The following is a 57671-nucleotide window of genomic DNA, read 5'->3' as shown; positions in this document are numbered from 1 at the left end:
AATGACTTTTGCTATCTCGGGATGAATATCATCACAGTTTACATTTCCAAAAACCTGCTGATGTTTAAGTTGAAGTATTGTTCCGACACATTCTATGCTTCCTGCAGCTGCCAAGCAATGTCCAAACATACCTTTAAATGAGTTAATATAAGGAAAGTTCTTCCCGTCACGTTTTAAAGCCTTGGTCCAGTTTGTAATCTCAACTGGGTCTTTGGTCGTTGCCGTCAAATGACCATTAATAACGTCTATGTCATTCGCAGAAACATCCGCATTCTGAATAGCTTTGCTAATACAATGCTGAACAGCTATGCTATTGGGAGCTGTCATGCTGCCTCCTCCCCTTTGTCCACCACTGTTTACTTCACCTCCTAAAACTTCCGCATAAATGCTAGCGTTTCTTTCCAAAGCACTTTCCAATGATTCAAGAACCAAGGCCCCGGCACCACTACCTGGCACAAAACCTGTCGCAGAGGCACTCATTGGCCTACTAGCCGACTCGGGATTGTCGTTATAGTTTCGGGGCAGAATTCTCATAGCATCAAAACCACCCCAAATGTAGGGTCCACTATCACTGCAACTACCCACGAGCATACGTTTTGCTTTGCCGGATTTAATGTGCTCGTATCCCATCAAGAGAGCTTCTGTGCCTGTGGAGCAAGCAGAAGAATTTGTAGTAACTTGGTTTCCACAACCCAGCATACCTCCCAAGAAAGCACTGATGCCACTTGCCATTGTCTGGATTACCGTGGTACTTCCCGAACGTCTTACATTTCCGGAATCAACAGCATAAATAGCATTTCTAAAACGGTCCACTCCCAACATACCTGTACCAAAAATGACTCCGTTTTCCCAATCGGGTTCATTATCACCGGCCACATGAAGACCTGCATCTTCCCAAGCATCTTTTCCAGAAATAACTCCATAAATCAATCCCGATGCCTCTAGACCTCTAAGTTGCAGATTGGTAAAGTAATTATTCAAGTCAACTGATTCAATATCTGGTCTTCCAGCTATTTGACACGAAAAATTTAGTTCTTTCAATTCTTGGTGAAAACGAATGCCACTTTTGCCCTTTGCCAAAGCTTTTCCAAATTCCTCAAGTCCAATTCCGTTAGGTGCGCATACACCCAAACCTGTTATCACCACCCTATTTTCCATTTCTTTCAGATTTAAGCATTCCAGCCAAAACCCCTTTGCATGCCAGTTCCCCAGCTTGATTAAAAAGTTTCACCCTGCATTTAAGCTTTCCGAAACGGAAATATACTTTTTCTGATTCTACTCGAACCGTTTCTCCAGGATAAATAGGGATGTAAAACTCCATGTCTGAACTTGACATTCCTATTTGAAGTGGGGTTTCATCTATATCCTTACCTAAAAGAAAGATTCCAAGACACACAAGTCCTATCTGTGCGCAACATTCGGTCAAAATGACGCCTGGAGTTATCGGAACCTCTTTAAAATGTCCTCGATAGAAGTTCATATCCCTTTTAAATGTAAACTTCCCAACGGCACCTTCAGAATGAATATCCAGTAACTCATCTACAAACAAAAATGGTTCGGCATATGGGAGTTTTTTGAGAATTTCGATTTTATTCATTCTTTGGATATTATCATCTTAAGCTTTCTCCACCGTCCACTTTTACTATGGTCCCATTAATCCATTTGGCCTCTTCCAAGGTCAAAAGGTAGACGGCATTTGCGACATCTTCAACTGTGGTTAGTCTATTAAAGGGGTTTCTCTTGATAGCTTGCTCCTTTAACTCAGTGCTGTTCGGAATCATCCGAAAAGACTTTGTATCCGTTATACCAGCCTGAATACAATTTACCTTTATCCCAAAGGCGGCAAACTCTAAAGCCATGCTACGAACTATGGATTCCAACGTGGCCTTAGCAGCTGAAACTGCCGCATAACCTTCCCACGCTTTTGAACTTCCTTCACTGGTAAATGCTATGACTCTGGAGTCTTCCGCAAACAAGTTTGCGCTCAATATGGCTTTGGTCCAATCGTAAAGATTGATTCCCATAGCATGAATGGTGTGTTGAAAATCCGAAGTGTTCAGCGAAGCTCCGTCCTGGTTGCTAAGGGACTTTAGATTGCCTTTGGCAACACTATGTATCAAAACACTAAGTTTTTCGCCTTGAAGAAGTTCCGACATGCTGCCCACAACCTCTTGGATTTTTAATGGATTTGTGGCATCAACATTAAAAGAATGCAACGCTACACCATAAGACCGTATTCCGTTAAACTCATTTTCAATGTCTTGAAGGTCAGCCTTCCTATCACGGTGCAAGATGAACAAGTCATACCCTTCCCTTGCCAATTTATGGGCTGTGGCCAATCCCAAGCCGCTGCTACCCCCTACTATTAGTGTCCATTTGGATGAATTCTTCAACTTAATCACATTTATTACCAGCGCAACAACACGCGTTGAGCGGAGAACCCAGGGCCAAAACTAAGAACCAATCCCTGTTTTCCTTTTTTATAAGGTCGATTTAGGAATTTCTCCAGCACATATAATACGGTTACGCTGCTCATATTACCAAAATTTCGCAGTACCTCTCTTGTTTCATCAATATTCTTACCTAAATCCCCAAATAGGGATTCTACAGTTTCCACAATTTTTCTACCACCTGGATGAAAAATCAAGTAATCCACTTCTTCAATACCGGTCCCATGTTTTTTAAGAAACGGATGTACGATATTCGGAAAATGTGTTGAAATCATTTCAGGAACTTCAGGGTCCAGAATCATTTTGAGCCCAGTATTTGTCAAATCAAAACCCATCAAATGTGTAGCTTCCTTAAAATGATACATCTCCTCTCCTATTATTTCAGGTCCCAGTGCCAATTCCTCCGATGATAGCAAAGCGCAAGCAGCTCCATCACCAAAAATGGCTGCACTTACCATATTGGCCATTGAAAAGTCGTTTAGCTGAAATGTGGCTGTCGGACTTTCAACAGCAACAACCGCAGCTCTTTTACCTGGATTCGACTTTAAAAAATGTTTTGCATAAATAAGCCCAGAGACTCCTGCTGCACATCCCATTTCCGTCACTGGCAGACGCACTATATCCTGTTTGAAACCCAAGGCGTTCGCCAAATACGCATCCAACGAGGGAATCATGATTCCGGTACAACTTACGGTTATGATATAATCCAAAGAGTCAGCTTGCCAATTCGCGTCATTTAATGCTTTTTTTAAAACATCTTCGCCAAGCTGTTTTGCTTCGCGTATGTAGATATCGTTTTTTTCTTGAAAAGAAGTTGCAGTAAATACTTCTTCAATATTCATGATTCCATACCGCTTTTCCACCCCAGAACCTTCAAAAATCTTTACTACCTTCCTCCTAAAACGCTCTTCTTGCTGAGAAAGCCATAGCTCTACAAAAGGAAGAATTTCCTTGGTTGTTCTGCTATATTTGGGCAGCTGTTTTGCCACCTGTACCACCTTTACCTTGCTCATGCGTTACTGAGTTGATTGATTTGCATTATCCATATATATCGAAATGCCCATTTCCATTGAATTATATGGATAACATTCGGTATTTTTTTTGCCAGTTTTAAAAGGTCCTCTTTCTGAAACGCCTTACTAATTGATATAAGCCCGTCCACTTTGGCCACCTGTGTTCGAATGAAGAAAAAGCTGAAAAGCTTGAACAGGTAATATGACAACTTACTGCGTTGTAGATCGTTAATGACGACACCCACTTTGGCCAATCGTACAAATTGCTTCAAAAAGGCATCTATACGTTCCTCCTCAAAGTGATGCATGGTAAGAGTGTTGATTATTATATCGCAAGTAAAGGAGGTATCCGCCTTCAGAATGTCCATTTTTTTGAATTCAATCCGAGGATACCCAATACTGTTTTCCTGAGCAATAAGCAACACATCATCTCGCAAGTCAATACCCATCATACTGTGCGAAACCCCTTTTTTACTAAGAAAATCCGAAAGCTTACGGAGCATTGTCCCATCACCACATCCCATGTCCAAAATCGTATACGATTTTTCTTGGTCTTTTTTAATGAGTTGCCACACTCCCTCTATCGTAATTGTATCACCACCCAATAAACTGTTACATCTATTGATGTCTTCATAGGCTTCTCGCAAAGTTGGCAACTCCATATTTGGGTCATCCATTAGTTCATCGACCCTGCTGCGAACTGAAAAATCCATCATTGCAAAATAGGTTTCCCGTGTGTTCCAGAAATAACGCCTTTTAGCATTTTCTCAGAGCTCGCAACCGTTGCCAGCACAAAATCAAACCAATTGGTATGAAGCATCAAACTTTGTAACATTCTTCCCAATCTCAATCTTTTTTTAAATTCGCTTGTCCATACTTTTCTGTATGCTTTTTCCATAGCATCTCTCGTAAATTCTTCCATTTCTAAATACAAACTGACATACTTGGCAGCCATTTTTGCGCTGTGTATCGCCATAGCCATTCCATTACCGCAAAGCGGATGAATCAAACCCGCTGTATCTCCGCACATTAGTACATGATTTTCTACTACCTGCTTTTTATCGAAAGAAACTTGTGCTATACTCAATGGTTTTTCAAAAACTGGGGTGGCCGTTTCAAAAAAATGGTCGAGAATTGGATTCTTGGCTAACACTTTTCTTTGAAATTCTTCTATAGTCCCCCACTTCTTGAAGTCAGCATACTTTGCCAAATAGCAAAAGTTAATGGTTCCATTTTCCGTTTTTGATAGTCCTCCATAGCCCCCGGGAAAGGTCTGCAAAGACACTAGATGGTCTGGAAAATCAAAATCGCTATAATGACATTTAACGGCCAACCAAGCTGATTTTTTAGCTATGAAAGGGCGATTAAGTCTCTTGTCCATATTCGATCTTTTGCCAAAAGCACCGATAACCACATTGGCCATAATCTCTCTTTTAGAAAGACTAAGGATAAACCTGTTTTGAGTAAAAGCTATGTCTTGTACAGATTCGAATAGAAATTCTACCCCGTTCTGTTGGGCCAGTTGATAGAGTTTATCATCCAAAGTATATCGGCTTACACCAAAACCACCCAATGGAAGAGCAACTTGAGCTGTTTTCCCTGTATATGTGCCAAGTTGTAAAGTGGATATGTCCACGGAAGTCAGTTTTCCAATATCAAGACCTAACTTTTTAAGATAAGGACGCACTTCATTGGAAACATATTCTCCGCAAACCTTATGGTGCGGATAGGTGTTTTTTTCAATTACCAGTACTTGTTTTCTTCGTTGGGCTAAGTCAATTGCCGCGGTCAACCCTGCCAATCCCCCTCCAATAATTACCACCTCATTCGTATTCACATATTGAAGATACATTATTCAAACAAAAATCCCGACCAATTGGCCGGGATTCAAGAAAACTTTTTAAAGCTATTAGCCTAATTGGTGTTTTGATAAGCCTCTTGTTTAAGTTCGTCACTGGCAACAATGGCTAGCTCCACTCTACGGTTTTTAGCTTTCCCTTCAGAAGTTTCGTTGGTTGCCTTGGGCTGAGCCTCTCCGTACCATTTTGTGGTAAACCTGCCAGCAGAAATTCCTTTACTTACCAAATAGTTGGTCACAGACTCTGCCCGTTGTCTAGATAGATTCATATTGTAATCTTCAGGACCGGCACTATCCGTATGGCCTTCAACCAAAATGAAGGATTTTGGATATTCTTTGAAAATACCAGCCAATTTATCCAAAGTAGCTGCAGAAGTACCTTTAACGGTAGATTTATTGGTATCAAAATACACCCCTGCATCCTCATTAAAGGTCACGTTGATCCCTTCACCTACCCGCTTTACTTCGGCGCCTGGAATTTCTTCTTCGATTCGTTCAGCTTGTCGGTCCATGCGATTACCAATATAACCACCGGCAGCTCCACCAACCACAGCGCCTATTATAGCTCCTAGAGCAGTGTTCCCCTTACCAACATTATTACCTATCACCCCACCAATTACGGCACCCCCTGATGCACCAATTACAGCTCCTTTTTGGGTATTATTAGCATTTTGAATAGCGTTACAGCTCAATAGCAAGCTGATAGTGAGAATATATACTGTGCTTTTCTTTATTATTTTTTTCATGAATTACTGTTTTTTGGAAAATTGATAAACAATGGTTACAGGCTGTCCTTCAACCGAAACATTTGATCTTAGGGTCATGGATTGCTCAGTAAGGTTACTAATGTTCAAGCGATAACCAAACCCGCCTGAAATATCTTTTCTTTTTTCATCAATGAACTTGAACTGCAATTGACTACTGTAGTTCTGAGCAGGTTCAACCACGGACCATCTGAAAAAACGATCTCCCCCTTGACAAAGTGAACTTTGGGAAATGGTATACCTACCTGTGCTATTGTTATCCCTGAAGAACCAATCGCTTCCCTCAAAGCAGATATCTTCAGCATCATTGAAGATTACTGATTTAAAATTCCCTGTATTGTTTTCGTAGGAGATGTCATCCAGAGTCCAGCTGCCGCTGAACAAGTTGCGTTGAGTACGAGCACTTTTTGAAACTGAACACGACATCAGCAACAAACCGAACGTTGTTGCAATCATAAGAGCCTTTTTTGCCATAAGATTAGAAGTTTTATAGTTGATATACGTTTAGGACACACAAAATCGTCGTTTGTATTGTTAAATATTTGTTAAGCATTCTTTTTTAGTAGTCATAGAGTTCCAACAAAACGGTTTCGAAACGCTGCTTAGGTAAAAAATTATCTTCCAAATTCTTTGCAAAAGGAACCGGTGTATCCAAACTGCCCACCCTTTTTATTGGCGCATCCAAGAATTCGAAACAATTCTCCATTACTGTTGCCGAAATATCGCTGGCCACACCCCCGAAAAGGGTATCTTCTTGCAAAATCATCAGTTTTCCCGTTTTCTTTACTGAGGTGAATATGGATTCAAAATCCAAAGGTTGAAGTGTACGCAAATCTAACACATCTGCTTCAATATGTGGATGCTTTTTTAAAATCTCCAGTGCCCAATGGATTCCTGCACCATACGAGACCACGGTCAATGCTTCACCTTCTTGGAGCACTGAAGCTTGACCAAAAGGTAAAGTGTAATACTCTGTAGGTACATCTTGGTAGACACTGCGATACAAGCCCTTGTGTTCAAAAAAGAGTACTGGGTTAGGGTCATTTATTGCTGTTGCTAACAACCCTTTGGCATCCGAAGGAAATGCGGGGTACACCACTTTGAGACCAGGAACTTTGGTAAACCATGCCTCGTTTGTCTGTGAATGAAATGGACCGGCCCCTACGCCTCCGCCACAAGGCATACGTATCACCACATCTGCCTTTTCATTCCACCGATAATGTACTTTGGCCAAATAGTTGACGATGGGATTAAATCCAGAACTTACAAAATCAGCAAACTGCATCTCTACAATCGCTTTCATTCCGTTAATGGAGAGTCCCATAGCCGCTGAAACGATAGCTGACTCACAAATGGGAGTATTTCGAACACGGCTTCTCCCAAATTTAATGGTGAAGCCTTCCGTAATTTTGAAAACTCCTCCATATTCAGCAATATCCTGTCCCATGATTATGAGCTCATTATACTTATCCATAGATTGCTCCAAACCTTCGGATACTGCATCTACAAAACGAATATTCTTGGTCTCCCCTTTCGGTTTGGAATCTTCATATTCAAAAGCCTTGTAAATATCTTTTGTTTCCTTCTTTGTATTTGCAATCACTGATTGTTCCTCAAAAGCCTTGTTTAAATTGGTTTCTATCTCCTTAGAGATGGTTACCCTAAATTCCTCAATCTCCTTTTCTGTTATAAGTTCTTGTTCTTTCAGATACGCTTCAAAATTGGAAATAGGGTCTTTCTTTGCCCACTTTTTCATCAATTTTTCTGGAACATACTTCGTGCCGCTTGCTTCTTCGTGACCGCGCATACGAAAGGTTTTAAATTCCAACAATACCGGTCTTGGTCTTTTCCTTAAGGATTTACATAGCTCATCCACTTTGGTAAACACCTCTATAATATTATTCCCATCAATTATTCTAGACTCAATGCCATAGCCCTTGGCCCTATCGGCAAGATGCTCACAATTATACTGTTCGTTCGTAGGTGTGGAAAGCCCATACCCATTGTTTTCTATGCAAAACAGTACCGGTAGGTTCCAGACGGAAGCCACATTCAAGGCCTCATGAAAATCTCCTTCACTTGTAGCACCTTCGCCTGTAAAAACCGCAGTAACCCGTTTTTTGCGCCGAATCATATCGGCTAAAGCAATTCCATCCGCAACACCCAACTGAGGTCCTAAGTGCGATATCATTCCCACAATTCTGTATTCTTGGGTGCCAAAGTGAAAACTACGGTCCCTTCCTTGTGTAAATCCACTTTGTTTTCCTTGCCATTGTGCAAAAAGTCGATACAATGGGATTTCCCTAGTGGTAAAAACACCTAAATTTCTATGCATAGGGAGGATGTATTCTTCCTTTTTTAAAGCCATGGTCACCCCTACAGAAATAGCTTCTTGACCAATACCGCTAAACCACTTGGATATTTTTCCTTGTCTAAGAAGAATTAGCATTTTTTCTTCTATCATTCTGGGTTTTAACATCCCAAGATATAGGTCAATCAAGGTTTGCTTATCCAGATGGTCAATGTGGTATTGCATAGAGGAATTTTTACAAGGATTAAAAGTACTAAAATGCGTTATGTTGCCATGAATTCTGTTTAACCTTTGTTGTAATTCCGTATTTTTGATGTTACCAAAATTGTATCGTTATGAGTGCTATTCCCAGTGTTAACCTTCAAGATTTTGTATCCGGAGATCCTGCCAGAAAGGAAAAATTCATCAAAGAGATAGGAGCTGCCTTTGAAAATATAGGTTTTGTTGCCTTAAGCGGACATTTTTTAGAAGATGAACTTGTGGATAAGCTCTATGGGGAAATCAAAGATTTTTTCCATCAACCCCAAGAAGTAAAAGATAAATATGAAATAGAGGGTATTGGTGGCCAACGGGGCTACACTTCTTTTGGAAAAGAACATGCAAAAGGAAAAAAAGAAGGGGACTTAAAAGAATTTTGGCATTTTGGGCAGTACGTGGAGGACAATCCCAAGTTGGAACAGGAATATCCGGATAATGTCCTAGTGGAAGAACTTCCAAATTTCAATGCAGTAGGAAAGGAAACGTATCAAAAATTGGAAAAAACTGCTAAATATGTTCTGCGAGCTTTGGCCCTTCATCTGGACTTAGAAGAAACGTATTTTGATCAGTGGATAAAAAATGGAAACTCAATTTTACGGCCCATCCACTATCCTCCTATCACGGAAGAACCTAAAAATGCAGTTAGAGCAGCTGCCCACGGAGACATAAACCTTATTACATTGTTAATGGGTGCTCATGGAAAGGGTCTTCAGGTACAAAACCACGAAGGAGAATGGGTAGATGCGATTGCACGGCCCGATCAATTGATGATAAATGTTGGGGATATGCTTTCCAGATTGACCAACAATAAGCTTAAATCCACTATTCACCAGGTGGTTAACCCACCAAAGGAGCTATGGGGCACATCAAGATATTCCATCCCATTCTTCATGCACCCAGTAAGTGAAATGCCACTGAATTGTTTGAAAAATTGCGTGGATGAAAACCATCCGAAAGGTTTTGAGGATACCACAGCAGGCGAGTATTTGAACGAAAGATTGATTGAACTGGGACTGGTAAAAAAATAAGTCTGAACACAAATGGACCTTCAAGACCAACTTCGTAATTTATTTCCTGACCATACACCTGAAGAACCTGAAAAACCAGATGTCAAACCATCTTATTGGCTACAGGACGACCCCTTAATCTGTAAATATGAAAAGCGCAAGGGCAAACCTGTAACCATTATTGAAGGGTATAACGGAGCGGATACAGATTTCAAAAAATTAGCAAAGGATATCAAATCCCTATTAAGTGTTGGGGGAAGTTTTAAAAATGATAAAATAATAATTCAAGGAGATTATAGGGACAAGATAATGGAGTTTTTGAAGTCCAATGGATTTTCTGTAAAACGAGTTGGTGGTTGATTGACAATTTTTCATTTTAGGGGCAGTATTTTGTTTAACTTGTTAAAATTTGTCATTGAAAACCAAGGTTTTATGAAAAAATTTTTGAGTCTTTCGTTTTAATCTTACTTTTAAAACTTCTAACCGACGAAAACTAAAACTGAAAATGAATTCACTGTTGCACATCACCAACGGGGACATTTTTACCTCCAGATTAAAAACACTTGACCTTAAAGGAGACATCATCACATGGCGTGAAATGCTCTGCGAGGGTAAAACCTTATGCAATGTTGGAAGTGAATCCTTTTGGAAGACCCGATTTGAATTCCTAAACAAAAATTACCGCGTCTCGAAATCTTGGTTTGTTGAAAAAACGCTTAAGGAATATCGTTCGCTTTGTAATCACAAACAACAAGACCAAATTGTACTTTGGTTTGAATATGATTTGTTCTGCCAAATCAATATGTTGGCGGTTATTAGCTGGCTAAAAACCCACAGAAGACACGCTGAAATTTCGCTGGTATGCAGTGGAAAGGAAGATGAAAGTGACAGAATGTACGGGCTTAATGAACTCAGTGACGAGAAACTTCTGTCCCTTTACCAGAATCGTATCAATCTGACCCAGGATGATATTGAGTTTGCTGATTATGTTTGGCAGTTGTACTGTAGCGACAATCCCATGCGACTTGAAAATGTGATTACCCATAACTCATTTCAATTTAAGTATCTGGCGGACGCATTAAAAGCACACCTAAAGCGATATCCAACCATAAAGAACGGGCTTAATTTGTTGGAAAACAGAGTTTTGACCACCATTGAAAATGAAAACCTTGAATCTAAGGATGACCTTCTTAGAACACTATTGAGCAATCAAGGAAACTATGGTTTTGGCGATACGCAGTACAATCGTATTATAACTTCGCTCCGTCCTTTAATCAGTTCCTTTAATCCGATTAAATTATCAAAAAAAGGAAGGGAAGTATTGAATAACAAGGTTAACTATTATTCTCAAATACGTGATAATCAACAATATTTAGGTGGTTCCTTAAAGTATAACTTCTTATATAATTCTTCAACAGACAGAATTCTAAAGCTCTAAAATGACGCTTGGAGAATCTGAGTTAATTCTCAACCCAGACGGGAGTATCTATCATTTAAACCTACTTCCCAGTGAAATTGCTAACACTATCATTACAGTAGGCGACCCGGACCGTGTAAAATCCGTCTCTAAATATTTTGATTCTATAGAGGTCAAGAAAGAACGTCGTGAATTTCATACACATACTGGTTTTTACAAAAACAAACGGCTCACGGTTATCTCTACAGGTATAGGAACGGACAACATCGACATCGTTTTTAACGAATTGGATGCCCTTGCGAATATTGATTTCAAGACTCGAAAGGTAAAACAAGATAAAACACAGTTAGATTTTATACGCATTGGTACATCTGGTGCCGTCCGGAAGGATATTTCAGTAGATTCATTCGTTTTAAGTACTTCCGCTATTGGACTCGAAGGCCTTTTGCACTTTTATGATTCGGAGCCAGCTAGGAATTTAGGTCTAGAACGGGAACTAAGTTCTAATTTGAAATGGGCGGAGTTTGACATACATCCCTACGCGGTAGATTGTGACAACACACTTGCCGAAAGAATCCTTTCAAATCGCATACGTTCCGGCATTACAGTAACTAATTCAGGATTTTATGGTCCACAGGGAAGAACTTTGCGTATTCCTGCCAGGCTAAGAGATTTTACGAACGAACTTTCCGGATTCTCCTTTGAAAATCGTTCTATAACCAATTTGGAAATGGAAACCGCAGGTATTTACGGACTTGCGAAACTGCTTGGCCATAGGGCCATCTCCCTGAATGCCATCTTAGCTAACAGAATAACAGGTGAATTTTCTGCGAATGGTTTCAAAACAGTGGACGCTTTGATTAAGTATACTTTAGAGAAAATTATTGAATAACTCCTCTTAACGTTACCTTTAAATTAGGTCGATTGGCTTTCCCTATTTTTAGAAAAACTTGATTATGAGCAAAAGACCATTGAAGAATAGGGATTACAATTGGTTATTTTTCAATGAACGTGTGTTGCTTGAAGCGGCCAATCCAGCTACTCCTATACTGGAGCGTTTAAAGTTCCTCGCCATTTTCTCCTCAAATCTTGATGAATACTTCAAAGTTCGGGTTTCTCAGCTCAGACAATTGAAGTCTGTGGACAAAAGTCTCAGGAAAAAATTGATTTCCAAACCAAATAAAACCTTAAAACAAATACTACAAAAAGTAGATGAACAGCAAAACCGCTTTGGCGAGGTTGTTCAGGATACTCTGAAAAATCTAAAAGATGAGGGTGTACATTTGAAGAAAAGGGAGGAGTTAGACTTGAAGGAGAAAGAATACTTGGCAAATTGGTTCACAAAGATCGCTTCAGACTGCACCGTTATTGAATCTAAGACTCCAGAAAATCTAAAGGATGGAAAGATTTATCTCATTGCTCAATTTTCCGACATAGAATTTGAAATCATTTATGTTCCATCCAACTTACATCCAAGATTTATTGAAATCCCGGGGAATGCCCATAGTTATGTTTTCCTTGAAGACGTGATCAAGCTCAATCTGAATCGATTATTCCCAAATCAAAAAATCATTGGATGTTTTGCGATAAAACTATCGCGGGATGCAGAGCTTTATTTAGAAGACGATTACACGAATACAGACTTGGTGGATATCATCTATGAATCTTTGGGAAAGCGTAAATCTGGGCAGCCAACCCGGTTATTGTATGATCAGAATATGCCGGATACACTCAAAAACGAACTAAAAGAAAAATTCGATTTAGATGACGTGGACCTTCTTCCCGGCGGAGAATACCATAACTATTCGGATTTCTTCAGTTTTCCAAACCCATTTGAAGACGATAGACTGTCTTACGAAAAGAAACCACCCCTTCCCCACCCCTTTCTTTCCAAAACAGAGGATATATTTGAAACCATTCTCACAAAAGACCAATTGGTTCATTTTCCATATCAGGAGTTTGAAGTAGTGGAGCGATTTCTTCACTCCGCATCCATCGACCCCAAGGTGACCAGCATTAAAATGTCTCTCTATAGAATTGCCAAGACTTCAGTATTGTCTGATGCCATTTTATTGGCCCTCAAAAACAACAAGGAGGTTGTTTTATTTGTAGAGGCACAAGCACGTTTTGATGAGGAAAACAATATAAAATGGGGGCGCATTTTTGAAGAGCAAGGGGCTAAAGTTTATTTTAGTGTTCCTCAAATCAAAGTACATTCTAAAATTTTAATGGTAGAGCGGAGATTCGACCATCAAATACAGCGTTTCACCTATATTGGAACTGGTAATTTCAACTCCAAAACTGCAAAAATTTATTGCGACCATGGATTGTTCACGGCGCATAAAAAAATTACTTCAGATTTGGCACAGGTTTTTGGAGTCTTGGAGAAAAAACTAATCGCCCCAAAACTCAAACACCTTTTGGTATCTCCATTTACCACAAGACCAACCCTTCTTGAACTTATAGAGAACGAAATAGAAAACGCAACAGCCGGAATCGAAGCGAAAATCACGCTTAAAATGAACAGTTTGGAAGATTCCAAGATGATTAAGGCACTTTACAAAGCCAGTGAAGCTGGGGTTGAAATTCGTTTGTTGGTTCGCGGTTTTTGTTGTTTACTACCAAAAGAGGAATCACTTGAAGAAAATGAAAGGCCAATTTACATTACCAGTATCGTAGACCGCTATCTGGAACATGGTAGAATTTATCTATTTGAAAACGGAGGTGAGGAAAAGATGTATATTGGTTCCGCAGATTGGATGACACGAAATTTGGACCGTCGGATTGAAGTGTTGACTCCAATTTTGGACGATGATGTATTTAGGGAACTAAAGGACATTTTGCTCATACAATTAAGCGACAATGTCAAAGCCAGGGTTTTAGATTCGGACGATACCAATCAAAAGGTTGAAAAGCAACAAGGCGAAGAGGATATTCGTTCGCAATACGCCATTTATGAGTTTTTGAAGGCTAAATTAAATGAAGACAGTTAGAATTATTGGAGTTCCCGAGCACTTTAACCTGCCATGGCATCTAGCTATTGAAGAAGGTGCTTTTGAGGAGCGAGGAATTAACTTGGTTTGGACCGATATCCCTGAAGGTACAGGTAGAATGTCTGAAATGCTGAATCAAAATGAAGCAGATTTGGCCATTATTCTTACCGAGGGAGTCATCAAAAGTATATCGCACGGGAATCCGGTAAAAATTGTACAGGAGTACGTTTCCTCACCTTTGCTCTGGGGGATTCATGTGCGTCAAAATAGTGGATATCAATCAGTCTCTGATTTGGAGGGAGCCGAGATTGCTATCAGTAGAATGGGAAGCGGAAGCCATTTAATGGCCACTGTTCATGCCCAAAAAATGGGATGGGACACCCATTCGCTACGCTTTCGAATAATAAACAATTTGATGGGCGCATTGGAAGAATTTGAAAATGGTTCTGACGCCTATTTTATGTGGGAGCATTTCACCACCAAACCCTGGGCGGACAAGGGAACATTGAAACGATTGGGGGATTTCCCAACACCTTGGCCTTGTTTTGTAATTGCCGCGACACAAAACTTTATCGAAGAAGACAGAGGGTTACTGAGTCATATTCTGGAAACAATTAACACTTACACCCTTGAATTTAAAACCATTCCAAGTATAGACCGAACTTTGGCCAACAGGTATGGTCAAAAACTGGAGGATATTAAGGAGTGGTTATCCAAAACAACCTGGGGACAAAGTCAACTAAAAGAAGATACCCTAAATGAGGTACAAACCCAGTTAAAACATCTAAACCAAGTAGAGGAAATAAAACCCCTACACACTTTCCTTTTGTAGTTAGGAGAAGTGTTTTTTGATAAGTTCCTTGAATTTTAAATCGGAAAGAGGTTTTTGTGCCGTATCGGAAACACTCGGGTGAGCCATTGCCATTTCTGTGGTTTCTTGTGTATCCAATGCAGTTAACATTACCACTACTATGTTCTTCTTGAATTCAGGATTAAACTGCTGGGTATAAGTATCCAAGAATTCCCATCCGTTCATGATAGGCATGTTTGTATCCAAAATCAACAAACAGGGCATTTCCTCAGTATTACTTTCGTGTTCCAGAAATTCTATGGCTTCTTTTCCATTACTGACAATGTTGACAGGGAGGTCGTCATCCAACTGTTTAAGAAAGAATCTGTTCAAAAAGTTGGTAGTCTCATCGTCATCGACAAGAAGCACTGACTTCAGTCTTTTCAACGTACAGGGTTTTGCGTGTATTACTATTAAAGTAATAAACGTACGAAATATCTTATTATTTTAACAGTTTTACTTATAGTTTATTCACCAAGTTATTAACGGTTTCCCCATTTCCGATAATAGCTTATTTGTTTTACTAAAATGCTGATTACCAAACCATAACCCTCTATTTGCACTTAAAGGTGAAGGATGTCCGGAGGTGAGTATGTGATGTTTTGATACATCTATCAAAGCGGCTTTCTTCTTGGCAAATCCGCCCCAAAGTAAAAATATTAGGCCTTCCAATTGAGTGGAAAGTGTTCGTATTGTGGCATCGGTAAACTGCTCCCAGCCCTTTTTTTGATGGCTTCCAGCTTGATGCGCCCTAACGGTTAAGGTGGCATTCAACAATAACACCCCTTGGTTTGCCCATCGTTCCAAATCTCCACTTTGCGGGTAAGGAGTTCCAATATCAACTTTGATTTCTTTAAAGATATTTACCAATGATGGAGGATGTGCTACACCATCTTTAACTGAAAAACAAAGTCCATTAGCTTGATTGGGTCCATGATACGGGTCTTGGCCTATTATCACCACCTTAGTGTCATAAAACGGACAATAATCAAAAGCTGCAAAAATGTCTTTGCCTTTGGGATAGCAGGTATTACGTCTGTATTCTTCCTTTACAAATCCTACTAATTGTTTAAAGTAAGACTTTTCAAATTCAGGTTGAAGTTTGGTTTTCCAGCTGGGTTCTATGCTCACATTCATAAAGTGAAAATAGGTATAAAAAACTTGTCTCAACATAGTTTTGAAACCATTGGTAAAACCAATATTTTAGATAAACCAAAAGCCTTACATGTCTAAAGCACAAGTCGATTTCAAAATCCTCTATCTAAAAAAAAAGTTTCCTTTACGTATTAGCAGAGGGGTCAGGGACGGGCAATACAATTTATATGTTTCCATAACTAAGGAGGGGTTCACAGGATGGGGTGAAACCTCTCCAGGTTTGTCCGAAGGAGCGGAAACTCCCGAAATTGCTCAATCCGAGCTAGAACGCTTTTTACATAAACACGAAGATTTCGATTCTCCACATGAAGCTTATGATAGAGCACTGGAATTAGGAATTGCCCCATGTGCCTTTGCTGCATTGGACATGGCCAGCTGGGATTTAAAAGCAAAAAAGGCAAATATGCCTCTCTATCAGCTTTTGGGATTTCCAAAACCAAAGCATCCTACTTCAATTACATTGGGCATCATGACACCAAAAGAAGCAGCGGAACGTCTCCCATTAATTTTGGAAAACGAAGGTATCCATACACTAAAGGTAAAATTGGGGAACAATGACGGTATTGAAGCAGATAAAGCCATGTACAGTCAAGTATTGGAATACCATAAGAAATATCCCATATCAATTCGTGTAGATGCCAATGGCGGATGGACGGTGAAAGAAGCCCAAGAAATGATGAAATGGTTGGCGGAAAGGGAATGCGAGTATGTAGAGCAACCACTTAAAGAAGGACAAGAAAGTGAACTACCTTACCTTTTCAAAAACAGGCCATTACCTATTTTTTTAGATGAATCTTGTCGTTTTGCCACAGATATTCCAAAATGGGCACATTCCGTAGATGGAGTAAATATGAAACTTATGAAATGTGGAGGTATAACCGGAGCATTGCGGATTATTTCAACCGCTCATGCCTTTGGTCTCAAAACCATGATTGGTTGTATGGGGGAATCATCCATTTCCATAGCCGCGGGAGCTGCAGTGTCTGGAATGTTGGACCATGTTGATTTGGATTCCCATCTCAACCTAAATCCGGACCCTTGTGAAGGCGCACCGCTAGTAAACGAAGTAACCATGCCATTGGATATTCCTGGGCATGGAGGTAAATTTAAATCTGAATCCTAGATGTTCAATCCCCAAAAGAAGCTTTGCATTTATATGGAAGGTGCACTTGACAATGATTCCGGCAAAATGGGCTTTGGCCTTATGCGCTTTTCAAAAAATCCTATCGTATGTGTTATTGATTCCAAATTTCAAGGCAAAACAGTGCAGGAAGCTGTAAATCTACCCTATCAAATTTCAGTAGTTGGAACTGTTAAAGAAGCAATTTCCAAAGGAAGTGAGGTTATGGTGCTTGGTATTGCTCCTAGTGGTGGCAAATTTCCAGATTCATGGGACGAACCTGTGTCGTTCGCCCTAAAAAACGGCCTTTCACTAATTAACGGCTTACATGATGATTTGAATGCTCGTTTTCACCATCTATTGAATGGTAACCGGATTTGGGATGTGCGAAAGCCCAAACCTTCCTACCCTATTGCCACAGGAAAAGCAGCAAACCTGAATAACAAAAGAATCCTAATGATTGGAACCGATATGGCCTCAGGAAAAATGACAGCGGGATTGGAACTATACGCAAGCTTGCTAAAAAAAGAGGTCAACGTAGGCTTTGTGCCTACCGGACAAATTGGAATTACCTTGATGGGAAGCGGGATTCCTTTGGATGCTATAAAAGTTGACCAAGCAGCGGGTGCGGTTGAAGAGGCGGTCCTGGCAGAGAGCGATAAGGAAATTGTAATCGTTGAAGGTCAAGGTTCACTGGCGCACCCAGGAAGTACCGCCACTCTACCCCTAATGCGGGGCGCACAACCCACTCATTTTATTCTATGTCACAAAGCAGCTAACAACCATTTGAGATTTCCCGTGTCCCATATTCCAATCCCACCACTGGATGAATTTGTAAAACTGAATGAAAGTGTAGCTAAGGTTTGTGGTTCACAAAATACGGCCAACACCTTAGGAATTGCATTGAATACCATTGGATTATCCGATGAAGAGGCGAATAAGAAAATAATTCAGGTAGAAGAACTAACAGGATTACCAACCACGGATGTGGTACGGTTTGGAGTTGAAAAGCTAATTAATACCATACTCCATTAACCATTTTAAAAGCGCTGCAACATGACCGACTCACAAATTGCCAAAGAAGTAAAGCTTGAGCACATCACACATATTGCTGAAAAGTTTGGTGTCAGTCCAGAGGTTATTGAAATGTACGGGAAGTACAAGGCAAAGCTCCCACTCCAAGCCATAGATAGAGAAAAAGCCGCTCAAAGTAATCTTATCCTTGTTTCGGCGATTTCCCCTACTCCGGCTGGCGAAGGAAAAACAACCATGTCCATTGGTCTATCAGAAGGTCTGAATAGATTGGGCAAAAAAACCACGGTTGTTTTACGTGAACCTTCACTAGGTCCCGTGTTTGGAATTAAAGGAGGTGCAACAGGCGGAGGGTATTCCCAAGTGTTACCGATGGAGGATATCAATCTGCACTTTACTGGTGATTTTTCAGCAATTGAAAAAGCCCACAATCTTTTGGCAGCACTGATTGATAATAATATCCAAAGTAAAACCAACTCCTTGCGAATTGATGCGAGAACGGTAAGTTGGAAACGCGTTCTGGATGTTAACGACCGGGCCCTACGTCACGTAATCGTAGGTTTGGGCGGAACTACATCAGGGGTGCCACGAGAAACTGGTTTTGACATCACCGCGGCATCCGAAATTATGGCCATCCTTTGTTTAGCAGAAAACCTACGTGATCTAAAGGAACGCTTGGGAAATATTTTTGTTGGGTATACATATGATAAGGAACCTATCTACGCCAGAGACCTGAAAGCCCAGGGAGCCATGACCGCTCTTTTGAAAGATGCGATAAAACCGAATTTGGTTCAGACCATTGAAGGGAATCCTGCTATTATTCATGGGGGTCCTTTTGCAAATATAGCCCAAGGCACCAACTCCGTTATTGCGACTTTAATGGGAATGTCCTATTCTGACTATACGGTAACAGAAGCTGGTTTCGGTTTTGACCTGGGAGCAGAGAAATTCTTCGACATTAAATGTCAAAGTGCAGGTCTTACTCCAAAAGCGGTTGTACTTACCGCAACAATTCGTGCTTTAAAGTATCATGGAGGTGCTGATTTAAAATCGTTAACAGAACCCAATGTTGAAGCATTGATAAAAGGGCTGCCCAATCTTGAAAAGCATATTGAAAATATTTCAAAATTCAATATGACACCTGTAGTTTCCATCAATAAATTCTTGACAGATACCGATGAGGAGATTGCCGCTGTAAAGGAATTTGTTATCTCAAAAGGAGTTCGGGTTGCAGTTTCTGAGGTATGGGCCAAAGGCGGTGAAGGTGCCATTGACCTCGCACAAAAGGTGATTGAAATCATCGAATCCAATACATCGGATTTTAAACCTCTCTATACATGGAAATCAAATGTAACTGACAAGATTGAAACGATTGCAAAAGAAATCTATGGAGCCGAACATGTAGATTACACTTCTAGGGCAAAAGCACACCTTCGAAGGATATCGAATCTGGGATTGGATGGTTTGCCAGTGTGCATTGCCAAAACCCAAAAATCATTGTCAGACAATCCCAAGTTGTTAGGACGTCCCAAAGACTTCATCATAACCGTGCGGGAAATTGAAATTGCTGCTGGAGCGGGATTTTTGATTCCGATAACGGGTGATATCATGCGTATGCCAGGATTACCGGCCCATCCGGCATCGGAAGGGATGGATATCAATGAAGATGGAGAAATAACGGGCCTATTCTGATGTCTTCAGTTTTTGGCTAAGTCCCAAAATCCTATCTTTGCGCTGCTAGAAAAAGACCATGCAGCAGATTCATTCAAAAACCCTTCAGGATTTAGAGTTCCCTACCGTGTTGGAACAGGTTTCGGCGCGTTGCAATACCGAAATGGGAAAAGAGGCCGCATTGCAAATTGCCCCATACCTTGTGAAGGATGAATTGCTTAATGTGCTAGGGCAAACTTCTGAATACCTTTCGTCCTTTACCAACGAAAACCGGATTCCGAATCATGGCTTTGATAGCGTAAACGGGGAACTTCGCTTGCTCAACATTGAAAATACCACTTTGGAGGTTTCTGGATTCCGAAGGATTGCCTCCATCTGTAATACAATAACTCTGCACAAAAAGTTTTTCAAGAAATTCAAAGAGTACTATCCATTACTCCATGGTTTTTCTGAAGCATTGGAAGAAAACACAGGTATTCCACAAGAGGTGAATACGGTGATTGACAAATTTGGGGAAGTTCGCGATACGGCATCCGATGATTTACAATATATCCGAAGGCAAATCAATTCAGTTCGAGCTAAAATCAACCAGAGTTTCGGAGCGGCCCTCCAACGATACCAATCTTCTGATTTTCTGGATGAAATTCGAGAATCCATAGTGGAAAACCAAAGAGTGCTAGCGGTAAAGGCTATGCATCGTCGTAAAGTTAAAGGTACGGTGATGGGTTCTTCAAAAACAGGAAGCATCGTCTATATTATTCCAGAGGCTACGTTAACTCACACCCGAGAACTTAGTAATTTAGAGTACGATGAAAAGGAGGAAATTCAGCGTATTTTAAAAACATTGACGGATTTCATTCGTCCCCACTCCCTACTCATTTCTGATTATCAGGACTTTCTAATTCACATCGATATTACCGCTGCTAAGGCAAAGTATGCATCAGAAATGGATGCGATATTACCTGAAATTAATGAAGACAAACTTCTTGAGCTAAAAGATGCCTATCATCCGCTGCTCTATTTATCCAATAAAATAAAGGGCGAAAAAACTTGGCCCCAAACTATTGCCCTCCATCCTGAAAACCGAATCATAGTCATTTCAGGACCCAACGCCGGGGGTAAAAGTATCACATTAAAGACCATCGGTCTTTTGCAGATAATGTTGCAAAGCGGAATTCTGATTCCCGTACACGAACGGAGTTCTGTTTGCCTATTTGATAGGGTTTTAACGGATATAGGGGATAATCAATCCATAGAGAATCATTTGAGCACCTACAGCTACCGTCTCAAAAACATGAACGCCTTTTTGAAGAAATGCAACAACAAAACCCTTTTCTTAATTGACGAATTTGGTACAGGTTCCGACCCTGAATTGGGTGGCGCTTTGGCGGAAGCATTTTTAGAGGTGTTCTATGAACGGGAAGCCATTGGGGTCATTACCACCCACTATGCCAACCTTAAGGCACTGGCGGATGAGCTACCCTATGCTACCAATGCCAATATGCGGTTTAATTCAAAAACCTTGGAACCCACCTTTCAACTGGTATTGGGCGAAGCCGGAAGTTCCTTTACGTTTGAAGTGGCCCAAAAGAACGGGATTCCCTATAACTTGATAAACAAGGCAAAAAAGAAAATTGAACGGGGCAAGGTCCGTTTTGATGCTACAATCGCCAAGTTGCAAAAGGAGCGAAACAAGATGGCCCAAACGGGTTCTCGACTGCAAGAAGAGGAGAGTAAAGCTCGTGAAGAAGCTGAGAAGTTGGAAAAACTGAATTCCAAAATCAAAACAAAGCTGGAGAATTATCAGGAACTATACGACCATAGCCAGCGTATGATTCAGTTAGGCAATAAAGTGAACACTGCTGCGGAGCGCTATTTCGTCGACAATAAGAAGCGCCCTCTAATTTCCGAGTTGCTCCGCATTGTGGAAACGGAAAACAGCAAAAGAAAAAAAACTACTGCTAAACAGGTAAAAGCCAAGCAAGCACAGCAAAAGCAGGTGGCGCAAGAACTTGAAAAGAAGATTGTCAAGGTCCGCCAAGAAAAGAAAGTAGAAAAGAAGAAAGCCGAAAAAGCTGAGAAAAACAAACCAAGGCCGGTTTTTAAAATTGGAGATCGGGTTCGTATGTTTGACGGGAAAGCAGTTGGAAGCATTGATACCCTGGAAAAAGGAAAAGCTGTTGTCAATTATGGTATGTTTACCACGAATGTAAGTTTGGACCAGCTAGAATTGGTAGAAGGAAAGAAATAATGCAATGAGACATGAAAAATTCATATGTACTTTACCAAAAAGGACTTGCGAACAGTACGGATATTTCCTTTCACCGCAAGAAGATTTGTATTCGAAATGGAAGTTCAGGCGGAGAACATCTCGTATATATTTCCAATGAATCCGAAATTGATTTATTGAAAGCAATGAGACCTAAGAATTGGTGGCTATGGCTATTAAATAAAATCATTGGAAATCCGGTTAGTAGGGAGCGAACGCTTTATCTCATGGCCCAAAAATTCACCAACTTAGAAAAAGACCCGTATTTAGATATTCAGAGATTTCTCAAGAAACACAATATAAAATATACCACGGAGTATTGGCCAGACTCGGATAGGTTTTAAATTTAGAAAGAAGGCTTGATTCGGAAATAATCGTGAGATTCCCACTTACGTGGGAATAAACAGCCGACATCAAGTTGTTGAACCCAACCTGAGCGGTCGACTGCTTCAATTTTAATTTCTATTTCTCAGTAATCTTATAAAATACCGTAATTCCATCCTCAAAGCTATGGCTGTAGTAATATACGCCTGAAGGTATTACCTCACTACTGCCTATGAGGTTTGCTTCCTGCGCTTCTTGTTGACTCATAGCATTCTCACCCAGATTGTCCAGATAAGCCCTCTTGGATTTTGCGCCTAAATCATCAAAGCCAATAAATTCATTATCGTAAAGATGTCCTCTATACTCAAAATAATCCTTGCTTTTATCAGGTCTGTATGGTTCTATGTCATATTCAAAAAACTCATCATCAACGGGGTCATCATCAAAGGTATATGCATTTTCTTCACCCCTTTTTACATTTACCCGTTCTGAACTTTTGTTTTCGCGATTCCACCAGGCATTGTCCACCCCAGGATTTTGTGTATCGTCCCTTACAAAATCCCGATCAGCATCTGAGTACATTCGTATTTCCAGATTTCCGTACAATTCTCTGTTTGTTAATGTGGACCCTGCAATCTTGACCAATTTCAATTCATATTCTGGCCATGCCAAATCGCAAGTGCGAACTGGATATTCTGAGGTCAACACTACGCGGGCAATCGGAAAGTCCCTTTTAATATATCGCAAAGTATAAGCCAATGGTTTTCCTGGTGAATCTTTGGAGTAATTACCCCCATTGATTATATAACTATACACTCCCGAAGGACCTTCAATTACCCCTACGGCATCTTCTGCAGACCCACCAATGACCAAAGCTTCAATTTTAGACTCACTAATTATTTTCTTATAATCCACATCCAAACCTCCCTCACCACTAGAGCTCCCTTGGCTAAAGGACAACGCAAAAGCAGATTTAACATCCAAAGTACTGTAGTTGGATTCAACGGTGTACAACACCATTCTTCCATATACCACACTCGAAACAATAACAGGACTTGTGTTATCTAAATTGGGAAGTTCCGTAAACAGTGAGCCCGGGTCGTCATTAGGTGGTAGGGTCATATCAATAGTGTAGTATTCCTGAAAAAACTTGACCACGTATTTGTAGTTGTACTCTGAACTTTCGAAGTCAAAAGAACCTGAGATATCCTTATTGCGACTACGGTAGTTGGCCCTTAAAGCAATATCTAATTGTTCTTCGGAATGCACCTCCTGAATGGTAAAATTCAAATCCGCAGGAGTAGCCCCATTTACCCCTTGTGCTAAAAGTGAATTCACGGAATTGCGCACTCCATCCAAATCTGGGTCTTCTACTTCCACTGAAGCGGTACCATCAATGTTTTCCAAAGAAATAGATAAGGTGATTGGTGCCCGACCACCGTTTATGCCAATATACTCACCTGTAGGTATGGATTCCCCTTTGAGCATAGCTCCCGGATAAATTACACCATTGGCGGGGTCCAGTGCCAGCATTTCATCAAAACCTGGGGCGGCCTTGAATTTTTGTACAACACATTCGAATTGTCCATTTCGTGATGGGTCACTACTGTCTTCAATGAGTTCTGGCTCATTAAGTTCCATGGGTTGAACAAAATTTTGAAGTTTCGCCAACTCTGCGTTGAAGTTTGCTGAGTCCACATCGGTATCATCATCTTCATCAATCACCATCTCGTCATCCGTTATGGGTAAATCATCTGTCTCGCTGGAACTACAGGAATAAAAAAATAAAAGCGCGGTACCCAGGACAGCGAATAGAAATGCCTTCTTGTTAAAAGTGTGAAGTGTTTTCATAATTGTTTGGTTTTTTAGATTCAACACCGCAAACCTAGAAGAGAAAAAAGCCCATCCCTAATTTTGGGCATGGACAAAGTATGGACAGCCTATATGGATTTTCCTGAAAACCGACATGGACAAGTGCTTTAGGCATTACAATAGATTTTATACTCAATATCAACAAAAACAGAGCTTTACGTTCTATTATCATGTTTTTTATTGAATCAAATATGTGGACTCATCATGGACAATCAATTTGTGACCCATAGAATTCATGTTTTACCGAAATATATAATTGGTATCTTGGTTCTATAATCAACCTCTTTACAACTATGATTAGAAAATACCTAGTTCTTGCCATTACATATTCAATAAGTACCCTAAGTTTTAGTCAGAACAACAAACTTTTGGACAGTCTACTTAAAGTTCAAGACACCATTTCGGAGGGAGTTCCCAAAATCAAAAACCTTGAAGAGCTTTACTATGCCGAAATTTACAATACCCCAAAAAAAGCAAAACAATATGCTTTTATGGCTTATGAATTGTCATCGGTTCTAGAAAAAGAAGAAAGTAAAGGTGTAGCGCTGTATCATATTGGAACTTATTATAAAGTAACAGCTGATAATGATTCTGCCTTGTATTGGTATAACAAGTCTCTATCGGTATGGAACAAGTTGAAAAATCCAAGGCGAAAAGCCACAACTCTGGCAGCAATCGCTTTAATAGAGCAATTAAAAAGCAACTATGAAACCGCCATACAACTATATGATAGTGTAATTGTGATAAATCGAGAAATTAAACACTACCTGAATCTTGCCAATACCATTAGAACGAGGGCAACAATTTTTATCGACAAGGGAAATTATAAAATCGCCCTTGAAGAAACTCTGAAAGGGATGCGAATATTTGATACAATCCAAGAAGAACCTTGGCAAGATGCAGATACAAAAAAGCAATTGGGCTATATCGAATTTCTAAGAGGCAATCATACCAATTCAATTGAACACTACCAAACAGCCTTGGATATGTACATCGAACTAGGTGATAAAATATGGCAGTGCAGAACATACTGCGATATGGGAAAATCCTATATGTCATTAAATGAATTGGATAGGGCCAAAGAATGCTTTTTAAAAAGTTTGGAGATATCCAAAGAACTCGACGTTTTAGATATGGAAGTCAATTCCTTGTTACAGCTAGGCGTTCTTTCCAAAGTAGAGGGTGACTATGAAAAGGCGCAAAAACTATTGATGGAAAGCCTGGATAAAAATTTTCAATTTGGTTCAAAACTTACAGAGTCAACCATCCGTAACGAAATTGGAAATAATCTTACTTACATAGAAGATTTTGACTCATCAATTTATCAACTTAACAAGGCCATGCAAATTTCTGATTCACTTGGAGCTTTAGAACAAAAACGAAATGCATATATGCATAGATCATTTACATACGAGTCCTTAGGAAATCATGCGAAGGCGTTAGAAGATATAAAGAACTTTCAAAAACTGAATGATAGTATTTTCAATAAAACTAAATCTCAACAAATAGAAGAATTAAAAACCATCTACGAAACAGAAAAGAAAGAATCCGCCCTGGCACTCCAAGAAGAAGAAATAAAGACGTTAAATGAAAAAGCAAGAGCTGATAAACTTCAAAAAGGATTGTACGCAGGAGGAATGACCTCTGCCTTAGCCTTATTTGGGCTCTCTGTTTTTGGATATAGACAGCGTATTAAAAGAAACCGTATTGCTCGCGAAAAACAGGAGGAAATCTATAAACAGGAAATTGCCCACAAACAAAAGGAGCTGGCCAGTCAAACCTTGCATCTAGTGCAGAAAAACACCTTTATTCAGGAGCTAAAGGAAAACCTAGAAAATCTAAAAAACTCGCCAGATAAATTCAAGGCAGAATTTCGGCGTATTGTAATGCTACTTAAAAAGGAAAATGCTTCTGACAAAGATTGGGAGGTGTTCAAATCCTACTTTGCTGAAGTGCACAATGACTTTGACCAAAAGCTCAAAACACTATACGCCGATATTTCGGAAAAGGAAATTCGCTTAGCTGCTTTTTTGCGTATGAACCTGACAACAAAAGAAATTGCCGCTACCCTCAATGTATTGCCTGATAGTATCCTTAAATCCAAGTACCGATTAAAAAAGAAATTAGGTTTGGACAGAGAAACGAACCTGACCAGTTTTTTGAATACGCTATAATAAGTGAACAGCACTTCTGATGTATATTTAGGGAGTTCTTAAATCAAACAATTGCCGTCCAAAGTCATTCCATTTTTTCTATTACTTCTCTTTTCCAATTTTGGCATGGGCCAATCACAAGTCAATATTGTCATTCCCACTTCGGATGAAGAAGCCGACTATGTATGGAGAAATTTGCAAGACATTCCTTTTTTTGATAAAAATGGATACCACCTAAATCTTCCTAAAGGTAAATTGATTGATGAGCTGGTTGAAAAATCCCGAAATGGGAATCTTCACGAGGAAGACTATCAAAGGCTTAAGTCTTTGATGGGAAATAGCATTTACAACCGAGAGGATTACCTGTTAGGGTATGACAAAAGTGTAGCGGTTCAATCCCTAGTTCAAGAAATGCTAAAACAAATAGACCCCTCCATTTATAACTGGCATTTCAAAAAATTTGAAGAATATAAGGTGACGCTCACTCTTTATGGTCCAGGCGGCAGCTATGACCCGGACACCGGTTCCATAATCTTGTTTACTACGACTCAAGGTAAATTCAAGAATTACGACAACCCTGCAAATACCATCATCCATGAAATTGTTCATATGGGCATTGAAGAATCCTTGATACAAGCAAATGATACCCCTCACACCTTAAAGGAACGGATAGTTGACCAGTTCGTGTCACTCTACTTTGGGGATATTCTGAAAGACTATAGAATTCAGGATATGGGGGATTATCGCATAGACCCCTACCTGAAAGATAAAAGCGATATCAACCAATTGGATGATTGGATAAAATCCATCTTGGAATAAGCTTCAAAAACTCAAATTTTAGCCCTATTTTGAAAGCTATTCCACGAAACAAACCAAAAGAACCGCATCAAATGAAAAAATCCACCTTTACCATTATTTTTGTGTTACTGTCCTTTCTGGCTCTTGCCCAAGAGAAAGAAATGAAAAAAGAGATTCCGCAGGCAGAAACTTTTACCTCTACCCAAACGGTTTCCATTAAAGGGAAAACCGTAACCCTGGCTACGGCAACAGGAACGCATCTGTTACGGGACGAAAATGACAAACCCATTGCGCTATTCGGTTTTACCCACTACAGAAAAACCAATTCCAGTGAAAATAGGCCCATTGTTTTTGCATTCAATGGTGGCCCTTTGTCAGCTTCCTTTTGGTTACATTTTGGGGTATTGGGTCCAAAGCGTATTGAAATCAATGACCCATCGTATACCAAACCTTCCCCCTATAAGGTGGTCAATAACGAATATTCAATTTTAGACAAAGCCGATTTGGTAATGATTGACCCTGTTGGCGTAGGCTTCAGTAAGCCAATCGGAGAGGCGAAGTGGGAAGATTTTTGGGGTGTGGACCAAGACATTCGAAGCATAGGCCTATTTATTGAGCAGTTTATCATTAAGGCCAACAAAATGAATTCGCCAAAGTATTTATTAGGGGAAAGTTATGGTACCTTCAGAAATGCCGGCTTGGTAAAACATCTGCAGGACAAGGGAATCGCCATGAACGGCGTGATTATGGTCTCTGCGGTGTTTGATTTGCAGCATCTACTTTTTGGTCCTGGGGATGATACGGCCTATTTGATTCATTTCCCAACCTATGCGGCCACAGCTTGGTACCATAATAAGGTAAAAAACAAAGGGAGCAGTTTGGAAGCATTTTTAAATGACGTAAGGACCTTCACTCAAAACGAATATGCCCCTGCACTACTAAAAGGTGACCAGCTGAGTACTTCAGAGAAATCTTCCATAGCCCAAAAATTGGCCGATTATTCCGGTCTGAGCCAAGATTACTATCTAAAGGCGGATTTAAGAGTGACCAACGGTGAGTATTTTCAAGAATTGCTCAGGAACGAAGGAGAAACCGTAGGTAGGTTGGATTCTAGATTTACAGGAATCAATGAGGACCTTTTATCGCAAAATGCCCTCACCGACCCACAAAGTGATGCTATTTCCACACCCTATATCGCCGCTTTTAAGGATTACCTATATAATGACCTTAAGGTTAGAAAAGATTTGACATATACTACAACCGCGAGTTCTCGAAAAGGCTTCAAATGGGACTGGAAACATAAAGGCAACATTAGTTGGAACATGCAAGTAGCTACCACTACCCTTCCGGATATGACCTCAGCCATGAAACGAAATCCTAATTTGAAAATCCTAATCCTAAATGGATATTATGATTTAGCTACCGTTTTTTATGGTGTGGAGCATTCCATCAACCATATGGGGTTGGATGCTGAGCTGAAAAAGAACATCATCATGAAGTATTATGAAGCTGGTCATATGATGTACACGCATATCCCTTCCATGGCGAAATTCAAGATGGATGTGGATGCCTTTATCGATGAAACCTCCAAATAGAAAACCCTGCAAAATGACCTATGGTCAGTTTTAAAAAAGCATCATCCGACAAGGAGTATGAAATTGGCAAAACCCTATTTCTTAAATATGCCGATGATATTGGGATAGACCTGGCTTTTCAAGATTTTGATAGCGAACTGAAGAATTTAGAAATCCAATATGGTCCTCCAGAAGGAGCTCTGTTTTTAATCTACACTAAAGAAACTGTACCAATTGGTTGTTTTGCGCTGAGAAAGTTGGATTCAAAAACCTGTGAATTAAAACGCATGTTTTTGGAAAAAACTCAGCGAGGAAAGGGCATTGGCAAACAAATGATGGATAAGGCTTTGGTTGAAGCCCGCAGTTTAGGCTACTCCAAAATCCGTTTGGATAGTATCAAAAGTATGAAAACAGCTATTGCTCTGTATCAAGCATTTGGATTTAAGGAAATAGAAGCTTATCGGCATAATCCCTTTGATGACGCAGTTTATTTTGAGAAAGATTTATAACTGCGGAAGAAAAAGTTCCAATACCTGTAACAAAATCAAAAAACGATTGTCCTCAAAGAAACCAACAACACAATGAGAAAAGCAATTTCCATTTTCATACTACTGGTAGCTTACCATGTTTCCATTGCTCAAACAAACAACTGTACCTATTTTGAATTACCCTTGCCAAAAGAAATACCACAAGATTTTAACCCTGAAGTAATCCATTTAAATGGGAGCTTTAAATTCAATGTTGAAATCAAACAATGCGACCAGATTTATTTTACTACAATCGACACCAAAGAAAATATTTACTTTTCAAAAAAGGACAATGGGAAATGGAGTAAACCCAAAATTGCATCTTTCTCTGACCCAAACCATGGCGATGCAGACCCGTTTCTAACCAAAGAAGGGGATAGAATCTATTTTATTTCCAAAAGGCCCACCAGTGCTACGGATAAAAAACTCGATTGGAATATTTGGTTCGCGGATAATAAAAATGAAGCTTGGACCGAACCAAAGCCTCTCCCACAACCTATGAATACTGAAGAGTTTGACGAATACTTTTTCTCCATTTCCGAGAAAGGAAATGTTTTTTTCTCTTCCAATAGAAAAGGCGGTGAGGGTTCATTTGATATCTATACTGCTAAAATATTAGGTGATAATGAGTTTTCGATACCACAGAATGTTGGAAAACCGGTGAGTACCGAAAATTATGAGTTTGACCCATATATCGCTCCGGATGAAAGTTTTATACTCTTTTCAATCAATGAAAAAGGAAATAGTGACCTTTATTTTAGTCTAAAAGACGAAAAAGGCAATTGGACAGAACCACAAAATTTTGGAGATAGAATAAATGTTACGGACCAAGACTTTGCCCCCTCTCTTTCGGTAGATGGAAAATTCATATTTTTTTCCAATGATGGAAAGTTAAAATGGGTTGGTTCCCATATTTTGAAAACGTCAAATTGAGACTTTTGGTGGTTGGAATTTCACCCCACTCCAGCAAGACTGTATCTTGTGGTTAAAGTATTATCTCAACAATTCTGTAATTTAAGGGCCAATACATTGATTAGTTCTTTGCTTTGCAGAGATCTTCAAAAACAATCATGAACAAACCCGTTGACTGCACTGGAACAAATGGACAATAGAGAATCATTAACAAACTTCATTTTAAACGTTGTCAAGATTCCAAAAAGAGATGCCGAAGAGATTACCGCATCTTTTCATCCTATTGAACTTAAGGAAAAAGAATTCTTGCTAAAGGAAAATGTAGTAAGTGATGATTATCTCTATTTAGAAAGTGGATTAATGCGCATTTTTCTCTATGGTTTGGACGGTGAAGAAATAACCATAGACTTTTTCACTGAGAACAACATAGTGTTTGAAATTACTTCTTTCTTTAATCGTGTTCCTTCCGAAGCTTATATCCAAGCCATTACAACCTGCACCGGGTACAGAATTTCGTATGATGAGCTAAACGCGCATTTTCATAACAAACCCGCATTTAGGGATTTTGGCAGGGCCATTTTGGTCAAAGAGTTCATTGCTTCCCAGCGTAGAAATTATGGAATGATCAACCGAACCGCAAAAGAAAGGTATCAGAATCTTTTGACCACAAAGCCACAGATTATTCAATATGCACCTCTTAAATACATCGCTTCATATTTGGGTGTTACAGATAGTACATTGAGCAGATTACGAAAAAAAATGTAAATCAGTATTTCTTGCCTTTTGTCAAGTGATTCCAAAATTTATGGATTGAACTTTGCCATAGTTTTAATTCAAATGGCAGAAATACCTATCTCAATCACGTTACTTTTTATTCTCACAACCCTAGCTACATTATGGCTTTTTTATAAAGCTTCAAAGAGTAGAATTGTACTTGTTGGCGTCTTAACTTGGATGATAGTTGTAGGGGCTTTGGGATACTCAAGGTTTTACAGGGTTCAGGATGTTACCCCACCACGATTTGTTTTTCTCTTAGCTCCCGGTATTCTTTTCTTGATTTTTCTTTTGACGTCCAAACGAGTTCGGAATTTTAGCTATAAACAGGATTTAGGGTGGTTAACTTTGTTACATACCGTAAGAATTCCTGTAGAAATTGTTTTGTACTATATCTTTTTAGAAGGCTATGTGCCCGACTTAATGACCTTTGATGGCTACAACTATGATATCTTATCAGGTATTTCCGCCCCTATTATCTACTATGGAGTATTTGTGAAAAATTGGATTGGAAAAAAAGGTCTTTTGATATGGAATTTCGTTTGTTTGGGCCTATTGATAAATATTTTAACCATTGCTGTTTTAAGTGCTGAAACCCCTATTCAACAATTGGCATTTGACCAACCCAACATTGGTGTGACGTATTTTCCTTTTGTTTGGTTGCCAGCAATTATAGTTCCAATCGTGCTTTTTTCACACATAGCGGCTATCTATATCTTGCTGCGGAAACGACAATGAAGGTACGCATGCGAAAAATGGATGATAATACTTAGCCCAAAACATATCGGGTTTAGAAAAGTTAAGCCAATACGTTACATTTGAAATAAAGGTGTCAATGAAAACTATTACGTGGAAACTACATCTAAAATCCAATACCCAAGATGTCTTTAGTTTGCTTTCCACTTCTGAGGGAAGAAAGAAATTTTGGGCCGAGAGAGCAGATGAAGACAATGGTGTGATTAACTTTTTATTTCCCAATGGGCAAACTTACAAGGGCAGGATATTGGAGATGATTCCAAATAAAAGATTTCACTTGGACTATTTTGATAGCATGGTCAAATTTCATTTAAAACCTTCACATGATGGTGGTACCGATTTGGTATTAATCAATGAAAATGTTCAAGAAAATGAGTTTTCTGAGGTGAATGCAGGCTGGATATCCGTACTTATGAACCTAAAGGCCGTGGCCGATTTCCAATGTGATTTGAGAAATCATGATTCAAAAAGAACTTGGGACCAGGGTTATGCAGAGAACTAGGCCCGTAATGGCTAACCTCAGAATTGCATATCTACTCTCCTTTAAAGATTTTAACTTGTTTCTGTACTGTAAAAAGTTCGGATGAATTTTGTAACTTTTGTATTGGAAGATTTCTAGACAGGTTTTAATAAAAAAAGGAAATCATGGAGAAACAACAAACCATTGCAATAGCCTTGATTGTTTTCATAACCTTAGGTTTCATTTTATACAAAAGTTTAGGTAGTTATGTCCGCAAAGCTTATGGTAAGAAGTGGTTACAGGCATGGGGAAATAAAGTGTATTTCTGGCAAGCCCTTGTACTCACCAGTACTTTGAGCACTGCCTTAGTCATGTTATTTTTAAAATGGAATAATCTCTTGATTTTTTAGATTTTCCATCCATAGTCAAATACTTTTTTTCCTCTTCCCACATCCTTCAAAATGGAATCTCCCTATTATAACTTTGTTGTAGCTTAAAGGAATCGAAAATCAATACGCTTAATTTACAATGATGGCTGCTAAGTATGATAAAATTGGAATCGATTACAATCTTACACGTAAGGCGGACCCTTATTTGACAAAACAACTGCTTTCCCATTTGGAACCTGATCATAATGGAAAATACTTGGACATTGGCTGTGGTACAGGCAATTATACCCATGAATTTCAAAAAAAGGGACTTGATTTTATCGGAATTGACCCTTCCAAAATAATGTTGGACAAAGCAAGGTTAAGAAATGAGACAGTTTTCTGGAAAATAGGCTCAGCAGAAAACACCGGACTTCCTAAAAATTTTATAGATGGAGTAATTGCCTCTTTGACAATACACCATTGGACAGATTTGGGACTAGCGTTTTCCGAATTGAACAGGGTCTTAAAACCCGGTGGGCGAATTGTGATTTTCACTTCTACACCAAAACAAATGCAGGGCTATTGGCTAAATCAGTATTTCCCAAAAATGCTATCCGATTCCATAGTTCAAATGCCAAGTTTAGAGAAGGTAAAAGGGGCGATGGAAGTAAATGGATTCAAGTTTATGGAAAATCATAGATATTTCATACACCCTGATTTGGAGAACCAGTTTTTATATTGCGGTAAGCAAAATCCAGAACTCTATTTTGATAAAAGAATTAGAAGGGGTATTTCTTCTTTTTCATCATTATCAAATCGAGTTGAAGTAGAAAAGGGATTAATGGAACTACGAAAAGATATTGATAGTGGAAAAATTGAAAAAATGGTAAAATCGTATGAAAATGATTTTGGAGACTATTTGTTTGTAATTGGAAAAAAGCCAACTGGGAACAATGCATAATCGAAATTTATACGCTATTTGTCATTTTTCTTTTCAAAGTTTATTAGTCGTTTAGATTAGATTTGCGGACTCGCCTGAACTTAATACAGGATAAATTCCTGCAATCCCTTATCTTTAGTCTGTGCCAAGGGTTTCCCAAGATAAACTACCGTTATTCAGACCAAGACTTTATGAAAAAAAGAATTACCCAAAGACTACTCATTTCCCTAATCTGTAGTGGTTTATTTCTCTCCTGTAAATTTTCGAAAGAAAAGGAAACGAATGAAGAAACTCCAGACCAACCTATTGCATTACAAGTTGTGCAAAAGGGGATAGAAAACTCTGGAACTATGGAGAAATGGAAAAACATCGCCTCCTTACAATACACCAAAAAATCAAGATTGCTTTTTGAAAATGGCGAGGTCGAGTCTGACATAACCCAACGGCATCACTACATTTACCGACCCAATAAAAGTATCAGGATTTCTTGGTCCGTGGATAAGGATAGCTTTTTAATTGTGCATACAGATTCCACTTCCCAAAAGTTTAAAAATGACAGTCTTGTCGACCAAGGTGCTAAGGTGAGAGCTACCGTGAACAGTGCAACATACGTGTTGGGAATGCCCTTTAAACTATTGGATAAGGGTACTGTCCTCACCTATGATGGGTTAAAGTCTTTTAATGCTACCGATACAGTACATGCGGTCAAAGCTACCTATGCTCCTGAGCGGCATCAAAACCATTCTACCCAAGATGAGTGGTGGTATCATTTCGACAAAAATGCTGGAACCTTTGTGGGCTCGATGGTGTATCATGCACCCACATACGCCCTTATAGAGAACCTATCTATGATTACAGAAAAGGGACTTACTTTTCCAAAGCACCGAAAAAGCTACCGATGTGATTCAGATGGCACTAAAGTTTTCCTTCGTGCAGAATTCTGGTATTCCGATTATTCCATTGAGTTTCTGAACAAATAGTAGAGCTTACCAAAAAAAGAACATAGCTTCACCACCGTATAAAACAACCTAATCATTAATGAAAACTAAGAATATACTTACCATTACCTTTTTAATTTCAATGGTCTTTCTGAGCTGCAAACAAAAGGAAAAAACTGAGGTGAGCACGATAACGGACCATGAGGTAAACTTCGAAATTGAAAAACAGGCCATTCTGGAACGATTGAATAACGAAACCAAAGATGCTTTTCAAAGAGATTATGAAGCTTGGGCCAAGAATTGGGTGCATGACCCCAACATCACAAAAGTATATGTGGATTTTGCTGAAAATACATTTTCTGAATCCGTGGGTTGGAAAAAAATAAGTCAGTTTGTCAAGACCTTTATTGAAGAACATCCAGAGCCTGAACCGGTACCTGAATTACTTAGCGATATAAATGTGCGATTATATGGGAATGGTGCTTGGGTCACATATAAACAACAAGACTCCTTACGTGGATTAAAGCGTGAAACCCGACTTATGGAAAAAGTAAACGGCAAATGGAAAATTGCCGGCATGCAAACCACAATCTATGGATTTGAAACGGAAACTACCATCGAATAGAACCTGCCACTCCCTCCTATTCCTTTACATCTTGTATTGAAACCTACTCCAGAAATCTGTAACTTTCTATCCCCTAAAACGATGGCTCCAATACCAACAAATGAACTCCTTCCCAGAAATTAAAACCGAAAGACTATTATTAACTGAGCTTAAGGCAGACGATATCAGTGACATTGTAAAACATGCCGCAAACAAAAAAATAGCTGACTTCACCCTAAACCTTCCGCATCCATATGCGGAAAAGGATGCCATTTACTGGATTAACCTGGCACACCAAGGGTTTCAAAACGGAACGAATATCATTTTCGGCATCAAGCTAAAAGACGATAACCAATTTATTGGAGGCATTGACCTAACTGTGGAAAAAACATTCAATCGGGCAGAAATAGGCTATTGGATTGCTGAACCTTTTTGGAGCAAGGGCTATGCCACCGAAGCTACTGTAGCAATCATTGCTTATGGTTTTGACCAACTTAAGCTGAACAAACTCACTTCATCCTATTTGGCAAAAAATATCGCATCAGGCCGAGTCATGCAAAAAAGTGGAATGGTCAGAGAAGGTGTTTTAAAAGAACACATACTAAAAGGTGGCGAATACCATGATTTAATCTTGTACGGAATAACAAAGAATCAATGAAAAAACAAATCCTAATTATCCTATTGGTTTTTACTGCCACTCTTGGTTGGGGTCAAGTAAACTCAATTGACCGCTTAAAACAAGAAATTGAGCAAGTGGTTGAAGGAAAATTGGCTACCGTAGCTGTTTCAATTCAAGGTATGGAGCCCCAAGAAACCCTTTCTGTAAATGGAAATCTGCACTTGCCCATGCAAAGTGTCTTTAAGCTTCATCTGGCTGCTGCTGTTTTAAATGAAATTGACAAGGGAAAGTTGGGTATAAATGATTCTATCAAGTTAACTCCAGAACTGATACTGGAATACAAAAACCTTTGGAGTCCCTTGCGAAAAAAATATCCGAAAGGAGGCAAGGTTCAAATAGAAGAGCTCTTAAAATATAATGTGGCTTGGAGTGATAACGTGGGGTGTGATGTATTGCTGGACCTTATTGGCGGACCAATAGCTGTCCAAAACTATATTCATGGACTAGGAGTAAAAGACATTGCCATTATCGACAAGGAAATTTTCTTGCAATCCGATTGGAGCCGACAATATCTTAACTGGTCTACTACCAATGCTTCAAATTCACTCTTACAAATACTTTACGAAAACCAGAATATACTAAGTGCTTCGAGTCACCAGTTTTTGATGGCTACCTTAAAAGAAACCTCAACGGGGAAGGGTAAAATTCGAGGCCAACTTCCAAAGGATGCTGTTGTAGCCCATAAAACCGGTTCTTCTGGTAAAAATAAAGATGGCCTAACTGGGGCTACAAATGATATTGGAATTGTCTTTTTGCCTGACAATCGGTACTTCTACATCAGTATCTTTGTCAGCGATTCAAAGGAAGATGAAGTAACGAATCAAAAAATGATGGCAGATATTACCAAACTTGCCTGGGACTATTTTCAAACAAAAAAATGACTGATACCTGGATACAGCGATGGAACCGCAGATATAGTGAGAAGACCTTTGCCTACGGAATTGAACCGAATGTCTATCTAAAGGAGAGACTCGACAGACTTACTCCAGGAAAAATACTTTTTGGTGCAGAAGGTGAAGGCAGAAATGCCGTATACGCTACTAAAATGGGTTGGAATGTCTGTGCTTTTGATATTAGCGTTGAAGGAAAAAACAAAGCATTGGCACTTGCAGCCGAAAACAATGTTTCAATCGATTATAAAGTTGGCCAGTTGCCCGATTTGGATTATCAAGATGAAGAATTCGATGTCATAGCCCTAATTTATGCGCATTTTCCACCGAACATCAAATCAAAATATCATAAACTACTGGACACCAAGCTGAAGAAAGGTGGAATTATAATTTTTGAGGCCTTTGGTAAAAATCATCTGGAATATCGAGACAAAAATCCAAGTGTTGGTGGACCTTCAGATTCGGCTTTGTTGTTTTCCACGCATGAATTAAAATCTGACTTTGAAAACTACGACGTTATCGAATTGGTGGAAAAGGAAATTGAATTGAACGAAGGACTTTATCACGTAGGCAAAGGTTCTGTGGTTCGATTTGTAGGACAAAAATTGTAAATCCACAAGAATAGTTGCTATGCTAATATCGTTTATCCTTTTTGTATGACAGGGAAAATCAAATATCAATTTGAGACCAAAATGTGGAGACACAACACAACCGGTGGATGGTATTTTGTTTCGCTGCCAAAAGATATATCCAAAGAAATACGTAAAACCCTGCAATGGCAGGAAGAGGGATGGGGACGAATGAAAGCAATCGCCAAGATAAACAATGTGCAATGGGATACCGCCATATGGTTCGATACCAAAATGGACGCCTACATTCTTCCTATAAAATCTGAAATCCGAAAAAGGACAAAGTTGGAAATTGACCAAGAGTTTGACATGGCCGTTTGGGTTTAATTTCTTTTCAATTTTACTTAATTCCAAGTAACACAATCCTTCCTTGGTCGTCCTATCTAAAAACCTAAGAATGACCAATAACTATTTCCAAAAACTAGGTGGACTATCCGCAATTCTTGAAGCCCTTATCTATATTTCTGCGTTTATTGTGTATGGTGGCATATTGGTATATCCAAGTCCAGGCGCCAGTCTTACCAGCCGATATGATTTCTTATCAGAAAACTATTGGATTCTTTCCATTTTGAACCTTACCAGTTATGTGCTATTCGGTATTCTGTTGGCTATTTTGGTCCTAGCCCTCCATCAGCGTATAAGCCCTTTTTCCCCACTGCTGTCCAAATTGGCTTCTGTTTTTGGAGTTATTTGGGTTGGGTTGGTAATTGCCAGTGGAATGATAGCTAACATCGGATTGGAGAAAGTCGTTGATATGGGTACTGAAAGTCCAGAGCGTGCCATGATGATTTGGTCTAGTATTGGAATAGTAACAGAAGGGCTTGGCGGCGGAAATGAAATTGTTGGAGGTCTTTGGGTATTGTTATTGAGTTTGGTTACATGGAAACATAAATTATTTCCGAGACTATTGAATTTCTTGGGTGTCTTTGTAGGTGTAGCTGGGGTGCTGACCATATATCCTTTGGATACTTTTAAGGAGATTTTTGGTCTGAGCCAAATTGTATGGTTTATATGGATTGGTATGTACATGATTCGTAGACCAGAGCCCCAAATGGATAACAAGTGAATTTCAAGCACTACCTATTTCCGGATGTTGAAGTCCAATTCAAAGCATATTCTATATTCAAATTCAAAATTTAACTCATCTATAAGACGAATCCTCAACTAACTTCATTAAGATTATACCAGCTTAAATCACCAATAAAAACAAAAAACATGAAGCTGTCATTTCTTTTGTGGATTCCAGTTGTTTTCTTATTTCTACTTTCCTTTTCAGCACAGGGTCAGACGAAAGCTGATTCTTTGGCCATCAAACAGGTAGCTCTGGATTACATCGAGTCACAACACAATGTAAATCCCACTCAATTTGAACGTGCAGCCCACCCAAGAATGGTGAAACGAACTTTCTGGACCAACAAGAAAACAGGAAAAGAATATTTAAGGGAAACCTTCACAGATGCCATGGTATTGCTTGCCGAGACCTATAATTTGGATGGGGATGCATTTCCAGAGAATCCAAAAAAGGAAGTAATCATCTTGGATATCTTCGATAAGACTGCCTCGGTAAAGCTTATTGCGGATGAGTGGATTGACTATATGCACATTGTTAAGTTGAATGGAACATGGCAATTGGTCAATGTACTTTGGCAATTCAATGATTCCAACGACCATTAGGAATCATCACAGACTCTGATTTTCCGAACTAGGCTTTTATTCGCTCAGTGCGTATCTTTGTAGTGTGGAAAAGAATAAGAAACTCATATTGTTTGATGGGGTCTGCAACCTCTGTAACGGTGCTATTCAGTTTGTAATCAAACGAGATAAAAGCGACACTTTCCGCTATGCGGCCCTTCAAAGTGAAATAGGAGAAAAACTTATAAAAGAACGCGGTATCGATACTACAAAGATTGATTCCATTATTCTTATCGAACCAGGTGTGGCCTACTACACCAAATCTGACGCAGCCTTGCGAATTGGACAAAATTTTGGGGGCTTCTGGAAAGGGCTGGCCATCCTCACTTGGATTCCTAGACCCATACGCGACGGTGTTTATGACTTCATCGCCAAAAACCGCTATCGTTGGTTTGGACGCAAAGATGCCTGTATGATTCCGACACCTGAACTACAAGCTAAATTCTTAGGCTAAACATTTCCCTTACACCATAATGCGGCCGCGGTGACTTTTTTGTGATAACAATTAACGTTAATTAAGACTTTTTGGATGGATTTTCCCACTATCTGGCACTGATTTTGTGGCTATATAAACGTGTATTTTCCGTGTTTTGAAGGTTTTGCGCCCCGCTTTCCCTTTTAGGAAAAAGACGTTCATAAGTTTACTAACAAAAATCAAAGATTGAAAATGAAAAAGGTAATGCTACTCCTAGTACTGTCACTATCCTTAGTGGCTTTTGGCCAACAAGGCAACGTAAACGATATTTTATTCACCAAATCAGGTGAAATCATTCAAGGTAAGGTGGTCAAAGTGACTGGCTCAACCATAAGTTTTAGTTATCCCGGCGAATCCCTAATCAACGAAATTGGTTCTGATCAGCTTCAAAAAATTGTTTTTTCAAGCGGTAGGACCCAAAATTTTTCGAATAATGCCTCGGGTAATACCCCATCCGCTAATGCAAATAATACAACGCCACCAGATGAGGCGGTAACAACCACTACTATCCCAAAAGAAGAAATTTATTTAGGTCCTGGCGAGGATACGGCCGTGGAAAACAACAATAATAATCGGTTAGCTGTTACTCCCATGACCTTTTTAGTAAATGGAAGATACAGTAAAGAAATCTCAGGTCAGGCGACGCAATTCGCCACCGACTACTTGGCCAGACAAAACCAATCCTTACCTATTGAGGTACAGGACATGGGTATGACAATAAGAAAGCTTGTGGATGCAGGTATAGGGTTTCAACAACTGTCCCAGACCACTTCAGAGAAACTTCAAAATGTACTGGGTACGGAATATCTTGTTTTAATAGAGGTGAATGAGACCCACCAAAAAGCGCAACCTAAAAAGGATACTGGTTTTTTTGATACTCAAAAAGAGCAAACTGATTCAAATTCCAACGTTCGTTACGAGATTGAAGTCATTTTGTTTGGTGCTGGTGGCGCAGAGGCCTATTCATCCAAGTTTTCCAATGAGCGCTCGTTTAAGTCGGCCTTAGGGAACAACAGTCCGAAAAACGATTGGAAAACAGCCATGCAATATGTGCTGGACCAGATTTTAACCTCAGGAAGTTTATAAAATCAATGCAAAGGGCAGTGCACCAAACAAGGTACTGCCCTTCTTTTTTGGAAATCATTATTCTTCGAAACTCACAGGAGCATTCAAGAGTTTCATAATCTCTTCGTCCTTTTCAAATTGCTTGTGCCAGTTGTACTCCACCAATTTGTAGGGGTTGTAGCCTAAATCCACCAGCTTTTTGTTTTTGTAGTTTTCAACCATACGCCTCATTCGATAGCGTGGAACATCTTCTTGTAGTTCAAGATATTCCTTTAACATCTCCCCTATTTCCTTACGCCAAGAAAGTGAAGTGATGAGGTCTTCTCTTTTTATTTCGTCCAATCCTGGCGCAGAATTCAACTCCAGAACTTTGGCCTCCGAAAACGCATAGTACATTTGTAAGGGTGTGTGTTTAGGTATCCCAGTTTCATTATACGTTGCGACTATCTCTTCAACGCTTTTACCTTCAATTGGGCCACCCATTGCGACAATAGAATTGGGTACTAGGACTTCCCTATGCATTAAAGCAAAATTGCCTCTGCGTTCTGCAATTATAAAATCGTTTTCAGAAAGCCTTTTTACTATTCGAACAGTATCCAATCGAAAATTATCTTTCCCATCCACGGACTCTCTTAGCTCTTTGGACAGAAACATATCTTCCCGCTCAAGAAAAACCACCTTGTCCCCGTAGTTATTGAATAAATAGCACTTTTGTGGAAATTCTGTGGTTTCATCAAACACATCTTGTGCTGGACAAGCAGCAAAAAACAAAAGGAATAGGATAAAAAGAATACCGGTAGAATTGAATTTTTTCATGGTCTTGAAACTTACTTTAAGTTGTTCAAGATAAAATCCAAGGTTTTGTTTGTATTCAGTTTTTGTGCGAATGAAAGTGTTTTATGTGTAATTGGCTGAGCCAAACCACGATTCAGGAAATATTTAATGATATCTTCATCCTCGATGGCCACTTTTCCCATGAGCAAGGTATCCAAACTTTCCTCTTTTTGGTACTTTTTATAAATCTTGCGTAGGCCACTTAAGTAAAGCCGGTCTTTGGTAAAACCTCCACCTCTATGTGCTCGCAGCGTTATGCCAAAAGCTTCATTTCGGTTCAATTTATACTGCCCGTGAATCAAGTCAAAGGTATCTGCGAAAGTATAACCTTTAATTAAACTGTCAGCAGCCAAAACCCTATAGGCCAATTCTTTAAGTCTTTTTAAAGTTAATGCGCCACCCATATACTCACTGAAGACAGCCAAGCCTTCTTGAGTTTCAACATTTTTTGGAAAACCATTGGAAAAAACACGAAGTGGTTGTTGTAAACCGTTGTGCGTGGTAACCAAATGTACCCCTATCTCGTGATTCCCCAATGTGAGCAACTGATTTTTACTGAACTTTACGTTTTTCTTTATGAAAAGAGCTTGTTCCGAATTGCTAACCATAGCCTCTGCTGCTATGTGATGCGAATATTTGATTTTTAATGGAAATCCATAAGCTTGGGCAAATTCTTCAAAATAGGCTCGAGCTTCCTCCGGAGTGTACACTTTTTCCATATCTGCGGATACTGGCTCATCTGCAAAATGGAGAATAAACCGTGCATTTTGTACGTCCTTCTCGGTAGGTGTTCCATATACCCGAAGTGAATTGTAATAGAAATGTTTCCCCCTGCCAATTGTCTCAATACATTGAATCATATTGGCGTAGAAATAAATGACATCCTGGTAAAACTTTCTGATAACGTCATCCTCTATTCGCTCCAAACGTTGTGAGAAAAAAAGGCGGTGTAGTTTGTAGGGATTGAATTTGAGTTTAGGGTACTTAAAATTTGGTTCCGACTTGTATTTTGAAGCAAAGAATTGTTGCTTTTCCTTTTCTATGTTTAGTGGATTCACATAACTCAACAACTCTATTCGGCGCACCAATCTATGAAGATTGGCATCTATCTCGAATATATGGCCATACTCCTTTTCCAGTTCTTGAATCCCTTGGGTCTTTATCATCTAAACGTTGCTTCAAATTCCGTTACCATTTCAGGTATCAATTTTTTAAGTTGTTCCTCTACGGACCTAACTATTTCGGGATAGATAACGCCACTTAGTTCATCACAGTATATTTTGGAAATTTCTGTGGCCAATACTAAAGTATTATCAAAATTCTTGGTGATGTATTTCAGAAAATATCCATTTCCTTGAAAGGTATCATTGATTTTTGAAGTGCTCATAATGCCTTGTGGCAATTGCATAGTACCCAATTTATTGCTCCAAAACTCCGTCAATTCCCCAAAACGATTTTGATTTATGTTGCTTGTTCCCAAATTCCAAACTGGCACTTCCCTATCCCATCTTTTCCAGTTGTAGCTGTGCATATCAAAAACCACTACATTTCTGAAACTTTGCTCCAGTTTTTGTACCAGCGCATGAACCACCCGATAGAAGTTGGCATGCTTTTGCAGGCTCAGTTTTTTCTCTTCAGAAGATAGGGGTTCATTCCATAGTTGTTTGCCCCATGCATCTTCATAAACCGCTCTTTCTGGTTCTCGGTTCAAGTCGTACTCAAATCGGCTATCCCTCCCAGAAATCACAATGGGAAATGTCTGAACCATCTCTTTTGTGCAAGGGTCCTCTTCATACCAACGTTCGTATTCAGAATGCTTACAATTTTTCCAGAGAGAAGGTCGAAACTGATGGCCATCATGAACCGCTCCACATAGAAAGGGAACGTACTCTTCAATTTTCAAGGTGAAGGAATAGTCTGAGGAAACTGCTTCAAAAGATTCGCCAGCTTGAATTAGCGCTATGATTTCATCAATTGAAAGTCTATGCATTTTCTACTTCATTCCGCAATCTGGAGCGCCTGTCAAACGCCTGTAACTTATCAACTACCTTGCTTTCTATAAAATCAATGACCTTGCATTGAATTTTGGTTTTGTAGACTTTGTTCATATAGGTAATTCCGCCTGGCGACATTACATTTACCTCGACCAATTTACCTCCAATTACATCAATACCAACAAAAAACAATCCATCATTGACCAATTTCGGTCCTATTTGTTTACAAAGGGCCTTTTCTTGCTTACTTAAGCTGTGCTTTGCCACCGAACCCCCGGCAGAAACATTGGAACGATGGTCGTCGCTACCTGGAATTCTTCGCATGGCTCCTATGGGTTCTCCATTCAATAAGAGTATCCGTACATCACCTTGGTCCGCACCTTCAATATATTCTTGGAGAATCACATAATTTGAGGTTCCATCAGAATTGGTCACATAAAAATCCAATAGGGAGTTAATATTTGACATGGCCGATTTCTCAATGAGAATCACTCCTGAACCTCCAAACCCGTTCAGAGGCTTTAAAATCATTTTGTCCGCTGCGGATTCTTTGATCTGCTGCACCAAGTACCTTTTGTTCTTTGAAACATGGGTAGCAGGAATAATGTTGCTGTGACTGTCCCCGAAGGCAGCCGTGTAAAGTTTATTATTGGCTTCACGAAGTCCTTGAAGGGAATTAACAATAAAAACATCATCTTTTACCGAATCCAAAAAATTCAGCATTAATGGGTCCAGAGGTGGGTTGGCACGCATAAAGATAACATCGAAACCGGCCAAAGGAAGCATTTCCTCCCTTAATTGCGCCTGCTTGTAAAAAGTCTTTAAACTACTGGAGACCTTTTCCATTCTGTTGATTACTGTACAAAAAGCACTGGTCACACTATTTCGAATGGTAAGGTTGGCCGGAGTGCAGAGCGCTACACCATGTTTGCGCTTTACGCATTCATGAATCAAGGCTAGGCTGGTATCATTTTCGGGTTGGATTTCGTCCCAAGGATACATTAAAAAGCAAATGTTCATGGTCATATTTGGTTTAATTATAGCCTTAAATTAAACTAAGTAAGCCAACTACGCAACGTAGACCTAAATATTTCTGATTACTTCACTTCTTCGTAGTGGTCGTCCCATTCCTTTATGTTGGGTTTACCAAGCTTATCCACTGATTTGGCCACCATCATGGAAACTGTGGCATCCCCGGTAATATTCACTACGGTTCGAAACATATCCAATGGGCGGTCCACTGCAAAAATAAGGGCCAAACCTATGGCCAACTTATCAGAAGGAAAGCCTACGGATTCCAAAACTATGACCAACATAACCATTCCAGCACCTGGAACCGCTGCAGTACCAATGGATGCCAAAAGAGCGGTCAAAATTATTGTTAGCTGTCCTGATAGAGGTAAATCGAAAGCCAAAGCTTGAGCAATAAAAACAGCGGCTACTCCTTGGTAAAGGCTGGTACCGTCCATATTGATGGTTGCTCCAACCGGTAACACAAAACTGGAAACCTCTTTGTCCACTCCAATATGTTCTTCTACCCGCTCCATGGTAACCGGCAAAGTCGCTGCGCTGGAACTGGTAGAAAAGGCCAAAAGTTGGGCGGGGCTCATTTGCTTCAAAAACCAAAATGGATTCTTTTTAGTGAAAATAGTCACCAAAATGGAGTAAAATACAATCATCAATACCAGTCCAAGTACCACTACGCCGGCATACTTCAATAAGGCTAACAGCAATTCTTTGTCCCCCGCAGAAACGACCACACTAGCCAAAAGTGAAAACACAGCATAAGGTGCGATAAGCATGATCAAATCGACCATTTTCAAAACCACTTCATTAAGAGAGTCAAAAAAGTTTTTTAGCGGTTTTGCTCTTTCTTCGCCTACCAACAACATCGATATCCCTAAAAAGATGGTGAAGAAAATAACCTGTAGCATTAAGCGGTTATTACTCATTGCCGCTATGGCATTATCAGGAACCATTTCTTCTAAAAAAGCCAGTGGTCCTTTATTTTGTTGCATTGAAGCGTTATCCTGAATCTTTTTGACATCTTCTCCAGTAGCATAAGTTTGGGTGAGCTTATTAATAGTATCATCAGATATCCCATCACCAGGTTGAAGCACATTGACCAATAATAAGCCAAGAACTATAGCCACGACGGTGGTACACATGTAGATACCAATAGTACGTAAACCAATATTCCGAAACTTGGAGATGTCCTTCAAATCTGAAATCCCCTTAATCAATGAGGCCAAAATCAGGGGAATGGCAATAAGTTTAAGCAACTTGACAAAAATGGTCCCAAAAGGCTTTATCCAATCAGTAACAAAACCGGGGCCCCAAAAAAAGCCGGTCATAATAAAACCAAACACTATTCCCAATACCATTCCTATCAGGATTTGCCAATGGAGTTCTAGTTTACGCATACGAGTTAATTTGTGTGGTAAGATAGTATTTTAGAATAGAAACCGCGTAAGGTGTCTATTTTTTGTTGCCACGGGAAAGTAACCAGAAGTCAGCTAGCACCAAAGCAGACATGGCTTCAACAATTGGAACTGCCCTAGGTACCACACAGGGGTCATGTCTTCCTTTGCCTTGCGTGGTTATTTTTTCACCTTCCTTGTTTATGGTTTCATAGGATTGCAGCACAGTAGCTACAGGTTTAAAGGCAACCTTGAAATAAATGTCCATTCCGTTGCTGATTCCTCCTTGCACTCCACCACTTCTGTTGGTGGTCGTGGTGCCATCTGAATTAAATGCATCGTTATGTTCACTGCCTTTCATAAGCACTCCGGAGAAGCCACTGCCGTACTCAAATCCTTTAACAGCATTAATGGACAACATAGCGGCTCCTAATCTTGCATGCAATTTATCAAAAACAGGCTCTCCCAAACCAACTGGTACATTTTGGATTACCCCGGTGATAACGCCACCTATGGTATCTCCTTGTTTCTTTATTTGTCTGATGTATTCTTCCATGTCCGCTGCCGTTTTTGGGTCAGGACAACGCACTGGATTGGACTCAATCTTGGTAAAATCAAGCTTATTATAGGGAACCTCCAATTCAATTTCTCCTACTTGGGATACAAATGCATTAAATTTTACATCTGATAAAAGTTGTTTTGCAATGGCACCAGCTACCACTCTACTAGCTGTCTCTCTCGCAGAACTGCGTCCTCCACCTCTATAATCACGAAAGCCGTATTTTTGGTCGTACACATAGTCTGCGTGGGATGGACGGTATGAGTCTTTGATATGTGAATAGTCCTTTGACTTTTGGTTTGTATTGTGAATAGCAAAACCGATTGGAGTTCCTGTGGTCTTTCCCTCAAAGGTCCCTGAATAGATTTCCACGCTATCAGGCTCTTTTCGTTGGGTTACAATAGCGGACTGTCCCGGTTTCCTTCTGTTCAAATCCAACTGTATTTTTTCCAAATCCAGTTCCAATCCGGCTGGACAGCCGTCAATGATTCCACCAAGAGCCCTCCCGTGAGACTCACCAAAGGTGGTCAACTTAAATAATTCCCCAAAACTGTTTCCTGCCATGTTCTTGAAGTAAAAGCCAAATTTAGGTTTTAGCATTCGTTAAAAAAAACAAGGGTGCCAGTTAATCTTTAAATAACATAGCACAGTGTTTGTTGATATTTTTTTAACCGTATGCTTAGAAATTGATGAAGCGAATTTGATTTTCAGTTTATTCCTACGCAGTTATTTTGCAGTTAAACCCTCTACGATTGAAAAAAAGGAAGATTGAACTGGCCGTAATTTCCGATGTGCATCTCGGAACGTACGGGTGTCATGCGGATGAACTTATTGCATATCTAAATAGTATACAGCCCAAAAAGTTGGTGCTGAATGGTGATATTATTGATATTTGGCAATTTAAAAAGCGGTTTTTTCCCGCCTCTCACCTTAAGGTATTGAAAAAGGTCATAGGCATGGCCTCTAAAGGTACTGAGGTATACTATATTACTGGAAATCATGATGAAATGCTTCGCAAGTTTAGTGATACTTCAATGGGGAATTTCAAAATTTCCAATAAGTTGGTGCTGAACCTAGACGGAAAGAAAGCATGGATTTTTCATGGAGACGTATTTGATGTATCCATACAAAATGCCAAGTGGCTTGCTAAACTGGGAGGATACGGTTATGACATGCTTATTCTAATAAATAGCGTTGTGAACTGGTGTCTCTTGAAAATGGGGCGAGAAAAATACTCCTTGTCCAAACGCATAAAAAACAGTGTCAAAAGTGCTGTAAAGTATATCAATAACTTTGAAAACGTAGCAGCAGAACTGGCGATAGAAAATGACTACGATTATGTCATTTGCGGACATATCCATCAACCAAAAAAAGAACGGTTTGAAAACAAAAATGGTTCTACACTATATCTAAATTCAGGAGATTGGGTAGAAAATTTGACCGCTCTGGAGTATTCCTTCAAAAGATGGCGTATTTATCATTACAATCATGATAAGCTGTCACCATTTTTTGTGGATGAGGATTTAAAGGAGATGGACATGAACGACCTTATTGCTTCTATCACGGATAAAGAAGTAGATGCGGAGGATGTTCCACATTTTCCAGAGGGAGTCGAAGAAAAACCTTCAACGGAAAAAGACCACGAAACCTTATAATCAGTTCTTTAGGGCAGACTTTAAGATTGAAACTGGGTGCAGGGCTTGTTTTTGGGTCCCATCCATAATTTGATGTCGACAACTGGTTCCATTTGCGGCAATTATTGTGTTCTCTGAGGCCTTTCTAACACTAGGAAACAACTTTAGCTCCCCTACCTGCATGCTAGTTTCGTAATGTTCCTTTTCATACCCAAATGAACCTGCCATACCACAACAACCTGAAGCAATAATGGATACTTTATAATTTTTGGGCAAATTCAGGATGTCAAAGGTGACTTTCTGATTGGATAACGCTTTTTGATGGCAATGGTTATGAATCTTCACATCCCTTGGTTCCTCGGTAAAAAGCTCCGAAGACAAGTTTCCTTTTTCAATCTCATTGGCTAAGAACTCTTCAATTAAAAACGTATTCCGAATCAGGCTTTCCAAGAGTGCGTTTTGAGGACATAGTCTTTTATACTCATCCCTGAAGGAGAGGACTGCAGAAGGCTCCAAACCAATTATGGGAAGGTCATTCTCTAAAATACCTTTCATTCTTTCCAAATTAGATTGCGCCAATTTTTTGGCTTGTTTCAAAAAACCTTTGGAAAGAAAGGTACGACCACTTTCCGCATGAAAAAGTGTAACCTCATACCCTAATCCCACAAGTAGGTCGATAGCATCTTTACCAATCTCAACATCCAGGTAATTGGTGAATTCATCGACATATAGCACTACTTTTTGCTTTGTAGGGACCTGATTGCCTTTCTGTTTCCTCAAATATTTTTCAAAATCAACGCGATATACATTTGGAAGGTCTCGGTCTTCAGCTACACCAAAAGACCTCTTTAATAGACCGCCCAATATGGAAGATTTGTAAACCGCATTGGTCAGGAAAGGAATTTTGCTTCCTAACCGATTGAAGGCAGTATTATAGGCAAACAACTTGCTCCGCAAAGAATACCCATTGGATTCCTGATACTGGTATTGAAATTCTGACTTTAAGGTTGCTACATCTACATTACTCGGACATTCGCTGGCACAAGCCTTGCAACTCAGGCATAAATCAAATACTTCCTTAAGTTCGTCATGGTTAAACCGATTGGTTTTATCAGAATTTGTCAAAAACTCCCTTAGTGCATTCGCCCTCGCTCTGGTAGTATCCTTTTCATTTTTGGTAGCATGATAGCTTGGGCACATTCCACCATTCATACTGTGACTTTTTCTGCAATCACCGCTTCCGTTACACTTTTCCGCTGCTTTCAATATACCCTCGCTATCTGAAAAATCCAGGAGCGTATGTACTTCAGGTTCTTTTCTATCCACCTCATAACGAAGGGATTCATCCATTGGAAAAGCGTCAACAATTTTTCCAGGATTGAAGATGGAATTGGGGTCAAATACTTTTTTTAGCCGTTTTAAAAGTTCGTAATTCTCTTCACCAATCATTAGAGGGATAAACTCAGCGCGGACAATGCCATCCCCATGTTCGCCACTAAAACTACCTTTATATTTCTTGGTCAGGTGGGCCACATCCGTAGTTATGGAGCGAAACAGGGTTACGTCTTCGGACTTTTTCAGATTCAATATGGGTCGCAAATGGAGCTCTCCCGCACCAGCATGTGCATAATAGACCGCTTCCTGTCCATAGCCATCCATAATTTTAGTGAACTCGCCAATAAAATCTTTCAAGTCTCCAAGGGCCACTGCAGTGTCTTCAATACAAGCTACCGCCTTTCGGTCTCCTACCATATTACCCAAAAGACCTAAGCCGGCTTTTCTAAGTTCTATGGCCTTGTTGATATCAGTATCTTTCAGAATAGGATTAGCATAACTCAGGCTGGATTTATTAATCGTTTTCAATAGGGCATCCAGTTGCTGCTCCAATTCCGAATCTGTATTTCCTTTTACCTCCAACATTAAAATAGCGGCAGGGTCGCCATCTACAAAAAAGCGATTCTCCAACTGCGAACGATTGTTTTTGGTACAGTCCAGAATTACCTTGTCCATCATTTCACAAGTATGCAGGTTATGGCCCATTACGGGCGCAACATCGGCCAAACAGTCTTCCAAGGTCGAATAATGTGTGCATACCATAGCGGCTTTAGAAGGTGGGATATCATCCAGTTGGAGGGTTATTTCCGTTGTAAATGCGAGTGTGCCTTCACTTCCTGACAGGAGATGACAGAGATTCAAACCTTCTTGATCACCTCCAAAAATGGTGCTCTTTAACAATTCATCAATTGCATATCCCGTATTCCGTCTATGAATCTCTGGTTTGGGAAATTCACTTTGAATGTGTTTTTGGGTTTCAGGGTTTGAAAGTTCATCCACTAAAAAACCATAGATCCTCCCTTCCAAATTATCCTTAACTCTCTTTTCTCCTACGACCTCTTTGGAAACATTTTCAAAAGTGACTTCTGAACCATCAGAAAGTAGACATTTTAAAGCCAATACCTTATCTCTTGTCACCCCATACTGTATGGAAGTTGTTCCAGAAGAGTTGTTTCCTACCATCCCCCCAATCATACATCGATTGGAAGTTGAAGTATTGGGGCCGAAAAAAAGACCGAATGGTTTTAGGTATTGATTCAATTCATCTCGAACTACTCCTGGTTGAACCCGAATTGTTTTATTGGTTTCATCCAATTCAATTATTTGGGTAAAATGTTTACTTACATCCACCACAATACCATCTCCCACACACTGTCCTGCTAAGGATGTCCCTGCGGTTCTGGGAATAAGGCCCACTTTATTGGAGTTTGCAAAATCAATCAATTGTTTTATATCTGCCTCAGTTTTCGGGTAAGCTACAGCCAAGGGCAACTTCCGATATACAGAGGCATCAGTGGCATACAAAGACCGCCTCAACGCATCGAATAACAGTTCACCCTCAAGTCTACTAGCAAGTTTTTTAAAAAAAGAATTATCCAATCTGGAACAATTTTTGGTCCTGTATGTGAGTTTTATTTCAGATAGTTGTACAAAGCTATCCTAATTTTTAGACTAAACGAGAAACTTATGAAGATTACCACATTATTTACTGGACTTTTTTTATTCGTAACGATTGGCCTGCAGGCACAAAGTATTTCAGAGCACGCTTTAGGATTGCGATTAGGCGATAGCGATGGTTTTGGAGCTGAAATTTCATATCAGAAATCCATAGGAAGGTACAATCGTGCTGAATTTAACTTGGGATGGCGTGACAGTCGGGAATTTGATGCATTCAAATTGACCGGGGTATATCAATGGGTGCATCAGTTGGATGGAAACTTTAATTGGTACTACGGTGTTGGCGGAGGTTTGGGAAGTGTAGAATTTGAGCCAGTACCGGATGGTGATGACAATGATGGCCTTTTCGTTTTTGCAGCCGGAAACTTAGGAGTAGAATATGATTTTGACATTCCCCTTCTCTTATCCCTTGATTTCAGACCAGAAATAGGATTGTTGGGATACGATGGATTTGACAATAGTTTTGACTTTGACATTGCCCTCGGAATTCGTTACCAATTTTAATAACAGTATAAAATGTAAGGTGTTTTTATATGAGACAACTTATGAATACCTTAGCGCTTTAAAATTATTTCAATGAAAAAATTTGCTTCCATAATGTTGATTTTGGCCTTTCTGGCAGCCTGTAATTCAAAACCAGAAGGTTTTGTAATAAATGCTAAGGTCAGTGGGGAATTGGAAAACGGAATCAAAGTTTACTTGAAGACCACGGATTCCCTAAACCAGCTACAAGATATTGATACCACAATTGTGGAGAATGGAGTTTTTAGCTTCACGGGAATACAGGACAGTCCAAAATTGCATTACATCTTCTTAGAAAAAAACAGAGGTAATATTCCATTGTTCTTGGAAAATGGAAACATCGATTTAATATTTCAAAAGGACAGTTTGAACTATGCACAATTGAAAGGTACCCCGCAAAACGAACTTTTTATGAAGTTTTTGGGTGAGTCCAGAAAAATGGCAGAAAGGGCTAGATCCATGCAACGAGATATGAATCAAGCTGCACGTGCACAAGACACCGCAACGGTTACTTCCCTCAGAGAAGAATATGTTGAACTTCAAGACGATGTGAAAAACTTCAATATTGACTTTGCCAAAGAAAATCCTGACGCTTTGATTTCAGCTTTAATTTTGGGTAACCTACTTTTAGGCAATGCGCTTCCCACTGAAGAAATCCAGCAGATGTATGATGCGCTTGCTCCTAATATCAAGGCATCTGAACCTGGTAAAAACCTGAAGAAACAGCTTGACATATTAAAAAGCACAGATATTGGAAGCGTAGCTCCAGAATTTTCTGCCCCAACTCCTGAGGGAAACATATTGGCGCTTAGCGATGTCAAAGGCAAGGTAACTTTGGTTGATTTTTGGGCTGCCTGGTGTCGTCCTTGTCGGGCCGAAAATCCAAATATTGTATCTGTTTACAATAAATACCATGATAAGGGTCTTAATATAGTTGGGGTGTCTTTGGATGCTAGGGCCGAAGACTGGAACAAGGCTATTGAAGCGGACGGCTTGGAATGGAACCATATCTCCAATTTGAAACGTTTTCAAGATCCCATAGCGCAACTATATAACATTAATGCGATTCCAGCGGCTTTTTTGTTGGATGAAAATGGTGTTATCGTTGCCAAAAACCTAAGGGGACCTGCTTTGGAACAAAAAGTAGCCGAATTGTTGAATTAACTATTCAGAATAAATAAGCTTTTGAAAACCCGGAGAATCTTTCGGGTTTTTGTTTATTAAATCTTTCCCGTTTTTTCCAGGACAAAAAGAATCGCAATTGGAACGGCAAGTAGTACAACAATGAATGTCTCTGTTATAAATAATTCCGGTTTAAATAAAAGGGTCACGGCATAGCCAGCAATAGCACCCCCAAAATGGGCGCTGTGACCAATATTGCCCAATCTACTTTTCATCCCATAAATTGAGTAAACCAAATAAGCAATACCGAGTACGTAAGCAGGTAAAGGTATTGGAATGAACATGATACCCAGCCGCATTTCAGGGTTTAGCAATATAGCTGCATACAGCACCCCGGTCACCGCTCCACTGGCCCCAACTGCACTATAAAAGGGTTCATCTTTATGAAAGAAAAGGGCAAGTAGACTACCACCCAACAAACTGGCAAAATATATAATTAGAAACTTAAATGCTCCAAACCATCCAATAACAGTGTTTGCAAAAAAGTATAATGTAAACATATTAAAAAACAAGTGGGAAATGTCCACATGCAAGAATCCGGAAGTAATGGTTCGTTCCCGCTGTCCTGCTTTTACCCCGCCTATACTGAACTTATAACGCTCAAAAAAAATCGTATCACTGAATCCTCGAAGGGACACCAAAACATTGGCGGCAATAATAGCTATTGTAGCCATGTGTAAATTATACATAGAGTAAGGTTTGGGTTCAAATATAGCTATATTTGCCCATAAGAATCATTCATGCAATTTTTGGTTTTTATAATAGCTTACCCCCTACTGTGGCTGGTTTCCAGACTTCCATTTAAACTATTGTACATCTTATCGGATGGAGTCTTCGTTATTGTTTATCATATCGTTGGCTATCGCAAAAAAGTAGTTCGAAATAATTTATTATTGGTCTTCCCTGAAAAAGATGTCGCAGAACGATCAAGTATTGAGAAAAAGTTTTACCAGCATATGTGTGATATGTTCTTGGAAATGATTAAGACTATGGGCATTTCCAACAAACAGCTTCAAAAGAGATTTACCTTTTCCAATTTGGATGTTCTACATAAGCTTGAAGAAAAAAATAGAAGTGTAATGCTCATGTTTCCACATTATGCGAGTTGGGAATGGGTTATTGCGCTTGATGCCCATATCGCTTCCAAGGGATATGCTATTTATCAAAAAATTGGCAACAAGCATTTTGATAAGTTGGTTCGTGATATCCGACAAAAATTTGGAACCACTTTAATTACTACCGTGGATACCCGAGAAATTGTTGCCTCAAACAAAAGAAAAGGCCAACTCAGCATGTATGGAATTTTGAGCGACCAATCACCTATGGTGAGAAAAGCACAATTGTGGACTCCTTTTATGGGCATTACCGTTCCAGTACATACCGGTGCGGAACAACTCTGTCAAAAGTTGGATTTACCTGCGGTGTACTTAAGGGTCTCAAAAATTTCAAGAGGCCATTACCACGGTACTTTTGAGTTATTATCTGAAAATCCAAAAGAAATGGCACAATTTGAATTGACCAAAGCCTTTTTAACAAAGGTCGAAGATTCAATCAAAGCTGAACCTGCCTATTATTTTTGGACCCACAAACGATGGAAGCATAAGGATAAGGTTCCTAAATCCTTTCAATATGGAGAATAGAACTAAAGTATTCAAAAGGTTTCCAAAAAAAAGATACATCCTTCTGTTTCTTACTTTTAGTTACTTGTTGTTTGCCAATTCTTGCATGACCATGCGTACCTCTACAAAAAAAACTGCGGCCTTTTTCAACGAAAAGAATGTAGAATACATTTCGAATACGGTTGAGATTGATGGTAACAAAGTCCATTACGTACAAACTGGTAAACCCGATGCGCCCACTTTGGTGTTTATTCATGGCTCCCCGGGAAGCTGGGATGCCTACAAAAACTATTTGGTGGATTCCACACTCTCATCCAAGTTTCGAATCATTGCGCCTGATCGCCCTGGTTTTGGTAAGAGTGGTTTTCGAAGAAGTGCGTCCCTTGCAGAACAATCAGCTATATTGAACCAAATCTTCAAAAAAATGGACAATGGGAAACCCATTTCCCTCATTGGACATTCGTATGGAGGCCCTCTAATAGTAAAAATGGCTTTAGATGCGCCACTCTATGACAACTTGGTAATCTTGGCTGGAGCCTTGGACCCTAAAGCTGAAAAACCCGAGAAATGGCGCGTTCCCTTAACATGGATTCCACTTAAGTATTTGGTTCCCGGAGCACTTAAACCTTCGAACGATGAACTCTGGCTACTTAAAAAAGAATTGAAAGAACTGGAACCTAGTCTAAATGAGCTTAGGACCAAAACTTTAATCATTCACGGTAAAAAGGACAAGTTGGTTCCATATAGCAATGTTCCCTTCATGGTGGAAAACTTCAAAAATGTAGATAGCCTGAAGGTAGTAACCTTGGAAAATGAAAATCACTTCATAGTTTGGACGCAAGAAGAACTGGTTAAGAAAACCATTCTTGACTGGACCAAAGAAGATTAGTTTTTTTTAACCTCCAAGTAAGGTAATGTGTTTTTTCGACGACGAAGAGACAAAACATTGCTATGAAAAGAAAATTTTTGCTGGTAGGTCTAGTTTTTTTCGGGATACTCCTCGGCGTCAACGCTCAAGACCTTAATCGCATCCCATATGACTCTTCCCTAAAGACCCTATCAAATGGGTGGTACAAATTTAAAATTGAGGGGACCACTTTTGATGTGGAACTGGCCGGAGGAAGGTATGTAAAAGGAAACATCAAATGGTTTGATGGCTCTGAATACTCGGGAAGTCTTGCTGGACAAAACATTCAAGGAAAAGGAACTTATAAATGGCCGGATGGGAGCAGGTATGAGGGCGCTTTCAAAAAACATCAAAGACATGGAAAAGGCTCTTTCATAAAGGCTGACGGCACAAAATGGAGTGGGAAATGGAAAGCCAATGAAAAAAATGGAAAAGGCACAGTTTTTAGCTCTGAAGGAACCGTCATTCAGGAAGGGGTCTGGGAATCGGACGAACTTGTAGCGGACAAGCGGTAATTTTTTACCATTCATTATATATTCAAGGCCTGAGCTTATGCTCAGGCTTTCCTTTACAGAGGTTACTAAATTCCGGCTACTTCTTGGATTTCCTTTATAATCTTATCCGCTAATCCGTCTGCCTCTTCTTGGCTCTTAGCCTCAGTATATACCCGAATTATGGGCTCTGTATTTGACTTTCTTAAATGTACCCAGTTTTCGGCAAAATCTATCTTGACGCCATCAATGGTGGATACTTTTTCATCTTGGTATTTATCGTGCATAGCTACAAGCAAGGCATCCACATCCAAATCCGGAGTCAATTGAATTTTCTTCTTGCTCATAAAATAACTCGGGTAGCTAGCACGTAATTCAGCCACAGTACCTCCTTTTTCCGCCATTAACATCAAAAACAAAGCGGTACCTACCAAAGCATCCCGTCCGTAGTGACTGGCTGGATAAATAATCCCTCCATTTCCTTCTCCACCAATTACCGCATTGTTGGCTTTCATTTTTGCGACCACATTCACTTCGCCAACAGCTGCAGCTTCATAGGTTCCGCTGTGCTTTTCGGTCACATCCCGCAATGCTCGAGAAGAAGAAAGATTAGAAACTGTATTGCCTTTTGTTTTACCAAGTACGTAATCGGCGCAAGCCACTAAAGTATATTCCTCCCCAAACATTTCACCATCGTTGCTTATAAATGCCAAACGGTCCACATCTGGATCTACAACAATTCCAAAATCGGCTTGCTCTTTAACCACCAATTCACAAATATCTTGAAGGTGTTCTTTAAGAGGTTCAGGGTTATGAGGGAAATGCCCGGTGGGTTCGCAATACAATTTTACCGTTTCAACACCAAGTGCTTCCAAGAGCTTGGGAATGGCAATCCCTCCCGTTGAGTTCACCCCATCGACCACAACTTTAAAACCTACTTTTTTGATAACATCGGCATCCACCAAATCCAATTTTAAAACTTCGTCTACATGTATATCCATGTATGAATCATTCGTTGTAATCGTGCCTAAATCGTCAACCTCAGAAAAATCAAAGGCCTCATTTTCGGCAATTTCCAAAATCTTTTTACCCTGATCTCCATCCAAAAATTCTCCTTTTTCATTCAATAGCTTAAGGGCGTTCCATTGTTTTGGATTATGACTTGCCGTAAGTATTATACCACCATCGGCTTTTTCTAGAGGCACGGCAATCTCAACAGTTGGCGTCGTGGACAATCCCAAATCGACCACATCAATGCCCAATCCAATAATGGTGGATACCACAAGGTTTTGAATCATTTCCCCAGAAAGACGTGCATCTCGACCTATGACAACCGTTAAATCCTTTTTATTGGAATATTCTTTTAACCAGGTTCCATAAGCCGCCGCAAACTTGACCGCATCTATAGGAGTTAGGTTATCTCCTGTACTTCCGCCAATAGTTCCTCGAATTCCTGATATGGATTTGATAAGTGTCATATGTGAATTTTTTGCAAATATATATGGATGGAGCAGATTCTATGTTTTGTCTTTGTAAATTCAGCTCATAAAATTAAAATAATATGAAATTCAGCTTTTGTATTGTTTGCCTCGTGATATTTGCTTTTGTCGGTAATGCCCAGGAAAAGGAATTAAATCCTAATACACCTTATGAAGATTTCTCTTTGGCTTACGCAACTCTTGATGCTGCTACTTTATCAAATGTTTATACAGAAGATGGCGTATTGTTGAACTTATATGATGGTTCTAATCCCAATTCGGTCAAAGGTGTTACGAACATTAAAGCCTATTTTGAGGCATTCTTCTCGAGATCTAAAGAAACGGGTCAAACACTGAAACTAGAGTTTAAAATTACTGACCGTCAAAAAGAAGAAAACATCATCTATGATAATGGTTT

Annotated in this window: 59 protein-coding genes (2 of these 59 cut by a window edge); 38 read left to right on the top strand and 21 right to left on the bottom strand. The window is 39.6% G+C overall.

Annotated elements, in window-relative coordinates:
- The 9 genes from CLV81_RS15825 to CLV81_RS15785 form a co-directional block, all read right to left on the bottom strand.
- Positions 1-1158, bottom strand: partial view of a beta-ketoacyl-[acyl-carrier-protein] synthase family protein gene (locus CLV81_RS15825; RefSeq protein ID WP_106146232.1) — the 5' portion only. 120 nt of this gene lie to the left of the window's left edge; only the first 1158 of its 1278 coding nucleotides appear in the window; it begins with the start codon at positions 1156-1158; its stop codon lies beyond the left edge, outside the window.
- On the bottom strand, positions 1148-1597 hold the full coding sequence (locus CLV81_RS15820) for a 3-hydroxyacyl-ACP dehydratase FabZ family protein (RefSeq protein WP_106146230.1): 450 nt from the start codon (positions 1595-1597) through the stop codon (positions 1148-1150). Before CLV81_RS15820 ends, CLV81_RS15825 begins: the two co-directional genes overlap by 11 nt.
- Positions 1598-1610: 13 nt before the next feature.
- Positions 1611-2402, bottom strand: coding sequence for an SDR family oxidoreductase (locus CLV81_RS15815; RefSeq protein WP_313790290.1), 792 nt, complete (start codon positions 2400-2402; stop codon positions 1611-1613).
- Between the two features lie 5 nt (positions 2403-2407).
- A complete protein-coding gene (locus CLV81_RS15810) occupies positions 2408-3463 on the bottom strand; it encodes a type III polyketide synthase (protein ID WP_106146226.1) in 1056 nt (351 codons plus the stop codon).
- Complete coding sequence (locus tag CLV81_RS15805) at positions 3460-4179, bottom strand: methyltransferase domain-containing protein (RefSeq protein WP_106146224.1); 720 nt, start codon at positions 4177-4179, stop codon at positions 3460-3462. The genes CLV81_RS15810 and CLV81_RS15805 overlap by 4 nt, the downstream gene beginning before the upstream one ends.
- On the bottom strand, positions 4176-5315 hold the full coding sequence (locus CLV81_RS15800) for an NAD(P)/FAD-dependent oxidoreductase (RefSeq protein WP_245912062.1): 1140 nt from the start codon (positions 5313-5315) through the stop codon (positions 4176-4178). Before CLV81_RS15800 ends, CLV81_RS15805 begins: the two co-directional genes overlap by 4 nt.
- A 62-nt stretch (positions 5316-5377) precedes the next feature.
- Positions 5378-6067 carry a YiaD family glycine zipper/OmpA-like lipoprotein gene (locus CLV81_RS15795; protein WP_106146222.1) on the bottom strand — a complete coding sequence of 230 codons (690 nt, stop codon included), beginning with the start codon at positions 6065-6067 and terminating at the stop codon, positions 5378-5380.
- A 3-nt stretch (positions 6068-6070) separates the two neighbouring features.
- The gene (locus tag CLV81_RS15790; RefSeq protein ID WP_245912061.1) at positions 6071-6541 is read right to left on the bottom strand and encodes a lipocalin family protein; all 471 of its coding nucleotides are present in this window, start codon (positions 6539-6541) and stop codon (positions 6071-6073) included.
- 103 nt (positions 6542-6644) lie between these two features.
- Positions 6645-8621: an alpha-ketoacid dehydrogenase subunit alpha/beta gene (locus CLV81_RS15785; protein ID WP_106146218.1), complete on the bottom strand. Its 1977-nt coding sequence runs from the start codon at positions 8619-8621 to the stop codon at positions 6645-6647.
- A gap of 110 nt (positions 8622-8731) precedes the next feature.
- Here CLV81_RS15785 and CLV81_RS15780 point away from each other — a divergent pair, with 110 nt between their 5' ends.
- The 6 genes from CLV81_RS15780 to CLV81_RS15755 all read left to right on the top strand — a co-directional run bounded on the left by CLV81_RS15780 (position 8732) and on the right by CLV81_RS15755 (position 14903).
- Positions 8732-9682: an isopenicillin N synthase family dioxygenase gene (locus CLV81_RS15780; RefSeq protein WP_106146216.1), complete on the top strand. Its 951-nt coding sequence runs from the start codon at positions 8732-8734 to the stop codon at positions 9680-9682.
- A 12-nt stretch (positions 9683-9694) separates the two neighbouring features.
- Entirely contained in the window at positions 9695-10021 is a 327-nt protein-coding gene (locus tag CLV81_RS15775; protein ID WP_106146214.1) for a translation initiation factor, read from the top strand.
- A 145-nt stretch (positions 10022-10166) separates the two neighbouring features.
- Positions 10167-11099: a DUF1835 domain-containing protein gene (locus tag CLV81_RS15770; protein WP_106146212.1), complete on the top strand. Its 933-nt coding sequence runs from the start codon at positions 10167-10169 to the stop codon at positions 11097-11099.
- Between the two features lies 1 nt (position 11100).
- Positions 11101-11970: a nucleoside phosphorylase gene (locus CLV81_RS15765; protein ID WP_106146210.1), complete on the top strand. Its 870-nt coding sequence runs from the start codon at positions 11101-11103 to the stop codon at positions 11968-11970.
- Positions 11971-12034: 64 nt separating this feature from the next.
- Positions 12035-14071 (top strand): polyphosphate kinase 1, encoded by a 2037-nt coding sequence (gene ppk1, locus CLV81_RS15760; RefSeq protein WP_106146208.1) that lies wholly within the window; start codon positions 12035-12037, stop codon positions 14069-14071.
- Positions 14058-14903 (top strand): substrate-binding domain-containing protein, encoded by an 846-nt coding sequence (locus CLV81_RS15755; protein ID WP_106146206.1) that lies wholly within the window; start codon positions 14058-14060, stop codon positions 14901-14903. The genes ppk1 and CLV81_RS15755 overlap by 14 nt, the downstream gene beginning before the upstream one ends.
- Here the strand turns inward: CLV81_RS15755 and CLV81_RS15750 are convergent, their stop codons facing one another.
- Positions 14904-15308, bottom strand: coding sequence for a response regulator (locus tag CLV81_RS15750; RefSeq protein ID WP_158259134.1), 405 nt, complete (start codon positions 15306-15308; stop codon positions 14904-14906). It abuts the gene before it with no gap.
- An 84-nt stretch (positions 15309-15392) separates the two neighbouring features.
- A complete protein-coding gene (locus CLV81_RS15745; protein WP_106147642.1) occupies positions 15393-16058 on the bottom strand; it encodes a uracil-DNA glycosylase in 666 nt (221 codons plus the stop codon).
- Between the two features lie 88 nt (positions 16059-16146).
- On the opposite strand from CLV81_RS15745, the gene CLV81_RS20870 reads away from it, so the two are divergent.
- From CLV81_RS20870 to CLV81_RS15720, 5 genes are read left to right on the top strand one after another with little or no spacing between them, the layout of a single operon-like run.
- Positions 16147-17199, top strand: coding sequence for a dipeptide epimerase (locus tag CLV81_RS20870; protein WP_106146202.1), 1053 nt, complete (start codon positions 16147-16149; stop codon positions 17197-17199).
- Positions 17200-18231 (top strand): N-acetyltransferase DgcN family protein, encoded by a 1032-nt coding sequence (locus CLV81_RS15735; RefSeq protein ID WP_245912060.1) that lies wholly within the window; start codon positions 17200-17202, stop codon positions 18229-18231. It begins immediately after the preceding gene.
- Positions 18232-18252: 21 nt separating this feature from the next.
- On the top strand, positions 18253-19920 hold the full coding sequence (locus CLV81_RS15730) for a formate--tetrahydrofolate ligase (protein WP_106146200.1): 1668 nt from the start codon (positions 18253-18255) through the stop codon (positions 19918-19920).
- 58 nt (positions 19921-19978) lie between these two features.
- Positions 19979-22150 carry an endonuclease MutS2 gene (locus CLV81_RS15725; RefSeq protein WP_106146198.1) on the top strand — a complete coding sequence of 724 codons (2172 nt, stop codon included), beginning with the start codon at positions 19979-19981 and terminating at the stop codon, positions 22148-22150.
- 11 nt (positions 22151-22161) lie between these two features.
- The gene (locus tag CLV81_RS15720; protein WP_106146196.1) at positions 22162-22512 is read left to right on the top strand and encodes a hypothetical protein; all 351 of its coding nucleotides are present in this window, start codon (positions 22162-22164) and stop codon (positions 22510-22512) included.
- A 118-nt stretch (positions 22513-22630) separates the two neighbouring features.
- Here the strand turns inward: CLV81_RS15720 and CLV81_RS15715 are convergent, their stop codons facing one another.
- Positions 22631-24343: a thiol-activated cytolysin family protein gene (locus tag CLV81_RS15715; RefSeq protein WP_106146194.1), complete on the bottom strand. Its 1713-nt coding sequence runs from the start codon at positions 24341-24343 to the stop codon at positions 22631-22633.
- A 314-nt stretch (positions 24344-24657) separates the two neighbouring features.
- On the opposite strand from CLV81_RS15715, the gene CLV81_RS15710 reads away from it, so the two are divergent.
- The 20 genes from CLV81_RS15710 to CLV81_RS15615 all read left to right on the top strand — a co-directional run bounded on the left by CLV81_RS15710 (position 24658) and on the right by CLV81_RS15615 (position 40622).
- A complete protein-coding gene (locus CLV81_RS15710; RefSeq protein ID WP_106146192.1) occupies positions 24658-26538 on the top strand; it encodes a tetratricopeptide repeat protein in 1881 nt (626 codons plus the stop codon).
- A gap of 105 nt (positions 26539-26643) precedes the next feature.
- Positions 26644-27336 carry a hypothetical protein gene (locus CLV81_RS15705; protein WP_106146190.1) on the top strand — a complete coding sequence of 231 codons (693 nt, stop codon included), beginning with the start codon at positions 26644-26646 and terminating at the stop codon, positions 27334-27336.
- A 71-nt stretch (positions 27337-27407) separates the two neighbouring features.
- The gene (locus tag CLV81_RS15700; protein WP_106147638.1) at positions 27408-28910 is read left to right on the top strand and encodes a S10 family peptidase; all 1503 of its coding nucleotides are present in this window, start codon (positions 27408-27410) and stop codon (positions 28908-28910) included.
- A gap of 20 nt (positions 28911-28930) precedes the next feature.
- Positions 28931-29398, top strand: a complete 468-nt coding sequence (locus CLV81_RS15695) for a GNAT family N-acetyltransferase (protein ID WP_106146188.1) — start codon at positions 28931-28933, stop codon at positions 29396-29398.
- A gap of 72 nt (positions 29399-29470) precedes the next feature.
- Positions 29471-30349, top strand: a complete 879-nt coding sequence (locus tag CLV81_RS15690; protein WP_106146186.1) for a TolB family protein — start codon at positions 29471-29473, stop codon at positions 30347-30349.
- Between the two features lie 168 nt (positions 30350-30517).
- Positions 30518-31093 carry a Crp/Fnr family transcriptional regulator gene (locus tag CLV81_RS15685; protein ID WP_158259133.1) on the top strand — a complete coding sequence of 192 codons (576 nt, stop codon included), beginning with the start codon at positions 30518-30520 and terminating at the stop codon, positions 31091-31093.
- 45 nt (positions 31094-31138) lie between these two features.
- Positions 31139-31840, top strand: coding sequence for a hypothetical protein (locus CLV81_RS15680; RefSeq protein ID WP_146129913.1), 702 nt, complete (start codon positions 31139-31141; stop codon positions 31838-31840).
- 97 nt (positions 31841-31937) lie between these two features.
- Positions 31938-32360 carry an SRPBCC family protein gene (locus CLV81_RS15675; RefSeq protein WP_106146180.1) on the top strand — a complete coding sequence of 141 codons (423 nt, stop codon included), beginning with the start codon at positions 31938-31940 and terminating at the stop codon, positions 32358-32360.
- Positions 32361-32503: 143 nt separating this feature from the next.
- A complete protein-coding gene (locus CLV81_RS15670; protein ID WP_106146179.1) occupies positions 32504-32728 on the top strand; it encodes a hypothetical protein in 225 nt (74 codons plus the stop codon).
- Between the two features lie 118 nt (positions 32729-32846).
- Positions 32847-33650, top strand: a complete 804-nt coding sequence (locus CLV81_RS15665; RefSeq protein WP_245912059.1) for a class I SAM-dependent methyltransferase — start codon at positions 32847-32849, stop codon at positions 33648-33650.
- A gap of 170 nt (positions 33651-33820) precedes the next feature.
- The gene (locus tag CLV81_RS15660) at positions 33821-34609 is read left to right on the top strand and encodes a hypothetical protein (protein WP_106146177.1); all 789 of its coding nucleotides are present in this window, start codon (positions 33821-33823) and stop codon (positions 34607-34609) included.
- 58 nt (positions 34610-34667) lie between these two features.
- Positions 34668-35192, top strand: a complete 525-nt coding sequence (locus CLV81_RS15655; protein WP_146129912.1) for a hypothetical protein — start codon at positions 34668-34670, stop codon at positions 35190-35192.
- Between the two features lie 100 nt (positions 35193-35292).
- Positions 35293-35829 (top strand): GNAT family N-acetyltransferase, encoded by a 537-nt coding sequence (locus CLV81_RS15650; protein WP_106146174.1) that lies wholly within the window; start codon positions 35293-35295, stop codon positions 35827-35829.
- Positions 35826-36731: a class A beta-lactamase, subclass A2 gene (bla, locus tag CLV81_RS15645; protein WP_106146172.1), complete on the top strand. Its 906-nt coding sequence runs from the start codon at positions 35826-35828 to the stop codon at positions 36729-36731. The genes CLV81_RS15650 and bla overlap by 4 nt, the downstream gene beginning before the upstream one ends.
- Positions 36728-37351: a class I SAM-dependent methyltransferase gene (locus CLV81_RS15640; RefSeq protein WP_106146170.1), complete on the top strand. Its 624-nt coding sequence runs from the start codon at positions 36728-36730 to the stop codon at positions 37349-37351. Before bla ends, CLV81_RS15640 begins: the two co-directional genes overlap by 4 nt.
- A 45-nt stretch (positions 37352-37396) precedes the next feature.
- Entirely contained in the window at positions 37397-37696 is a 300-nt protein-coding gene (locus tag CLV81_RS15635) for a DUF1905 domain-containing protein (RefSeq protein ID WP_245912058.1), read from the top strand.
- A 70-nt stretch (positions 37697-37766) separates the two neighbouring features.
- On the top strand, positions 37767-38435 hold the full coding sequence (locus tag CLV81_RS15630; protein ID WP_106146168.1) for a DUF4386 family protein: 669 nt from the start codon (positions 37767-37769) through the stop codon (positions 38433-38435).
- A 149-nt stretch (positions 38436-38584) separates the two neighbouring features.
- Complete coding sequence (locus tag CLV81_RS15625) at positions 38585-39043, top strand: nuclear transport factor 2 family protein (protein WP_106146166.1); 459 nt, start codon at positions 38585-38587, stop codon at positions 39041-39043.
- Positions 39044-39107: 64 nt separating this feature from the next.
- Positions 39108-39515 carry a thiol-disulfide oxidoreductase DCC family protein gene (locus tag CLV81_RS15620; protein ID WP_106146164.1) on the top strand — a complete coding sequence of 136 codons (408 nt, stop codon included), beginning with the start codon at positions 39108-39110 and terminating at the stop codon, positions 39513-39515.
- Positions 39516-39728: 213 nt separating this feature from the next.
- Positions 39729-40622, top strand: a complete 894-nt coding sequence (locus tag CLV81_RS15615; protein WP_106146162.1) for a hypothetical protein — start codon at positions 39729-39731, stop codon at positions 40620-40622.
- Between the two features lie 57 nt (positions 40623-40679).
- Here the strand turns inward: CLV81_RS15615 and CLV81_RS15610 are convergent, their stop codons facing one another.
- The 6 genes from CLV81_RS15610 to aroC all read right to left on the bottom strand — a co-directional run bounded on the left by CLV81_RS15610 (position 40680) and on the right by aroC (position 46972).
- Positions 40680-41417 (bottom strand): hypothetical protein, encoded by a 738-nt coding sequence (locus CLV81_RS15610; protein ID WP_106146160.1) that lies wholly within the window; start codon positions 41415-41417, stop codon positions 40680-40682.
- Positions 41418-41428: 11 nt separating this feature from the next.
- A complete protein-coding gene (locus CLV81_RS15605) occupies positions 41429-42601 on the bottom strand; it encodes a flavohemoglobin expression-modulating QEGLA motif protein (protein WP_106146158.1) in 1173 nt (390 codons plus the stop codon).
- Positions 42598-43425: an N-formylglutamate amidohydrolase gene (locus CLV81_RS15600; protein ID WP_106146156.1), complete on the bottom strand. Its 828-nt coding sequence runs from the start codon at positions 43423-43425 to the stop codon at positions 42598-42600. Before CLV81_RS15600 ends, CLV81_RS15605 begins: the two co-directional genes overlap by 4 nt.
- Positions 43418-44449, bottom strand: coding sequence for a glutathione synthase (gshB, locus tag CLV81_RS15595; protein WP_106147632.1), 1032 nt, complete (start codon positions 44447-44449; stop codon positions 43418-43420). Before gshB ends, CLV81_RS15600 begins: the two co-directional genes overlap by 8 nt.
- A gap of 77 nt (positions 44450-44526) precedes the next feature.
- Positions 44527-45852, bottom strand: a complete 1326-nt coding sequence (locus tag CLV81_RS15590; protein WP_106146154.1) for a dicarboxylate/amino acid:cation symporter — start codon at positions 45850-45852, stop codon at positions 44527-44529.
- Positions 45853-45907: 55 nt separating this feature from the next.
- The gene (aroC, locus tag CLV81_RS15585) at positions 45908-46972 is read right to left on the bottom strand and encodes a chorismate synthase (protein WP_106147630.1); all 1065 of its coding nucleotides are present in this window, start codon (positions 46970-46972) and stop codon (positions 45908-45910) included.
- 188 nt (positions 46973-47160) lie between these two features.
- Between aroC and CLV81_RS15580 the strand changes: the two genes are divergently transcribed.
- The gene (locus tag CLV81_RS15580) at positions 47161-48063 is read left to right on the top strand and encodes a UDP-2,3-diacylglucosamine diphosphatase (protein WP_106146152.1); all 903 of its coding nucleotides are present in this window, start codon (positions 47161-47163) and stop codon (positions 48061-48063) included.
- On the opposite strand, the gene CLV81_RS15575 is transcribed toward CLV81_RS15580, so the two are convergent.
- On the bottom strand, positions 48064-50976 hold the full coding sequence (locus CLV81_RS15575) for an FAD-binding and (Fe-S)-binding domain-containing protein (RefSeq protein WP_106146150.1): 2913 nt from the start codon (positions 50974-50976) through the stop codon (positions 48064-48066).
- Between the two features lie 87 nt (positions 50977-51063).
- Between CLV81_RS15575 and CLV81_RS15570 the strand changes: the two genes are divergently transcribed.
- Positions 51064-51558, top strand: coding sequence for a hypothetical protein (locus tag CLV81_RS15570; RefSeq protein WP_106146148.1), 495 nt, complete (start codon positions 51064-51066; stop codon positions 51556-51558).
- Between the two features lie 72 nt (positions 51559-51630).
- Positions 51631-52740, top strand: coding sequence for a TlpA disulfide reductase family protein (locus CLV81_RS15565; protein WP_106146146.1), 1110 nt, complete (start codon positions 51631-51633; stop codon positions 52738-52740).
- 56 nt (positions 52741-52796) lie between these two features.
- Here CLV81_RS15565 and CLV81_RS15560 read toward each other — a convergent pair whose 3' ends face one another.
- Positions 52797-53447: a rhomboid family intramembrane serine protease gene (locus CLV81_RS15560; RefSeq protein WP_106146144.1), complete on the bottom strand. Its 651-nt coding sequence runs from the start codon at positions 53445-53447 to the stop codon at positions 52797-52799.
- Positions 53448-53498: 51 nt separating this feature from the next.
- Here CLV81_RS15560 and CLV81_RS15555 point away from each other — a divergent pair, with 51 nt between their 5' ends.
- From CLV81_RS15555 to CLV81_RS15545, 3 genes are all read left to right on the top strand, one after another.
- Positions 53499-54398, top strand: coding sequence for a lysophospholipid acyltransferase family protein (locus CLV81_RS15555; RefSeq protein WP_106146142.1), 900 nt, complete (start codon positions 53499-53501; stop codon positions 54396-54398).
- On the top strand, positions 54388-55266 hold the full coding sequence (locus CLV81_RS15550) for an alpha/beta fold hydrolase (RefSeq protein WP_106146140.1): 879 nt from the start codon (positions 54388-54390) through the stop codon (positions 55264-55266). The genes CLV81_RS15555 and CLV81_RS15550 overlap by 11 nt, the downstream gene beginning before the upstream one ends.
- A gap of 62 nt (positions 55267-55328) precedes the next feature.
- Positions 55329-55799, top strand: a complete 471-nt coding sequence (locus CLV81_RS15545) for an MORN repeat-containing protein (RefSeq protein WP_106146138.1) — start codon at positions 55329-55331, stop codon at positions 55797-55799.
- A 65-nt stretch (positions 55800-55864) separates the two neighbouring features.
- Here CLV81_RS15545 and glmM read toward each other — a convergent pair whose 3' ends face one another.
- Positions 55865-57253 carry a phosphoglucosamine mutase gene (glmM, locus tag CLV81_RS15540; RefSeq protein ID WP_106146136.1) on the bottom strand — a complete coding sequence of 463 codons (1389 nt, stop codon included), beginning with the start codon at positions 57251-57253 and terminating at the stop codon, positions 55865-55867.
- Between the two features lie 83 nt (positions 57254-57336).
- On the opposite strand from glmM, the gene CLV81_RS15535 reads away from it, so the two are divergent.
- Positions 57337-57671 carry the 5' portion of a YybH family protein gene (locus CLV81_RS15535; RefSeq protein WP_106146134.1) on the top strand. 175 nt of this gene lie beyond the right edge of the window, so the window shows 335 of its 510 coding nt (coding positions 1-335); the start codon lies at positions 57337-57339; the stop codon falls past the right edge of the window.

This window comes from Flagellimonas meridianipacifica (assembly GCF_003001695.1).
Taxonomy (GTDB): Bacteria; Bacteroidota; Bacteroidia; order Flavobacteriales; family Flavobacteriaceae; genus Flagellimonas; species Flagellimonas meridianipacifica.
Note: the sequence above shows the minus strand (reverse complement) of the source record. Positions and strands in the feature narration are given on the sequence as shown.

Coding starts and splice junctions, on each gene's coding strand:
- CLV81_RS15565 (WP_106146146.1), top strand. CDS start 51,631: ATGAAAAAATTTGCTTCCATAATGTTGATTTTGGCCTTTCTGGCAGCC.
- CLV81_RS15655 (WP_146129912.1), top strand. CDS start 34,668: ATGAAAACTAAGAATATACTTACCATTACCTTTTTAATTTCAATGGTC.
- glmM (WP_106146136.1), bottom strand. CDS start 57,253: ATGACACTTATCAAATCCATATCAGGAATTCGAGGAACTATTGGCGGA.
- CLV81_RS15715 (WP_106146194.1), bottom strand. CDS start 24,343: ATGAAAACACTTCACACTTTTAACAAGAAGGCATTTCTATTCGCTGTC.
- CLV81_RS15700 (WP_106147638.1), top strand. CDS start 27,408: ATGAAAAAATCCACCTTTACCATTATTTTTGTGTTACTGTCCTTTCTG.
- CLV81_RS15745 (WP_106147642.1), bottom strand. CDS start 16,058: ATGAATGTGAGCATAGAACCCAGCTGGAAAACCAAACTTCAACCTGAA.
- CLV81_RS15695 (WP_106146188.1), top strand. CDS start 28,931: ATGGTCAGTTTTAAAAAAGCATCATCCGACAAGGAGTATGAAATTGGC.
- CLV81_RS15685 (WP_158259133.1), top strand. CDS start 30,518: ATGGACAATAGAGAATCATTAACAAACTTCATTTTAAACGTTGTCAAG.
- CLV81_RS15810 (WP_106146226.1), bottom strand. CDS start 3,463: ATGAGCAAGGTAAAGGTGGTACAGGTGGCAAAACAGCTGCCCAAATAT.
- CLV81_RS15770 (WP_106146212.1), top strand. CDS start 10,167: ATGAATTCACTGTTGCACATCACCAACGGGGACATTTTTACCTCCAGA.
- CLV81_RS15555 (WP_106146142.1), top strand. CDS start 53,499: ATGCAATTTTTGGTTTTTATAATAGCTTACCCCCTACTGTGGCTGGTT.
- CLV81_RS15605 (WP_106146158.1), bottom strand. CDS start 42,601: ATGATAAAGACCCAAGGGATTCAAGAACTGGAAAAGGAGTATGGCCAT.
- CLV81_RS15640 (WP_106146170.1), top strand. CDS start 36,728: ATGACTGATACCTGGATACAGCGATGGAACCGCAGATATAGTGAGAAG.
- CLV81_RS15710 (WP_106146192.1), top strand. CDS start 24,658: ATGATTAGAAAATACCTAGTTCTTGCCATTACATATTCAATAAGTACC.
- CLV81_RS15630 (WP_106146168.1), top strand. CDS start 37,767: ATGACCAATAACTATTTCCAAAAACTAGGTGGACTATCCGCAATTCTT.
- CLV81_RS15725 (WP_106146198.1), top strand. CDS start 19,979: ATGCAGCAGATTCATTCAAAAACCCTTCAGGATTTAGAGTTCCCTACC.
- gshB (WP_106147632.1), bottom strand. CDS start 44,449: ATGAACATTTGCTTTTTAATGTATCCTTGGGACGAAATCCAACCCGAA.
- CLV81_RS15610 (WP_106146160.1), bottom strand. CDS start 41,417: ATGAAAAAATTCAATTCTACCGGTATTCTTTTTATCCTATTCCTTTTG.
- CLV81_RS15755 (WP_106146206.1), top strand. CDS start 14,058: ATGAAGACAGTTAGAATTATTGGAGTTCCCGAGCACTTTAACCTGCCA.
- CLV81_RS15765 (WP_106146210.1), top strand. CDS start 11,101: ATGACGCTTGGAGAATCTGAGTTAATTCTCAACCCAGACGGGAGTATC.
- bla (WP_106146172.1), top strand. CDS start 35,826: ATGAAAAAACAAATCCTAATTATCCTATTGGTTTTTACTGCCACTCTT.
- CLV81_RS15705 (WP_106146190.1), top strand. CDS start 26,644: ATGGGCCAATCACAAGTCAATATTGTCATTCCCACTTCGGATGAAGAA.
- CLV81_RS15615 (WP_106146162.1), top strand. CDS start 39,729: ATGAAAAAGGTAATGCTACTCCTAGTACTGTCACTATCCTTAGTGGCT.
- CLV81_RS15550 (WP_106146140.1), top strand. CDS start 54,388: ATGGAGAATAGAACTAAAGTATTCAAAAGGTTTCCAAAAAAAAGATAC.
- CLV81_RS15675 (WP_106146180.1), top strand. CDS start 31,938: ATGAAAACTATTACGTGGAAACTACATCTAAAATCCAATACCCAAGAT.
- CLV81_RS15790 (WP_245912061.1), bottom strand. CDS start 6,541: ATGATTGCAACAACGTTCGGTTTGTTGCTGATGTCGTGTTCAGTTTCA.
- aroC (WP_106147630.1), bottom strand. CDS start 46,972: ATGGCAGGAAACAGTTTTGGGGAATTATTTAAGTTGACCACCTTTGGT.
- CLV81_RS15805 (WP_106146224.1), bottom strand. CDS start 4,179: ATGATGGATTTTTCAGTTCGCAGCAGGGTCGATGAACTAATGGATGAC.
- CLV81_RS15735 (WP_245912060.1), top strand. CDS start 17,200: ATGTTCAATCCCCAAAAGAAGCTTTGCATTTATATGGAAGGTGCACTT.
- CLV81_RS15625 (WP_106146166.1), top strand. CDS start 38,585: ATGAAGCTGTCATTTCTTTTGTGGATTCCAGTTGTTTTCTTATTTCTA.
- CLV81_RS20870 (WP_106146202.1), top strand. CDS start 16,147: ATGTCTAAAGCACAAGTCGATTTCAAAATCCTCTATCTAAAAAAAAAG.
- CLV81_RS15560 (WP_106146144.1), bottom strand. CDS start 53,447: ATGTATAATTTACACATGGCTACAATAGCTATTATTGCCGCCAATGTT.
- CLV81_RS15670 (WP_106146179.1), top strand. CDS start 32,504: ATGGAGAAACAACAAACCATTGCAATAGCCTTGATTGTTTTCATAACC.
- CLV81_RS15650 (WP_106146174.1), top strand. CDS start 35,293: ATGAACTCCTTCCCAGAAATTAAAACCGAAAGACTATTATTAACTGAG.
- CLV81_RS15785 (WP_106146218.1), bottom strand. CDS start 8,621: ATGCAATACCACATTGACCATCTGGATAAGCAAACCTTGATTGACCTA.
- CLV81_RS15660 (WP_106146177.1), top strand. CDS start 33,821: ATGAAAAAAAGAATTACCCAAAGACTACTCATTTCCCTAATCTGTAGT.
- CLV81_RS15545 (WP_106146138.1), top strand. CDS start 55,329: ATGAAAAGAAAATTTTTGCTGGTAGGTCTAGTTTTTTTCGGGATACTC.
- CLV81_RS15635 (WP_245912058.1), top strand. CDS start 37,397: ATGACAGGGAAAATCAAATATCAATTTGAGACCAAAATGTGGAGACAC.
- CLV81_RS15780 (WP_106146216.1), top strand. CDS start 8,732: ATGAGTGCTATTCCCAGTGTTAACCTTCAAGATTTTGTATCCGGAGAT.
- CLV81_RS15820 (WP_106146230.1), bottom strand. CDS start 1,597: ATGAATAAAATCGAAATTCTCAAAAAACTCCCATATGCCGAACCATTT.
- CLV81_RS15600 (WP_106146156.1), bottom strand. CDS start 43,425: ATGCATAGACTTTCAATTGATGAAATCATAGCGCTAATTCAAGCTGGC.
- CLV81_RS15795 (WP_106146222.1), bottom strand. CDS start 6,067: ATGAAAAAAATAATAAAGAAAAGCACAGTATATATTCTCACTATCAGC.
- CLV81_RS15570 (WP_106146148.1), top strand. CDS start 51,064: ATGAAGATTACCACATTATTTACTGGACTTTTTTTATTCGTAACGATT.
- CLV81_RS15720 (WP_106146196.1), top strand. CDS start 22,162: ATGAAAAATTCATATGTACTTTACCAAAAAGGACTTGCGAACAGTACG.
- CLV81_RS15775 (WP_106146214.1), top strand. CDS start 9,695: ATGGACCTTCAAGACCAACTTCGTAATTTATTTCCTGACCATACACCT.
- CLV81_RS15800 (WP_245912062.1), bottom strand. CDS start 5,315: ATGTATCTTCAATATGTGAATACGAATGAGGTGGTAATTATTGGAGGG.
- CLV81_RS15590 (WP_106146154.1), bottom strand. CDS start 45,852: ATGCGTAAACTAGAACTCCATTGGCAAATCCTGATAGGAATGGTATTG.
- CLV81_RS15730 (WP_106146200.1), top strand. CDS start 18,253: ATGACCGACTCACAAATTGCCAAAGAAGTAAAGCTTGAGCACATCACA.
- ppk1 (WP_106146208.1), top strand. CDS start 12,035: ATGAGCAAAAGACCATTGAAGAATAGGGATTACAATTGGTTATTTTTC.
- CLV81_RS15690 (WP_106146186.1), top strand. CDS start 29,471: ATGAGAAAAGCAATTTCCATTTTCATACTACTGGTAGCTTACCATGTT.
- CLV81_RS15665 (WP_245912059.1), top strand. CDS start 32,847: ATGATGGCTGCTAAGTATGATAAAATTGGAATCGATTACAATCTTACA.